Raw genomic sequence first — 57671 nt, 5'->3', positions numbered from 1 at the left:
CGCTGCGGCTGCTCGCGATGGGCGCGACGACCAGCGTGCTGAATCCGAAGCTCGCGATGCTGTTCGTGTCGCTGCTGCCGCAGTTCATCGATTACCGGCAAGGCAGCGTGTTCGGCCAGTCGCTCTTTCTCGGTTCGTTGCTGATCGCGGCGTTCGCGTCGGCGAACGGGCTGGTCGCGATCTGCTCGAGCGGTATCGCGAAGTACCTGCATGGGCGTCCGGCGCTGCTGCTCGCGCAGCGCTGGGCGATGGGTGCGGTGCTCGGCGGCCTCGGCGTGCAGATGCTCGTCGAGGCGTCGAGAATGGCGGGTGCGGCGTGACGCGGGCGGCAGGACGCGGATCGGATGAATTCACGCCCGGCCCGCGCCGCTCGTCGTGACGCAGCGATCGTCATTGTCCGGCGGCACGCGGCGCCGGCCGCGACGTTCACGCGATCGCCACGTCCTGCACACCCGCGCGCATCACGCGGCAACCGCCTGCCGCTGCGCTTCGAGCTCGCGCACGAGCGGCAGCACGCGCTTGCCGAAATACTCGACTTCCTCGATGAAATGCAGGAACCCGGCGAGCACGAGATCGACGCCGATCGCCTTCAGCGCGACGATCCGCTCTGCGATCTGTTGCGGCGTGCCGATCAGGTTCGTGCGGAAACCGTCGTTGTACTGCACGAGATCCTCGAACGTGGATTTCGCCCAGTTGCCCTCGCCTTCCGGTGACGCCTTGCCGGCCTCCTTCACCGCATCGCCGAACGCATGCACCGCCTCGACGTGTGCGTGCCGGACGATGTCGTCGAGCACGGCCCGCGCCTCTTCCTCGGTGTCGCGCGCGATCACGAACGCGTTGACGCCGATCCGCACGCGATGGTCGTTCGCGGCAGCCTTCGCGCGGATGTCGTCGATCTGCGCCTTCAGGTTCTCCGGCGTATTGCCGTTCGTGAAGTACCAGTCCGACACGCTCGCCGCGTTGTCGCGCGCCGCGCGCGAGCTGCCGCCCTGGAAGATCTCCGGGTGCGGTTTCTGAACAGGCTTCGGGCTCAGCGTGTAATCGTTGAAGCGGTAGAAGTCGCCCTTGAACGTGAAATTGTCCTGCGTCCAGATGCCCTTCAGCGCCTGGATGAATTCCTTCGAGCGCCGATAGCGTTCGTCGTGCTCGAGCCACGGCTCGCCGATCGATGTGAATTCGCCCTTGAACCAGCCGCTGACGACGTTGATCGCGATGCGTCCGTTGGAAATGTGGTCGATCGTCGCGAGCTGCTTCGCGACCACGGCCGGATGCCACGGCCCCGGCAGGATCGCGGCGAGCACCTTCAGTTTCGTCGTCGCATGCAGCAGCGCCTGGCTGAACGAGACCGACTCGTGCTGGTATTCGGCGCCATAGCCGGCCGTGAAGCGGATCTGGCTCAGCGCGTAGTCGAAGCCGGCCGCCTCGGCCGTGCGCGCGAGCTTCTGGTTGTACTCGAGGCTCCAGTCGGTACGCTGCTCGATCGTGCTGACGACGAGGCCGCCGCTGACGTTCGGCACCCAGTATGCGAATTTGACGCCGTCGGCTGCTGGTTCGTGAATGCTCATGAGAGGTCCTGATCGAAGGAAAAAACGAAAGACGGGCTACGCGGCGGCGACAAGCGCGCGCGAATGCAGGTCGGGTTCGCAAGGAGCGTGCCATTGTCGACGGATGCACGTTCGCGCAGATCATCTGCACCACGAAGTTTCATTCGATCGCCCATCGGGCATGGCTTTAGCGGCCAAATAACCAGCCATGGAAAGCGTTTCGCCAGCCGCATCGAATCGATATTCCACAGTGAGATGAACCGACGTAAACAGCGTTGCTGATGCGCTGCTGCTCGATCAGCAGATTCGCGCCCGCCATTCGGCGGATCGCCGCGATCGGACGCCATTGCATCGAACGCGATGACATCGAATCCGCTGTCGCGACAGCGCGCTTCCGCGCCGTTGCATCCTGCGCAGCAATCCGGCTTTCGTTATCAGAAATCGATGTTTCCCGTGCGGCGCAAAACACTGAACACTCTGCTGATCAAGCAGCAACCGGACCGCGGCGCCAGTCGACGCTGGTTCGAACCGTTCGATCGACTCACGCCTTCATCGCCATGACTTCCCTGTTTGCCACGCCACGTCCGGTCAACCTTCGTGTCGTCACCGCGCAGCCGGACGAATCGCGCGGCGCGCCCGTTCTCGAGCGCTCCACGCACCATGCGCGAGCCCGCACCCGCACGCCCGTGTTCGTCGATCCGCGTTCGCTTGCGCTGCTCGAACGCGTGCGGCTCGTCGCGCCGAGCGACGCGAACGTGCTGATCGTCGGCGAGACCGGCACCGGCAAGGAGTTGATCGCGCGCCACGTGCACGACGTCAGCCATCGCGGCGGCGGCCCGTTCGTCGCCGTGAACTGCGGCGCGCTCTCCGACACGCTCGTCGACAGCGAACTGTTCGGTCACGAGAAAGGTGCATTCACGGGCGCGGTCGGCGCGAAGCCCGGCTGGTTCGAAGCCGCGAACGGCGGCACGCTGTTTCTTGACGAGATCGGCGACCTGCCGCTGTCGATGCAGGTCAAGCTGCTGCGCGTGCTGCAGGAGCGCGAGGTCGTGCGGCTCGGCTCGCGCACGGGCATTCCGATCGACGTGCGCGTGGCGGCCGCGACCAACGTCGACCTGCAGCAGGCGGTGGCGGACGGACGGTTTCGCGCCGACCTGTTCTACCGGCTCAACGTCGTGCGGCTCGACGTGCCGACGTTGCGCGAACGGCCGGGCGACATCCTGCCGCTCGCGCGCCACTTCCTCGACGAATACCGCAGCCGCGTCGGCCGCGGGCCGCGCAGCATCGACCCGCGCGCGGCGCGCCGCCTCGAAGCGCATTCGTGGCCCGGCAATATCCGCGAACTGGAGAACGTGATCCATCACGCGCTGCTGGTGAGCCGCCACGATGCGCTGCAGGACACCGACCTGAACTTGTCGACGTCATGCGTGCGGGCCGTGGTTGCCGGCGCGCGGGAAGCGGCGGGCCGCGTGCCCGGTCAGGAAGCGCTCGAACTGGCACTGTGCGCGCTGTTCGACGAGCCGCACGAGAACCTGTTCGAACGCATCGAGGACACCGTGATGCGGGTCGCGTTCGACTTCAGTCACCGTAACCAGGTGCAGGCCGCGCGACTGCTCGGCATCAGCCGCAATGTGCTGCGTGCGCGGCTGATTCGCGCGAAGGCGATCGCGGCGCTCAAGTGAGCGCGATCGCGCGGCAGCACGCGGCGCCGCGTGTCGGCGATGCGGGCGCCCGACGCTTCGGCTTGTGGCAATTCATCGGCGGCATGGACCGGTAAAGCCGATGCGCTGCTCGCCTCCGCCACGGCGAGCAGCGCGTGGTCCAGCCGCTCGCCGTGCGGTACGCCACTATTTCCCGACGCCGCCCGTCACGCCGCCGAGCAACGACGTAACGGGCGCGAGCGGATTCGCCGAGGAACCGACGCCGCCCGCCGCGCCACCGAGCGTGCCGGTGACCGTCGACACGAGATTCGTCACCGGCGCCAGCGGGCTTGCCGCACCGGCACCGGTCGTGCCGCCGAGCGCACCGGTCAGCGACCCGAGCGGCGTCGAGCCGAGCCCCGACAGCACGCCGCCGAGCGGGCCGGACGCGCTCGAACCGTTCGACGGACCGTTCTGCACGGTGGTGATGGACGCGCCCGCGAGACTCACGATCAGGCCGGGAATCGGCGCGACGCCGTTCGGGCCGTTGTAGTTCACGAGTCCACCCGCGTTCGTGACGGTATTGCCGAGCGCGCCGACGAGCGTTCCCACCGCGCCGACGGCCGGCTGCGACGAAACGGACCCCATTCGCGAGCCCGTCGTCGCCAGCGTGCTACCGACTTGTCCGAGCAGACCGGCCACCGGCTGCCCGAGGCCCGTGGTCGCGCCAATCTGCTGCGTCGCCTGGCCGGCCGTGATGACGAGCGGCGTGACGGCCGAGCTGAGCGGCTGCGTGACCTGTTGCACGGCGCCCGACGCCAGCGTCGCGCCGACCGTGTTGCCTGCCGTGCCGAGTCCGCCGGCCACGGTGTCGAGCACCGCGCCGACGGGTGTCGTCACCGGCGCGAGCGGCGCCAGCGGCCCCGAGCCGACTGCGCGGACGGTCTGCGCGAGGCCCGCGACCGGATTCGCCGTCGCGCCGACAACGTCGCCAAGGCCGGCGACCGTCGTGCCGACCGGGTTCGAGGTCGAACCGATCTTGCCGAGCCCGTTGCTGAGCGCATCGGTCGCGGCGCGCGAAATCGTGCTGACGCTCGAGATCGTGTCGCCTGCGCTGCGCGTCACGGTATTCCCGAGTACCGGCAACGATATCGCGCTGACGGTCGAGCCGACGCCGATCGCGAGCGCGCCGGCGGTGCTCACGACGCCACGGGTGCCGGGGGCGCCGCTGGTGCCCCAGCCCCCGTCCGAGGTGTTGCTGCCCGGCGTATTGCCGCCGACGGTTGCGCCGCTGGTGCTCGCGTTCGCGCTCGACGGTGCGGCGACGTCGTTGCCGCCACAGGCGGCCAGCATGCCGGCGGCGGCGAGCAACGCCGCGGACGTGACAATGCGGGTTCGATACATGGTGGTCTCCTCGCGGTCCGGGCGATGGAAATGTTCGGTTGAGGACCGGGGAAGAAACAGCATTTTCCATGCCATTGGCGCCAGGTGAACGGGGCTTCCCGCCGCAACGCCAGCCTTCACGCGCCCGTGCGAGTGCTGCCCGCAATCATGGACGATACGTTTCGGCCCCCATGAGCGGCTCTGTTTTCGTTACATTCGTGCTACGAATGCTTCGATGTTACGTAACGCCGGCCGCGCGGCGCGCCACCTTCGGGGTGCGCCGTCTACCATCCAAAGTTCGAAGCCCCACGGCACCGCATGCGTGCCGCCGGGCTTCGTCCCACCGTCAGGAACCCGTTGCCATGAAAAAGCTCGTGAACCACCCGTCCGATGTCGTGCGCGAAATGCTCGAAGGCATCGCCCGGCAGTCGCCGCATGTCGCGATCCTCGGCGACGAGCAGGTGCTCGTGCGCCAGCCGTTGCCCGAGCCGTCGCAGCGCCCCGTCGCGATCCTGTCCGGTGGCGGCAGCGGCCACGAGCCCGCGCACGGCGGCTATGTCGGCGAAGGGATGCTGAGCGCGGCCGTCTGCGGCGAGGTGTTCACGTCGCCGCCGACCGACGCCGTGCTCGCCGCGATCCGCGCGTGCGCCGGCCCGAACGGCGCGCTGCTCGTCGTGAAGAACTACACCGGCGACCGCCTCAATTTCGGGCTGGCCGCCGAACTTGCGCGCGCCGAGGGCATTCCCGTGGAGACCGTGATCGTCGCCGACGACGTGTCGCTGCGCGGCCGCGTCGAACGCGGGCAACGACGCGGGATCGCGGGCACCGTGCTGATCCACAAGCTGGCCGGCGCGGCCGCCGCGCGCGGGTTGCCGCTCGCCCGCGTCGCGGCAATCGCGCGCGACGCGGCCGCCGAACTCGGCACGATGGGCGTCGCGCTCGACGGCTGCACGATCCCCGGCGCCGACAAGTCGGGGTTCAGCCTCGCCGATCACGAGATCGAGCTCGGCCTCGGCATCCACGGCGAGAAAGGCGTCGAACGCACCGCGCCGCTGCCGGCCGACTTGCTGGTCGAGACGCTGCTGTCGAGCATCGTCGCCGATCTCGTGCTCGATCGCGGCGAACGCGTCGCGCTGTTCGTCAACGGTCTCGGCGCGACGCCGGACATGGAACTGGCGATCGTGCTGCGCGCCGCGTACGACAACCTCAGCCAGCGCGGCATCGCCGTCGCGCGGGCATGGGCCGGCACGTTCCTGTCGGCGCTGAACATGCCCGGTTGCTCGATCTCGCTGCTGCGGTTGAACGACGAACGCGCCGCCCTGCTCGACGCGCCGACGCAGGCGCGCGCATGGCCCGGCGGCGGCGCGATCAACGCGCAGATCCGGGTGGCCGCGGCAGCCGCGCCCGACCAGCCGCTGCCGCCGCTCGATGCGGCCGGCCATGCGTGGGCAGCACGGCTGCAGCCGGCGCTGCACGCGGTCGCGCAAGCGTTGATCGACAACGAAGCGACGCTGACGGAGCTCGACACGGCCGCCGGCGACGGCGATCTCGGCGCGAGCATGTATCGCGCCGCGCAGGCGATCCTCGCGCTGCCGGAAGCCGCATACGGCACGCCGGCCGGCATGCTCGCGGCGCTGGGCACCGCGTTGCGTCGAGCGATCGCGGGCAGCTCGGGACCGTTTTATGCGACCGCGCTGCTGCGCGCGTCGCGGCGCCTCGCCGATGCCTCGGATACCGCCGCACCGTCGGCGCGCGACTGGGCTGCGGCATTGCGCAGCGCGGTGGATGCGATCTCCGAACTGGGCGGCGCACGTGCCGGCGACCGGACGATGCTCGATGCGCTGGTGCCGGCCGCCGATGCGTTCGATCGCGCGCTCGATCATGATCGCGACCCCGCCGGCGCATGGGCGCAAGCCGTCGACGCGGCGGAACACGGCGCGCAGCGAACGGCCGGCATGACGCCGCGCGCGGGGCGTGCGAGCTATCTCGGCGAACGCGCGATCGGCACGCCGGATGGCGGCGCGGTGGCGGTCGCGTACTGGCTGCGCGCGTTGCTGCCGCACGTGCGGTAAACAGCGACCACGGCACGGGAAAACCCCGATCCCCACATCGTCCTATGACATCGGGCATCGCTAATTGGCGGGATTACTTTGATCCTCGTCGGCGCCCGCCCGGGCGCACGCTGATAGCGAGGACCCCTCATGCGATACGTGCCATCGTGGACTTCCGTTTCCGCCGCCACGTCCGTTCCGGACGAGACGGCTTCCCGCGGCGACGAGCCGCACTGCCTGCCGCGGGTCGCGATCGCGGCCGCCGCCCTCGGCAATGCGACCGAATGGTTCGATTACGGCATTTACGCGTACGGACTCGCCTACATCTCCGCCGCGCTGTTTCCCGGCAACACGGCCAGCGCGACGCTGTTCGCACTCGGCACCTTCGCGATCTCGTTCCTGATCCGCCCGCTCGGCGGCCTGTTCTGGGGCCCGCTCGGCGACCGCCTCGGCCGCAAGCGCGTGCTCGCGCTGACCGTCCTCACGATGTCGGGCGCGACCCTGCTCGTCGGCGTGCTGCCGACGTACGCGAGCGCCGGCTGGCTCGCGCCGGCCGCGCTGATCGTGCTGCGCATGGTGCAGGGCTTTTCAACCGGCGGCGAATACGGCGGCGCCGCGACCTTCATCGCCGAATACGCACCGGATTCGCGACGTGGCCTGTGCGGCAGCTTCCTCGAATTCGCGACCCTCGCCGGCTTCTCGCTCGGCGCGCTGCTGATGCTCGGCTTCGCGCTGCTGCTCGGCGACACCGCGATGCATGCGTGGGGATGGCGCCTGCCGTTCCTCGTCGCGGCACCGCTCGGGCTGATCGGCTTCTATCTGCGTTCGCGCCTCGAGGAAACGCCCGTGTTCCGCGAACTCGAGGAGCAGGCGCAGCGGCGCGAGCAGAGCACCGCCGCCGCGGCGCTGCCGATCGGTCAGCTGCTGGTGCGCTATGCGCGGCCACTGTTGCTGCTCGGCGGGCTCGTCGTCGCACTGAACGTCGTCAACTACGTGCTGCTCGCGTACATGCCGACCTACATGCACAAGGAGCTCGGCGTCAGCGAGAACATGTCGTTGCTGATTCCGCTGATCGGCATGCTCGCGATGATGGTGCTGCTGCCGTTCGCCGGCTGGCTGTCTGATCGCGTCGGCCGCAAGGCGATGTGGTGGATCTCGCTGGTCGGGCTGTTCGTCGCGGCCGTGCCGATGTTCACCTTGATGACGCACGGCGTGCTCGGCGCATTCGTCGGCTTCGCGGTGCTGGGCCTGCTGTACGTGCCGCAGCTCGCGACCATCTCCGCGATGTTCCCGGCGATGTTCCCGACCCACGTGCGGTATGCGGGCATGGCGATCGCGTACAACGTGTCGACGTCGCTGTTCGGCGGCACCGCGCCGATCGTCAACGACTGGCTGATCGGCAAGACCGGCAATGCGCTGATTCCCGCGTATTACATGATGGCGGCCTGTGCGATCGGGCTGGTGGCGCTGTCGGGCGTGATCGAGACGCGCGGATGCTCGCTGCGCGGCGAGACGGTACCCGGGCGACAGCCGGGTTGATACCGGATGCGGCGCGCACGCCGCTCCCATAAACGGCATCCCTTGCATCGCCCGCTGTCCGACGACGGACGGCGGGCGATGTGCATTTCAACGCCATGAACCCGGCGGCGGATTGTTGTCGCGAGGACAACACGATGTTCGCAGGCGCGGTGCTTCAGGCGTTCGCCGGGCCTCCCTACAATCGCCGACATGCTCGATCGGCATGCGCGCGACACGAAAAGCGCGTCATGCGCGATCGTGCGCGAACCGCGCTGCGCGGCGCGGCGCGGAAGACCCCACTCGATGAAGAGGACGATTGAACATGAACGGATCAATCCACAACGTGCGGCCGGTAACGACCCCGCTGGGCAAGGAAGCGGCTGGTGAACTCGTTCCATCCCGCTACGCGGTGCGCATCGGCGATGTCGACGTCGTGCTGATCAGCGACGGCGTTCTGCCGCTGCCGACTTCCACGATGTCCACCAATGTGAGCGAGGCGGACCGCAACGAATGGTTCGACGGACGGTTCCTGCAACGCGACATGTTCGACTGGGCGCTGAATATCGCGCTGGTGCGCAGCGCCGATCGCCTGATCCTGATCGACTCGGGCGTGGGCGACGGCTTCGAATACTTCACGCGCGCGGGACGGTCGGTGATGCGTCTCGAGTCCGCGGGCATCGATCTCGCCGCGATCACCGACATCGTGATCACCCACATGCATATGGATCACGTCGGCGGCCTGAACGTCGACGGCGTCAAGGCCCGGCTGAGCCCCGACGTGCGCATTCACGTGTCGGCCGCGGAATTGGAATTCTGGAAGAATCCGGACTTCAGCAAGACGGTGATGCCGGAAACCGTCCCACCCGCGCTACGCAAGGCCGCGGCGCGATTCGTGGAGCTGTATCGCGAGCACATCGTACCGTTCGACCACACCGTGGAAGTTGCGGCCGGCGTATCGGCGCGCGTGACCGGCGGCCATACGCCGGGACACTGCGTGGTCGATATCGCATCGAACGGCGAACGACTGACGTTCGCGGGCGACGCGATCTTCGAAGTGAACTTCGACCATCCTGACTGGCAAAACGGCTTCGAGCACGATCCGCAAGCGGCTACCGACGTCCGGATCGCACTGTTCAACGACGCCGCCGAAACCGGCGCGATGCTGGCCGCGGCGCATGTCGCGTTTCCGTCGATCGGCCACATTGCGAGAGACGGCGACGGCTTCCGTTTCGTCCCTGTCGTGTGGGACTACTGAGTGACGCGGGGCACGCAGTGGGCGCCGTGCGGACCGTATTGACGATGGTCGAGCGATCGCCGCCGTTCTTGCAGAGATGGTGATGCGTCATGGCAAGAAGCACCGCTTTCGCGACTGATCCCCGTGAAGCAAAAACGCCGCCGCACTTCCGTGCGACGGCGCCACTTCGCGCGCTCGCGCGCGCATCGGACCCGCAGGAAACTCAGGCGACGCTCGAAACATTGCGCTCCGCGACCTCGTCCACCGCTTCCTTCACGATACCGACGATCTCGTCTGCTTCGGCGCGCGTCATCACGAGCGGCGGTGCGAAGCCGAGAATGTCGCCGTGCGGCATCGCGCGCGCGATCACGCCACGCTGCAGCGCCGCGGCCGATACCTGCGCGCCGATCTTCAGCGCCGGATCGAACGGCGTGCGTGCGTCCTTGTCGGCCATGAACTCGAGCGCCGCCAGCATCCCGACGCTGCGGACCTCGCCGACGAGCGGATGCGCGCCGAACGCGTCACGCAGCTTCGCGCCGAAATACGCGCCCACTTCGGCAGCGTTGCCGACCAGATTCTCGCGTTCGAGGATCGCGAGGTTCGCGAGTGCGGCGGCCGCGCACACGGGGTGGCCCGAATACGTCCAGCCGTGCCCCATCGGCCCGTGCGCCTGCGAGCCGCGCGCGATCACGTCCCACACCTTCTCGCCGACGATCACGCCCGACAGCGGCGCATACGCACTCGTCAGCCCCTTCGCGACCGTGATCAGATCGGGCGCGATCTCGAAGTGCTGCGCGCCCATCTTCGAGCCCAGGCGCCCGAACCCGCAGACGACTTCGTCCGAGATCAGCAGGATGTCGTGCTTGCGCAGCACGGCCTGGATCGCGGGCCAGTAGCCGGCCGGCGGCTCGATGATGCCGCCCGTGCCCATCACCGGCTCCGCGATGAACGCGGCGATCGTGTCGGCGCCTTCGCGCGCGATCAGCTTTTCGAGTTCGTCGACGCAGTACGCGACGAACTGCGCTTCGCTCATGCCGGCCGGCGCCTTGCGATACCAGTGCGGACACACCGTATGCTTCACGCGATCGATCGGCAGGTCGAAATGCTGGTGGAAGCTCGGCAGGCCCGTGAGGCTGCCCGTCACGATGCCGGAGCCGTGATAGCCGCGCTCGCGCGAGATGATCTTCTTCTTGTTCGGGCGGCCGAGCACGTTGTTGTAGTACCAGACGATCTTGACCTGCGTCTCGTTCGCGTCGGAACCCGACATCCCGTAGTAAACCTTCTTCATCCCGGCCGGCGCCCAGTCGATGATGCGCGACGACAGTTCGATGATCGCATCCGACGAGTGGCCGACATACGTGTGGTAGTACGCGAGCTGCTTCGCCTGCGCGTACATCGCGTCGGCGACTTCGGTGCGGCCGTAGCCGATGTTCACGCAGTAGAGGCCGGCGAACGCGTCGATATAGCGCTTGCCCTGGTGATCCTCGATGTGAATGCCTTGCGCGCCGCGCACGATCTTGCCGGGCAGCGCGCCGGTCTCGTGATCGTATGCGTGCGTCGACGGGTGCATGAAGTGGGCACGGTCCTCGCGCAGCAATGCGTCGATCGATTGTTTCATGATGGGCTCCTTTGAATGGGTCAGGCCGTCGCCGGGACGGGCAGGCCGAGATTGCCGAGGCAGAAATACTTGGTTTCGGTGAACGGTTCGAACCCTTCGGCGCCGCCTTCGCGCCCGAGGCCCGACGCCTTCATCCCGCCGAACGGGATCGGCGCGCCGGTGAATTTCACGCCGTTGACCGACACCATCGCGAAGTCGAGCCGTCGCACGAGCTGGAAGATCGTGTCGATGCGCGTCGCGCACACGTAGGCGGCGAGGCCGTATTCGGTGTCGTTGGCCTTGTCGACCACTTCGTCGAGCGTGTCGAACGCACACACCGCCGAGATCGGCGCGAAGTTCTCCTCGTCGTACACGCGCATGCCGGGTGCGGCATCCGCGATCACGGTCGGTTCGTAGAACCAGCCGCCGAGCGCGTGCGGCCGCCCGCCCGTGACGATGCGCGCGCCGCGTGCACGTGCGTCGTCGACGCGTGCCGCCGTCGCGTCGAATGCTGCCTGGTGCATCAGCGGACCGACGTCGACGTCCGGCTCGAACGCCGGGCCGGTTTTCAGTTCGCGCACCGCGTTCGCGTAGCGGTTGACGAATGCTTCGTAGAGCGGGCGCGCGACGAAGATCCGGTTCGCCGCGCAACAGTCCTGGCCGGAGGTCTGGAACTTCGCGCCGACGGCGATCCGCACCGCCTGCTCGAGGTCCGCGTCCTCGGTCACGATGAACGGCGCGTTGCCGCCCAGTTCGAGCGCGATCTTGCGAATGCCGGCCTTGGCGGCGGTCTCGGTGACGAGCCGCCCGACGCGCGTCGATCCGGTGAAGCTCACCGCGCGCACGCGCGCATCGCCGACGAGCGTTTCCATCGCCATCTGCGGTTCGCCGAGCACGACGTTGAACACGCCGGCCGGGAAGCCAGCCTCGTCGGCGAGCTGCGCGAGCGCGAGCGCCGAAAACGGCGTTTCGTGCGCAGGCTTCACCACCACCGCACAGCCGGCCGCGATCGCGGCGGCGGCCTTGCGCGTGATCATCGCGGCGGGAAAATTCCACGGCGTGATCAACGCCGCGACGCCGACGGGCTCCATCAGCGTGCCGAGATGCGCGCCGTCGATATGCGTCGGGATCGTGCGGCCCGCAACGCGCTTCGCCTCGTTTGCGAACCACTCGACGAAGCTCGCCGCATAACGGATCTCGCCGCGCGACTCGGCGAGCGGCTTGCCCTGTTCGAGCGACAGCAACGCGGCGAGATCGTCGAGATGCCGCAGGATCAGCGCATGCCAGCGCAGCAGCGCCGCGCTGCGCACGGCTTGCGGCGTCCAGCGCCACGTGTCGAACGCACGCTGCGCGGCGTCGACGGCCGCGACGATCTGTGCGCGCTCGAGCATCGGCACATGGCCGATCACGGCCTGATCGGCCGGGTTCACGACGGCGACCGTCGCGGCACTGTCGCTGTGGATCCAGCGACCGTCGACATAGCACGTCGACTTGAACAGAACGGGGTGTCCGGGCAGCATGCTGCGTCTCCTCGTTTGGGTGGGCACGAGCTTCATTCTGTCGTGCCGCCGGCTGCGGAAATTTCGGTTTCGGCGCTCACGCCTTGCGGTTTTTTCCGTATTGGCCCGCGTTCGCGCGAAGTTTCAGTGCCAGTCCGGCGCGCCGCCCGATTCGCACTTCACGACCTTCGTCACGACGTACGTGAAGTAGCGCTCGATGCCGAGGTCGTCCATCAGCAGACCATCGATGAAGCGCTGGTAGTGGTCGATGTCGCGCGCGACCACGTGCAGCACGTAGTCGACGCCGCCGCCCGTCGCATAGCACTGCGCGACTTCGGGCGCCGCGCTCACCCGGTCCTCGAAGCGCCGCATGTCGGGCGCGGTATGACGCGACAGCGTCACCTCGACGACGATGCGGCTGCCCGAGAACGTGCCGATCCAGTCGACGTCCGCGCGATAGCCGCGGATCACGCCGCTTTCCTCGAGCTTGCGCACGCGCTCCCACGCGGGCGAGATCGACAGGTTCACGGCCTCCGCGAGCTTCGACTTCGTGATGCGCCCGTCGCGCTCGAGGATGCGCAGGATCGCCAGGTCGTATCGGTCGAGCTTGATCACGTCGTGCGCATCCTCATGCGGCCACCGGAATGTTGCGCTCGACGATGTCGGCGACCACCGCGATCGTGTCGCCGGCCTGCACGATGCCCGGGAAGTGCCGGGCCGCGAGCAGACCGCGCCGCCGCGCGACGTATTCGACCGGCGCGACGCCCGTGCGGTCGATGTCGTGCACGCGCGCGAGCACGTCGCCCGCGTCGACCTCGCTGCCGAGATCGCGGCACATCTCGAGCAGCCCGCGATGCTCGCTGGTCGTGAAGCACGAGCCGTCCGGCATGTCGAGCAGCGTGGTCGTGCGTGGCGCGCCGCGCGTGTGGCCGCGCTCGCCGTCGACGTTCGCGAGCACGCCCGCATGCGCGAGAAAGCCGCGCACGCCGCGCTCGGCGATCGCGACGCTCGCGGCCGTCGACGATCCGCCGCCGCCGAGCTCGGTCGACACGAACACCTTGCCGGCCGCCTCGGCCGCGGTGTCGAAAAGCCCGACGCTGTCGAGCTCCAGCATGCGCATCGAGTACGGCGCGCCGAACGCGCGCATCGCGCGTTCGCAGCGTGCTTCCTGGTCGCGATCATCCAGCACGTGGATCGCCGCGAACGGCACGAAATCGAGCGTGCGGCCGCCCGCATGGATATCGAGCACGTGCGTCGCGAGCGGCAGCAGATGCCGCTGGAAATAGTCGGCGATCTTCTCGGTGACGGTGCCGTCCGGACGCCCCGGAAAACTGCGGTTGAGGTTGCCCGCATCGATCGGCGACGTGCGGCAGCCGGCGCGAAACGCCGGGTAGTTCATGAACGGCACGACGATCACGCGGCCGGTCACGTCGGCCGCCTTCAGCGAGCCGGCGAGTTTCGACAGCGCAACAGGCCCTTCGTATTCGTCGCCGTGGTTGCCGCCGGTCAGCAACACCGTCGGCCCGTCGCCGCGCTTCACGACGGTCACCGGAATCATGATCGCGCCCCACGCGGAATCGTCGCGCGAGTAAGGCAGCTTCAGAAAGCCATGCTGTTCGCCGTCCGCGTCGAAATCGACGGTCGGCGTGATCGGAGAAGCACGCATCGTCCTACTCCTTCACGAACAGCTTGCGCGGCACGTTGCAGAACGTCTCCACGCCGGTCTCGGTGATCAGGATGCTTTCGGTGATCTCCAGCCCCCAGTCGTCGAGCCACAGTCCCGGCATGAAATGGAACGTCATGCCGGGTTCGAGCACCGTGCGATCGCCCGGGCGCAGACTCATCGTGCGCTCGCCCCAGTCCGGCGGATAGCTCGCACCGATCGGGTAGCCGCAGCGGCTGTCCTTCTCGATGCCGGCACGGCGCAGGACCGCGAAGAACGCATTCGCGATGTCTTCGCATACGTTGCCGGGCTTCGCGGCGGCGAGCCCCGCCTCGATCCCCTCCACCACCGCGCGCTCGCCTTCGACGAAGTGCGCGGGCGGCTTGCCGAGATAGACGGTGCGCGACAGCGGGCAGTGATAGCGGCGGTAGCAGCCCGCGATCTCGAAGAACGTGCCCGCGCCGCGCGCGAATGTCGTGTCGTCCCAGGTGAGATGCGGCGCGGCCGCGTCGGCGCCGGTCGGCAGCAACGGCACGATCGCGGGATAGTCGCCGCCGAAGCCGTCCGCGCCGCCTATCCCGGTCGCATAGATCTGCGCGACGAGATCGCTCTTCTTCATGCCGGGCTCGATCGTGTCGACGATATGCGCATGCATGCGCTCGACGATCCGCGCGGCGACACGCATGTACTCGATCTCGCGCGGCGACTTCACCGCGCGCTGCCAGTTCACGAGCGCCGTCGCATCGACCCAGCGCGCGGCCGGCAGGTGCTTCTGCAGCGACGCGTACGCCGCCGCGCTGAAGTAGTAGTTGTCGAGTTCGACGCCGATGCGCAACATGCTCCAGCCGCGCGCGGCGATCACCTCGGTCGACAGGAAGTCCATCGGGTGACGGGCCGTCGACTGCACGTAATGATCAGGATAGCCGACGATGTCGTCGTGCGCCATGAACACGGTGCGCTTCGCGCCATTCGCGTCCTGGCCGCGGCCGTACCAGACGGGCTCGCCGTCCATCGGCAGCAGCACGCACTGGTGCACGTAGAACGACCAGCCGTCATAGCCGGTGAGCCAGGCCATGTTGGTCGGGTCGGTGACGATCAGCAGGTCGATGCCGGCCCGCTGCATCGCCGCGCGCGTCTTCGCGATGCGCGCGGCATACTCGCTGCGCTCGAACGCAAGGCGCGGCGCGGCTTCGTGGGTTTCGATGACTGCGGACATCTGTCTCCTCTCAAGTCGTGAGGTCGTTGTGAAAAATCGTGCCCACCTCGGCCGCGCGGGCGCGCTGCAGCGCGAGCACGGCAATGGCGGTGTCCTGCGCGCCGGTGCCGGTCAGGTCGCAGATCGTGATGTCGTCGCGATGGGTGCGGCCCTCGCGCTGCCCGGCGATCACTTCGCCGAGTTCGGGAAACACCGCGTCGGCCGCGACCGCACCGGCGGCGATCGCGTGCGCGAGTTCGCCGGCCACGCGGGTCTGCTGCAACCGGTCGCAGAAGTAGCGCGCCGCGCCGAACACCGACGGCGCGAGTTCGGTCTTGTAGTCGGCGTCCGAGCCCATCGCCGTCACGTGCAACCCCGGATGCAGATCCTCGGCGTGCACGAGCGGCTCGCGGCTGGGGGTGGTCGTTACCGCGACGTCCGCGTCGGCGAGCGCTGCATGCACCGAGCGCGCGACAACCGCGTCGATCCCGTGCGCGGCTCGCACGTCGGCCGCGAAGCGCGTGGCACGCTCGGCGTCGCGCGCCCAGACCGTCACGTGCGCGATGTCGCGCACGAGCATCAGCGCGTCGAGCTGCAGCCGCGCCTGTTCGCCCGCACCGATGATCGCCGCGCGGCGTGCATCGGCGCGCGCGAGCCGGCGCGCGGCCACCGCGCCGGCCGCCGCGGTGCGCACGGCGGTCAGGTAGCCGTTGTCGAGCAGCACAGCCTCGGTCAGGCCGGTGCGCGCGGACAGCACGAGCATCAGCCCGTTCAGGCTCGGCAGCCCGAGCGACGGGTTGTCGAAGAAGCCGGGACTGACCTTGATCGCGAAGCTGTCGAAGCGCGGCAGATACGCGGTCTTCACATCGACCTCACCGTGCCGCGCCGGCAGCGCGAGATTGAGGATCGGCGGCATCGCGACCGCATCGGTCGCGAGCGACGCGAACGCGGCCTCGACCTGGTCGATCGCGGCGAGATCGAGCGGGACCAGTGCGCGCAGTTGCGCCTGTCCGAGCAGCGTGACGGGATGGGCCATGTCAGTTCTCCGAAACGAGCCGGCGATGCACGGCCATGTCGATGTTCGCGCCGCTGACGATCACGACGATCGGGCCACTGCGATCTCTGTGCGCGATCCGTTCATCCAGCACGGCGGCGATGCCGACCGCACCCGCGCCTTCCACCACCAGACGCTCTTCGCGATACGCATGCGCGACGCCACGCGCGATCGCCGGCTCGTCGAGCAGCACGACGTCGTCGGCCAGCGCGCGCGTCATGTCGAACGTGTAGCGGTTGTCCAGGCCGATGCCGCCGCCGAGCGAATCGGCAAGCGTCGGCTGTTCATCGATGTCGACCGGTCGTCCGGCCGCGAGGCTCGCGTGCATCGCTGCGCCGCGCGCCATCGACACGCCGATCACCTCGATCGCGGGGCGGATCGCCTTCGCGGCAAACGCGACGCCGCTGAACAATCCGCCGCCGGACAGCGGCACGACGAGCGTGCACGTATCGGGCAGCGCTTCGAGAATCTCGACGCCGATCGTCGCCTGTCCGGCGATGATGCGCGGATCGTCGAACGGCGGCACGTACGTGTAGCCTTCGTCGCGCACGAGGCGCCGCGCCGCGGCCTGCGCATCGTCCTGGCTGTCGCCGGCGATCACGACCTGCGCGCCGAGCGCGGCGACCGCGTCGACCTTGTTCGCCGGCACGAGCGACGACATGCAGACGGCTGCCTCGATGCCGAACGTGCGCGCCGCATGCGCGACCGCACGGCCGTGATTGCCGGTCGACGCGGTGACGACGCGCGTCACGCGCCGTGCCGCGAGTTCGGCGAGCGCGTTGGTCGCGCCACGCAGCTTGAAGCTGCCGGTCGGCTGCAGCGTTTCGAGTTTGAGGTGGACGGATGCGCCGACCCGCGCGGACAACGCGGCAGACGCGACGAGCGGCGTGACGCACGCATGCCCGGCGATGCGTCGGCGCGCGCGGTAGACGTCGGACAGCGACAGAAGGGACATGGATCGCACGCCTCATCATTGATGTAGTGCGATCCAGTCTAATGTTCCAAATTGCGCTTTCGAATGTCCTGATACATTGTGCGTCGCTGGCACGACGCCCGCTTCGCTTCAGTGAAAATCGTGCACGTGCGGATACTGCTCGAACACGCCCGCGATCGTCGCGAGCGCGGCATTGCATGCGGCATCCGTCGTCTCCGCACCGATGCACACGCGCACCGCGTTCGGCCGCTCGGTGCCGCCGACGAGGAACGGATCGGGCGACGTCACGGCGATCTTGCGGGTGCGCAATTCGCGCACGAGCCGGTCGGCCTTCCAGTAGTCGGGCACGCGCAGCCACGCGGACAGCGCATTCGGATGCGCACCCAGCACATACGGGCCGAGCGTGGCCTTCACCATGTCCTGGCGCACCGCGAGCCGTTGCCGCTGCAGTTCGACGAGCCGTCGCGCGGTGCCGTCCGCGATCCAGCGCGTCGCGATCTCCGCGATCGGTGACGTCGCCATCCAGCTGCTCACGCGCAGCACGCTCTCGACGCGCAGCGCGAGCCGCCTCGGCATCGCGAGATAGCCGGTGCGCAGCCCGGTCAGCACCGATTTCGTCATGCTCGTGCAGTAGAAGCCGAGGTCCGGAATCAGGCTCGCGATCGGCGTGGCCGTCTTCGCGGGCAGCGGGCCGTATACGTCGTCCTCGATCACGTACACGCCGTAGCGCGACGCGATGCGCGCGATCGACTTGCGGCGCGAATCGGACATCATCGATACCGTCGGGTTATTGAGGGTCGGCGTGCAGACGAGCGCACTGATTCGCTCGCCGTCGCACATTTCCTCGAAATGTTCGGGACGGATCCCGTGTTCATCCATCTCGAGCCCCTTCAGCGTAAACCCGAGCACGTTCGCGGAGCCGATCACGCCGTGGTCGGTCAGGCTCTCGCACAGCACGGTGTCGCCCGGCCCGACGATCGACGCGAGCGCGAGAAAGATGCCGTGCGCGGCACCATTCGTGATCAACAGCGATTCGGGATGAATCGGCAGATTCAGCGACGCGAGCCATGCGGCACCGGCCTCGCGATGCGCATCGAGGCCCGCGATCGGCCGGAACGAGCGGATCCACGGCTGGTCGTCGGCATCGGCCAGCGCCGCACAGACGGCCCGCCACGCGGCGTCGTGCTCCGGCGTGTGCACGATGCGCGCGATCGAGAAATCGACCAGTTCGCGCTCGGCCGTATCGAGGATGTAGTTCGACATCGATTCGGTCACGCGCGCGGCCACGAAGCTGCCGCGCCCGACTTCGCAGCGGATCAGGCCCTGTCTTTCGAGTTCCTTGTAGGCATTGGTGACGGTCTGCACGCTGACGCCGAGACTCGACGCCACGTCGCGCTGCGGCGCGAGCCGCGCGCCCGGTGCAAGGGCGCCGCTTTCGATGTCGGCGGCGATCGCCTTCACGAGCCGCTTGTATTTCGACTCGATGCCGTGCACCGCGCCGATCGCGTCGTGCCAGCGCGCCGATACCTCGGTCCGTCCCATCTCGATGTCTCCGTCGTTGCTTCCGCATGGTCGCTCAGAAAGACACCCGGAGATTATTGTCCTAGTGCAATCGCGTGCGGAGCCAGGACGGTACGATGCGCATCGCGCGATCCCGGTCGGTCGGCACGGCCGGTACGCGATTATCCAGGTCGCATTTTTCTTACAAAGCCCCTACAACCCACGCTTGACCGCCGCGTGCGATCGCCGCGTTCGATCCGGATTGCACGCGACACATGAGGATCCGCCGGTCGCTTGCAACGTGACAGCTTGACCGGCGCCGGATCGACCGCCTAAATTGCTCGTTACAGGTCGACGCCCCGGGCGTGCGGCATGACATGCGGGTGACAAAAACGATAGTTTGCTATCGAATGTTTTTACCCCTATCATCTCGCCCATGACCAATCTGCACGACCTCCGCCTCGCCGTCAGCAGCCTGCTGGTGCTCACCGCGCGCAAATGGCGCCGCACGAGCGACACCGTGCTGACCGCGTACAACGTGTCCGAAGCCTGCGCGACGCCGTTGCTGATTGCCGGTCGCCTCGGCGAAGGCGTGCGCCAGGGCGCCCTCGCCGAACACGTCGGCATCGAGGGGCCGTCGCTCGTGCGCCTGCTCGACCAGCTGTGCGCGGCCGGCCTCGCTCGCCGCGACGAGGATCCGCACGACCGCCGCGCGAAGACGATCTCGCTGACGGCTGCCGGCCGCGCGGTCACTGCCAAGATGGAGGAAGATCTGCGCGTGCTGCGCGCCCAGGTGCTCAAGGGCGTCACCCGTGCCGATCTCGAAGCGACGCTGCGCGTGCTAAACGCGTTCAACGCGGCTGACGTGCAGCATCCGGCGACGCGTCCGTCTCACCCCGCCGATTCCGCGCCATGACCTATCCGAGCCTTCGCGACTGGCTGTTCTCGGGCAAGACGTTCGCCGCGTCGATGCTGGCGTTGTATCTCGGCCTGTATTTCCAGCTGCCGCGCCCTTACTGGGCAATGGCGAGCGTCTACATCGTATCGAACCCGTTCGTCGGCGCGACGCGCTCGAAGGCGCTGTATCGCGCGCTCGGCACCGCGCTCGGCGCGGCCGCCGCGATCCTGTTCGTGCCGCCGTTCGTCGAGACACCGTTCCTGTTCAGCATCATCGTCGCGACGTGGTGCGGCACGCTGCTCTACCTCGCGATCTCCGACCGCACCGCGCGCAGCTACGTGTTCATGCTCGCCGGCTACACGATGCCGCTGGTCGCGCTGCCGACGGTGACCGATCCGTCGACGATCTTCGACGTCGCGATCGCGCGGACCGAGGAAATCGTGCTCGGCATCGTGTGCGCGAGCGTGGTCGGCAGCGCCGTGTTCCCGAACCGGCTCGCGCCGACGCTGATCGAGCGCACCGATGCATGGTTCAAGGACGCGGCGTTCTACGGTCGCGAGACGCTGTCGGGGCACATCGCGGGCAAGGCGCTGTCGGCGTGCCGGCAACGCCTCGCCGCGACCATCACCGGCCTCGAATTCCTGCTGAGCCAGTTGAGCTACGACCATGCGCACCCGCGCGTGCTCGCCCGTGCGCAGGCGCTCGCGGGCCGCATGCAGCTGTTCCTGCCGCTGATGTCGTCGCTCGCCGATCCGCTGATCGCGCTGATGCGCGACCTGCACGTGCGGCCACCGGTACTCGACGCGCTGCTCGCCGACGCGGCAAAGTGGTTCGACGCGCCGTTGCCGGCCGTGAAGACCGGCACCGACGGCGACGTGGCGCACGATCCGGTCGCGGACAATCTGCGCGAGCGCATTGCGTCGCTGCAGCCGTCCGACAGTGCCCTCGCGAGCTGGGACGGCGCGCTGCTGTCGAACGCGCTGTGGCGGCTGCATCAGGTCATCGACATCTGGCAGGACTGCCGCTCGCTGCGCGCATTGATCGCGAACGAGTCGGGCGTCTGGCAACCGCGTTTCCGGCACTGGCGGCTCGGCGGCACCGAACGCTTCTTCGATCGCGGGATGATGCTGTTCTCGACGCTCACCGTCGTGCTCGCGATCGTGGTCGCGTGCTCGCTGTGGATCTCGTCAGGCTGGCACGACGGCGCCGCGGCCGTCACGCTCGTGGCCGTGTCGTGCAGCTTCTTCGCCGCGCTCGACGAACCGGCACCGCTGGTGTTCAAGTTCTTCCTGTCGACGGCCGCGAGCGTCGTGTTCGCCGGGCTGTACCTGTTCGTCGTGCTGCCGCACGTGCACGACTTCCCGATGCTCGTCCTGATGTTCGCGGGGCCGTTCATCCTGATCGGCACGCTGCTGCCGCGCCCGCAGTTCAATATGGTGACGATGCTCGTCGCGGTGAACACCGCCACCTTCATCAGCATCCAGAGCGCGTACGACGCCGATTTCTTCGTGTTCCTGAACAGCAACCTCGCGGGCGTCGCCGGGCTGCTGTTCGCGTACGTCTGGACGCGCGCGACGCGTCCGTTCGGCGCGGAACTCGCGGTGCGGCGCCTGCTGCGTTCGGGCTGGGAGGACGTCGCACGCTCCGCATCGACGCAGCCGCTCGACGACCAGCGCAACCACGCATCGCGCATGCTCGATCGCGTCACGCAACTGCTGCCGCGCCTCGGCGCGTCGGACGACCACCGCCATCCGTCGATCGAGAGCTTCCGCGACCTGCGCATCGCGCTGAACGCGCTCGACCTGCGCCGCTCGCGCCGCAAGCTGACGGGCGACGTGCCCGACGCGATCGACCGCGTGCTGGCCGGCGTCACCGATCACTACACGCGCTGCGCGGCCGCGAATGCGCGACAGCCTGCACCGCCCGCGCTGCTCGCATCGATCGACGACGCGCTGCAGCGCGTGGCCGGCCGCAACCTGCCCGGCACGGCCGCCGCATCGGCGGGCGACGGCACGACGCACGCCGCTCCCGCAGCGCCGGCCACGCCCGCGACACACCGCCGGCTGCGCGACACGCTGCACGCGCTCGTCGGCCTGCGCCTGTCGCTGTACCCGGCCGCGTCCGCGCAGCCGCCGCATGCCGCACCGGACGGAGCGCGCGCATGATCCCGCTTTCCAACCTGTCTTTCCGACCGCGACCATGATCGGCGAAATCGACATCTTCGGCGTATTCGTGCCGGCTCCGCTCGTGCTGATGCTGATCGCCTACCTGATCAACATCGTCGTGCGCGCGCTGCTCGAACGCGTCGGCTTTTACCGCCTCGTCTGGCACCGTTCGATCTTCGACCTCGGCATCTACGTGTTCGTGCTTGCCGCGGTCGTCATCGTGTCTCACCATCTCGTGGCTAGCTAACCGTGAAAAAAACCTGGCTCTCGGCAGGGCAGATCCTGCTCACCCTGATCGTCGTCGTCGTGGCCGCCCTCGTACTGTGGCGGATCATCAACTACTACATGTTCTCGCCGTGGACACGCGACGGCCATGTGCGCGCCGACGTGATCCAGGTCGCGCCCGACGTGTCGGGGCTCATCACCGCGGTGCAGGTCGCCGACAACCAGGAGGTGAAGCGCGGCCAGGTGCTGTTCGTGATCGACCAGGCCCGCTACACGCTCGCGGAGCGCCTGGCCGAAGCGACGCTCGCGCAGCGTCGCGCGACGCTTGCTCAGGCGAAGCGCGAATATGCACGCAACCTGCAGCTCGGCAACCTGGTCGCCAGCGAGCAGGTCGAGGAAAGCCGCACGCGCGTCGAACAGGGCGAAGCTGCCGCCGCGGATGCGCAGGTGTCGCTCGACACCGCGAAGCTCAATCTGCAGCGCACGACGATCGTGAGCCCCGTCGACGGCTACCTGAACGATCGCGCGCCGCGCGTCGGCGAATACGTGCCGGCCGGCCGCGCGGTGCTGTCGGTGGTCGATCGCAATTCGTTCCGCGTCGACGGCTACTTCGAGGAAACCAAGCTGCGCGGCATCGGTATCGGTCAGCCGGTCGACATCGTCGTGATGGGCGAGCCGCATCCGCTGCGCGGCCACGTACAGAGCATCGTCGCCGCGATCGAGGATCGCGACCGCACGCAGGGCGCGAACCTGCTGCCGAACGTGAACCCCGCATTCAGCTGGGTGCGGCTCGCGCAGCGCGTGCCGGTGCGCGTCGTGCTCGACGAGGTGCCCGTCGACTTCCGGATGATCGCCGGCCGCACCGCGACCGTCGCGGTGCGCACCGACACGCGCCGCGACGACAATGCGAAGCCGGCCGCCGGCGCGTCCGCGGCATCCGCGCCCGCGGCCGTCAGCGCGACGGGAGCATCGCAATGAAGCGGCACGGCCTGCGCCTCGCGGCGGCACTCGCGCCGCTCGCGCTCGCACTCGGCGCGTGCAAATCCGTCGGCCCCGACTACAAGCTGCCGCAGCAGGCATACGTGAATGCGCCGCTCGCGAACCACGCGCTCGACGACGCGAACGGCACGCTCGTGTCGCGCGACGCAGTGCCCGGCAACTGGTGGCAGCTGTACGACGATCCGGTGCTCGACGAACTCGTGCGCAGTGCGCTGAAATCGAACACCGACCTGCGCGTCGCCGCGGCCAACCTCGCGCGTTCGCGCGCGGCGCTGGAAGTCGCGAACGAACAGGGCGGCTTCTCCGGCAGCGCGGAAGCAGCCGTGCAGCGCGCGCAGGAATCGGCCGAGCAATATCTGCTCGAAAACAAGTTGCCCGTCGTGAACGAAGGCGCGGTCGGCATCAGCGTGTCATACGAGCTCGATCTGTTCGGCAAGCTGCGTCGCGGCGTCGAGGCCGCGCGCGCGGACAGCGAAGCCGTGCAAGCGGCCGCCGACCTCGCGCGCATCACCGTCGTCGCGGACGTCGTGCGTGCCTACGTCGAATCGTGCTCCGCCGGCGACGAACTCGCGATCGCGAAGCAGTCGCTCGCGCTGCAGCAGCAGCGCGTGAAGCTGTCGCAGCGCCTGCGCGATGCGGGACGCGGCAACCAGACCGACGTCACGCGCGGCGTCACGCAGGTACGCACGCTCGCGGCCGACATCCCGCGCTTCGAAGGCCGCCGCAAGATCGCGCAATACCAGCTCGCCGCGCTGCTCGCGCGTTCGCCCGCCGATCTGCCGAAGGCGGTCGCCGAATGCGAGCGCCTGCCGAAGCTGCGCCAGCCGATTCCGATCGGCGACGGCGCAGCGCTGCTGCGCCGCCGTCCCGACGTTCGCGAAGCCGAGCGTCAGCTCGCCGCCTCGACCGCACGGATCGGCGTCGCGACCGCCGCGCTGTATCCATCGATCAGCATCGGCGCGTCCGCCGGTTCGGTCGGCGTCGCCGCCGATCTGTTCTCGTCCACCACGAATCGCTGGTCGTTCGGACCGCTGATCAGCTGGTCGTTCCCGGTCAACGGCCAGCGCGCGCGCGTGCGCGAAGCCGAGGCGGCGACCGGGGGCGCGCTCGCGCACTTCGACGGCGTCGTGCTGAATGCGCTGCGCGAGACGCAGTCGAGCCTCGCGACCTATGCAGCCGACGTCCAGCGCACCGACGCGCTGCGCACGGCCTACGAATCGGCGCGCAGTTCCGCTGACGAAACGCATCGGCTGTATACGGCCGGCCGCGAATCGTTCATTTCGGATCTCGATGCGACGCGCACGCTGACGAGCGTGCGTGCGCAGGTCGCCGCGGCCGAAGGTCAGGTCGCCGCAGACCAGGTGAAGTTGTTCCTCGCGCTCGGCGGCGGCTGGGAAGGCGATGTAACGGCCGCTGCGGCGCAGCAGACGTCGACGGCGGGCACGCCAGCTGCTGCGTCGGCGGCTGCGAAGTAAGCGCGCGCGGGGCGGCGTGCACGACATGCCTGCCGTCGCGCAGCATCGTGCGCCGTTTCGCATGTCCCGTATGTCGATGCCCACGTCGCGCTTGACTTGCATTGCCGGTAAACTCGTCCGCGATTTCCGCCGTTCGCTCGCCGCCCGCCGGGCGGCCCCTTTCCTGGAGAGTCATCATGCGCACCAGCGCCCGTAATCAATTCGCCGGCCAGATCAGCGCCGTCAAACCCGGTGCCGTCAACGACGAAATCACGTTGCGTACCCAGGACGGCCTCGACATCGTCGCCGTGATCACGCACGGCAGCGTCGCATCGCTCGGTCTCGCGGCCGGCGCGAAGGCCTTCGCGCTCGTCAAGGCATCGTCGGTGATCGTGATGGTCGACGTCGACGGCAGCAAGGTGTCGACGCGCAACTGTGTCGCGGGCACCGTGTCGTCGATCGCGAAGGGTGCGGTCAATTCGGAAGTCGTGATCAAGGCCGCAGGCGGCGCCGAGATCGTCGCGATCGTCACCAACGACAGCGTCGATCGTCTCGGCCTTGCGAGCGGCAAAGCCGCGTCCGCGCTGTTCAAGGCATCGAGCGTGATCGTCGGGGTCGAGTGATCCTCCGGTGATTGCAATGACGTCCGCGCTCGAGCATGCGCATCGACGCATATTGCAAGCGCTGCTGTCCGGCGCGGCCGATACTGATTCTCCGGATGCACGTCTGTTCGGTGAACTCATTGCGGCACGCGCATGTCGCAACGAGTTCGCGCTGCTCGGCCTGTCTCCCGCCCGATTGAGCTGCCTGCTTGCCCGCCAGTTTCCGCGCCTGAGTTCCGCCGATGCAGCGGCGCGCGCGCCGGCAGCCACCGTCGCACTGCTGCCGGCCGCGCACGCGCAATTCGTCGAGACGCTACATGCGCTGCTGATGCGGGATGCGCATTCCGCCGTCGCGCACGACGATGCCGACTGCGTCGCTGCAATCATCGCGCATGCGTGCCTGCGCCCCGATCACCTGTGGCGCGATCTTGGCCTTGACGGACGCGACGCGGTAACCGCGATGCTCGATCGCTATTTTCCCGCGCTTGCCGCACGCAATGTCGCGCAGTTGCGCTGGAAGAAATTCCTCGCGCAGGAAGTGGCCGCATCACTCGGCCGGCGGCCCGGGCCCGCGCCCGGATGCCCGGGCTGCGAAGATTTCGGATTCTGCTTCCCCCCGGGGCGATAATCGCGACGGCGGCCTGCGCAGCTTGCCGGTGCGCATCGTTTGACCGATGATGCGCGACATCCCATCCGCGCATTTTCCCGCGCGTTCATTCGACCGCAACGCTCACTGGAGAACCGGCCTTGACCGACTTTGCGAGTCCCAATCTGCCGTCGCGCGATTTCGAAGCCACGTCGCTGTTCTACGCGAAGCTCGGGTTCGTCGAAACCTGGCGCGACGACGGCTGGATGATCCTGAGACGCGGCGATCTGCTGCTCGAATTCTTTCCGCATCCCGGTCTCGACCCGGCCACGAGCTGGTTCAGCTGCTGTTTCCGGCTCGGCGACGTCGGTGCGTTTTTCGACGATGTGCTCGCCGCCGGCATTCCGGAACGGACGACCGGCTGGCCACGCGCGCATCGGCCGAAGCGCGAGGCATGGGGCGGCACCGTCGGCGCGCTGATCGACCCGGACGGGTCGTTGATCCGGTTGATTCAGACGGAAGACTGAGTCGCAATCGAACGACGTCGACGCGACCCCGCGGGCACCCGATAACGTCCCCATAAACAGCTACTTTTCGATGCGCATTGCACGCGCGCGTCGTTGTCCGTTGCCGCGCAATCAGTGCCGATGGCGGTGGTGAATGTCCGGGAAATGCGCGTGACTGTGCGTGATCGGCAAGTGCACGTGCGGATGCGTGTGCGGTTCATCACCGTCATACGGAAAATCGTGCGTGTGCTGATGATGTTCGTCATGCCGATGCCGGTGCGTATGCTCGAGTCGTTCATGCGCGTGCTCGTGTTCGTGCCGTTCGCGCACGTGCAGCCAGATGCCGAGCGCCATCAACGCGGCCGCGATCCAGAACGTGACGGACGGCAGCGCCGGCCAGATCAGCAGCGACAGCACGACGCCGAACAGCGGCGCCACCGAAAAATACGCGCCCGTGCGCGCACTGCCGAGATGGCGCAGCGCCACGACGAACAACACGAGACTGATCCCGTAGCCGCCGAGGCCGGTCAGCATCGCGGCGGCCGCGGCCGGAATGGCGGGCAGCGCCGCGCCGGTCGCGAGCGCGATACCGATGTTCACGGGCCCGGCGACCAGGCCCTTCGCGCACGCGATGACCATCGCATCGTTCGCGGCAACCTTGCGGGTCAGGTTGTTGTCGATCGCCCAGCACAGGCATGCGCCGGCAATCAGCAACGCGCCGACCGGCACGCCCGCGCGTCCCGGGCCCCACGACAGCAGCGTGCCGCCGGCGACGATCGCGACCATGCCGAGAAACACCTGAAGATCCACGTTCTCGCGAAACACGACCCACGCGATGACCGCCGTCAGCACGCCTTCGAGATTGAGCAGCAGCGCACTCGTCGCGGCCGGTGTGCTCGACAGTCCGAGCATCAGCAGCGCCGGCCCCGCGACGCCGCCGGCCGCGATCGCGCCGGCGAGCCACGGCAGGTCCGAGCGTTGCAGCGGCGCGGCGTTCTCGGCCGGCGCGCGGCGGCGGCGCAACCCGCGCAACAGGATTCCGACGCCGAGGCCGATTCCGCTGCCGAGATAGAACAGGCCGGCGACCATGAACGGCGACATCGCGCCGATCAGTGCCTTGGCGAGCGGCGTCGCGGCGCCGAACAGCGCGGCAGCCGTGAGCGCGACGAGAATCGCGGAATGTCTCGGGTTCATGATGCGGTCTTTGCGTAGCGCGTTGTGCGTATGAAATCGGCAGGCTTCGTGTGATGCGGTGACGCGTACGATTTGCCGGTGCCTTCCAATTTTGGGGAATGTCGGACGAATTGCGCCGGCTTTCAGGTAGCTGTCGCGTCATGCGCGACCGGCAACGCGCCGGCTCGACGATTCGTGCCGGGGAGATTATCGCGTGTGTGTGACTGGTCGCCAACTGACGGGCGGGCGGCCGTGCGGTGCGTCCGGACATCGCCCTGCGGTCTTTCGAATACGGCCGCACTTCGCGTTTGACTGCGGCTCACGTGCGACAAATTCGTGTGGGAGCGCATCCGGGGTTTCATCTTCAATCCGATTACATTAGGAAGACGAATTATCGTGACGAAACGTGAGCGAGTGGACGTGGGTCACGATTGGCAGTTCGATGAGGATTGGGTGAGGCTGACTGGCTGTGTCGCCAGCGGAGGCAGTCCCGACCTGCCCCGGAGGACAGGTCGGTCTGTCATGTGTGCGCTGCATGTGTGGTGCAGGCAGGCCGTCACCGCGCGGTCGCGCGGCGACACATCGCGTGTTACTCGCTCGCGGCCGTTTGCTGCTCGGGCTGCGGTGCTGCGTCGGCTGGTGCTTCCGCGGTCGCCGGCTGCGGCGCGGCGGCGGCCTGCGCTTCCACCTTCGGCTGCTGCGGTGCGCCCTTCGCCGCTTGCGCGCCGCCCTTGTTGCCCGGACGGCGCGACTTCAGCCGACGCGCACGCGCCGCGTCGTCGTGCGTCACGCGCCCCGCTTCGTTACCTTGCAGATCGACCCGCACCGCGTCTTCGACGAGACACGACCAGTAACGATTGCCGCGGCACCACGTGGACATCGCCTCGCGCAGCTCGGCCTCGCTCAGGCCGACGGCTTGCACCTCGCGAGCGAGGTCGTCCCAGATACCGACCTTCAGCGGCACCTTCGGAGCCGGATTCTTCGGGAACGCGCGCGGGAAGCGGCGCTGCAGTTTGCCGATCGCGACGATGACCGGATCGACCGGCGTCGACGGCTTCGCCGAAGCGGGCTTCGCGCCGGACGACGCTTTGGCCCCGGCACCCGATTTGGCCCCACGAGCGGGCCGGTCGCCGGACTTCGGCTTCGCGCCTGCGTCCGGTTGCGTAGCCGGTCGCTTCGCGTTGCGCTCCTGCTTGGCCTTTGCTGCGAGCTGCGCCCGCAATTCGGCAAGTTGTTCAAAACCCATAAATTCAATCCACCAGGAATATAAGGTGTGGTTCGTGCAGCCATTCCGCACATCGGCGTTCGCCGCATCGCCTGCGGCTCGTCTGCCACCGACGCGGATCATTGCGGGGCCGCATCGCCACCACCACTGTTTCAGGCACCCGGCCACGATGCCGGACAAAGGCAGGAGTGGAAGTATACCGGTACGCGCGGCAGTCGGTTGACTCAACGGTTCGCATTTGATGGATCCGATGGCAAGGCAATGCGTCCGCGCGGTCGTGTTGCGCATTATGGCGGCGTTTTCGCGGTGGATCGACACTCGCGTTACGTAGTGTCGTTACTGGTCTTTCGGCTTCAGTGCGCCAGTCATGCGATGCACCGGTTATTCCACAGTACGAAATGGCGAGCACTGGTACGGATAGCGAAGACGTCAGATTCTGCCGATCCGCATCGTCCGAAAGACCGGGCTTTCGCATACGGTACGCGCGGCGTGGCGAGTGTGCATCGATCTCTGCCGTCAGGCTATTAGTTGCGGCCGCATCGATCGTCGAGCGCATGCCGGCATCGGAAAGTGCGTACTATTGCCCGGATCGACAGCGTCGGCGGTTCGCCGTGGCCGGCTTCACGACGCGCTGTTCAGCCGACGACATCGCGGTCGAATGCAAAATGACCCCGGCCGTACGATACGGAGCGAATACATGAATCCCCGACACGCCCTCCCGCACGACGGCATCACGCGCGAAGAGATTCACCATCGGCAGATCGACATGCGCGGCTATCGGCGCAGCGACGGTCTGTTCGAAGTCACGGCCTGTCTCGCGGACCGCAAGACGAGCGATTTCACGCCGCCCGGCGGCACGCGCACCATCGCGGCGCTGGCGCCGATTCACGATCTCGGCGTAACGCTGGTCTTCGACACCGACATGATCGTGCGCGCGGTATCCACGTTCATCAGGTCGCATCCTTATGCTCAGTGTCCGGGCGGCGGCGACACGCTGCAGGCGCTCGTCGGACTGCGCATCGGTGCCGGGTGGAACAGCGAGGTCCGCAAGCGTCTGCCGTCGTGTGACACGTGCACGCATCTGAAGGAAATTCTCGGTCCTGTCGCGACCGCGGCCTATCAGACGACGGTCGGCGTGCGCCCGTCGTCGCTGGATCAGCGAGGCGACGACGGGAAGCCGCTCAAGATCGACAGCTGCCACGCGTATGGCGCTTCACGCGATCTCGTGAAAAGCCTGTGGCCCAAATACCATCGGCCGCCAGTGTCGACAAAGGCCGACTAAGGCATCGACATTCCACGGGTGCAGCTGTCGCAAACGGCAATGCGATTCGCACGAGCGATGTCTCGCGCAAAATGCGCGTCTCGGGAATTCGCTGCAATCGGCGCCATACGGCAGGCGTCGCGCTCCGGTCGTTGCGCGCTGCCGCAGCCCCGCTTCGGCCGACTTGATCGCCGGCAATCAGAACACGCCGAGTGCAAGACCCGCAGCGAGCCCCGCGCCGATCTCCGCGCAGCGCGCGAGATCCTCGCTGCCAATCGTCTTCGGCGCGAGGATCCGCTCCGGCGTTTGCGCATGGGTGCAGATAATCAGGCCCGGCGACACATTCCTGAGCCGCCATCCGGTTGCGATCCGGTCGATCTGACGCAGCGCGTTCTGTCCGTCACTGCCTGCGCAGATCATCGCCGCATACGGGCGACCGTTCACGCGATCAAGCGCGGCGTAGTAACAGCGATCGAAGAAATCCTTCATCAGCCCGGACATCGCGGCGAGATTTTCCGGCGTCGCGAACAGGTAGGCGTCGGCGGCGAGCACGTCGTCCGCGCTGGTCGCATCCGCACGCTGCAACCTGACGTCGACGCCGGGTTGCGCGCGCGCAGCAGCCGCGGCCGCTTCGGCCATTTGCTGCGTGCCTCCGGTCATCGTGTGATAGACGATCAACAGCGTCTTCATCGGTTTTCGCTCGCGTTCGGTTTCATTGGCGCCTGCCGCATGCGTCGGTACGGCTCAATCCGGCAACGTCGACGTGTGTACCGGTGCATGCGTTCGCCGGTTGTCGAATGGCGCTTTCCTCGAGGCGGAGGATGAGGCTCGCGTTGCTGATATTGACGCGACTATTCCGCATCGCGCTTCGCGCGACGCGCGGTCAGTCTTGCACTGTACGTGACACATCGGCGTGATCCGCGCGCGCGTAGTACGCAAGAAACATGTCGGCAGCCGTTTCCGCGACCTTCTGTTGTTCCTGCACGCCGAGCGGCGGCTGGCCCATCGTCACTTGCGGCCAGAACGCGAACGCTTTCACGATTCCGTGCAGTTGATGCGCGGCAAATACGGGATCGGTCATCGACAACCGGCCAGCCGCCGCGGCCGCACGAATCCAGACCGTCACGTCTTCTTCGCGCTCGCCCATGCGTTCGACCATGTCTCGCGCGCGCTCCGGCGAATGGATAGCCGCACCGATCGCGACGCGAGCGAGTGCAAGAAACGCTTCGTCGTTCAGCAGCCGCAACTTGCGGCCCAGCAGCGCGATCAGTTGATCGCGCAGCGGGACGTTGGCGCAGTAGGCCGGCGCGCCGGCGGTCAGCGTTGCGTCCCACAGCTGATGCAGGATCGCCGCGAACAATGCTTCTTTGCCTGGGAAATGGTTGTAGACGGTGCGCTTCGACACGTCCGCGCGAGCGGCGATGCGATCCATGCTGGTCGCGTCATAGCCGGCCGCGAGGAATTCATCGATCGCCGCGGCGAGTATTGCCGCACGCTTTCGGTCGGTCAGCCGTTGAGGAGAAGTGCTTGTATTCATTCAAAAAATTCTACACCCTCGAGTTTACTTTTTACGGAGATAAACTACACTGCTCGGTGTACTTTATTTTCCGGACGAATCGACATGGCTTCGCCTCTCGTATTTCTTCATCGCATGCTAGGTTTCGCCGCCGCCAGGCGTGGCCGCACCCTGTCCGGCGAGTCGCCGCAGCACAACGGCGAACGCTTCAGCAACGTTGCACCGCAACCGGCTGAAGGCTTCCGTAAAACGCTGGGCATTGCATGGAACATGCTGGTCAACAAACCACGCAACACGGTTCCGACAGGCGCATTGCCCATCGATTCACTGACTCGCGAACAACTCGACGCAGCCCCCGACCGCAGCCTGTATCGGCTAGGACACTCGACGCTGCTGTTGAAACTGCGCGGTGAATTCTGGCTGACCGATCCCGTATTTGCCGAACGCGCATCGCCGTTCCGACGCATCGGCCCGAAGCGCTTCCATGCGCCGCCAATCGCGCTCGAGGACCTCCCGCCGTTGCGTGGCGTGCTCCTGTCGCACGATCACTACGATCACCTCGACCGTGACACGGTGCTCGCGCTTGCGGCGACCACTGGCGTGTTCGTCACGACGTTGGGCGTCGGCGACCGCCTGATCGAATGGGGTATCGACGGGAAAAAAGTACGCCAGCTCGACTGGTGGCAAAGTGTCGAAGTCGATGGCCTGACGCTGACCGCGACACCGGCACAGCACTTCTCCGGGCGCAGCTTGTTTGACGGCAACAGCACGCTATGGGCGTCATGGGTCATCGTCGACGACGACCTGCGGGTGTTCTTCAGCGGCGATACCGGCTACTTCGACGGTTTCCGGACGATAGGCGAACGGCTAGGGCCCTTCGACGTGACGCTGATCGAGACCGGGGCATACGATCCGCAGTGGCCCTACGTGCACATGCAGCCGGAAGAAACCGTGCAAGCGCACATCGACCTGCGCGGACGCACGCTGATGCCGATTCACAACGGCACGTTCGATCTCGCGATGCACCGTTGGCAGGAACCGTTCGAGCGCGTCACCGCGTTGGCAATGGTGCGTGGCGTCGAGCTATCGACGCCCAGGATGGGCGAGCGACTCAATCTCGATGCTCCGCATCGCGGCGAACGTTGGTGGCGAACGGTCGATGAGCCAGCAAAGGCTTCTGCGACGAAGGCGCGTCGGTGGCAGCAGCTGTGCGCATCGCAGGCGACGAAGTAAGTTCGTTGGCCGCAGAGGTTTCTGGACGGGAACGCCGCGGCGATGAATTTTCGTTGTGATATGCGGCTTGGTAGCGGACTCTTTGGGCGATCGTCTATGACGATGATTGGTCGCCCCCGATAGCAGACATCCGGAGAAGTGGAAGGTATATACCGCCGGTGGCGATGCGCTTCACCCTGTTGACACGAAGTCTGCAGATTCCCCTTCGGCCGCATTGTGATGGACACTGGCAAGACACATAGGAAGCAGTCTTCCGAGGCCGTCTACAGAATCCGCCTTAGCTCAACGCTGCCTGGGTGCACGTCGCAAATGCAATATCGACCAGGCGACCGCTTCGATTTCCCCGATGCCGACCGGCTTGCGATCCGGCACCGTCGCTGCAGCGCGTTGTCACGTGACAACTAGCGATATAGAACTCGCTACACCTATCAAGTCCCTGCTGGTCGATCCACGCGATGTCTCGGGTCGCCAATATGCCGATCGTACTGCACATCGACCCATGAAATTCGTATCATTTATCACAAAACACGTCGCATTTGACACGCCACCGCGTGGATCATCATTATCCAGACGCGATAACGCACGTCAAACTCATGCGCCCCTATTTCACCCGTCGCACGCGCTCGTTTTGCGTGAAACAACGCGAAGAAAGTGGCGCAACCCATTGTTAGACAAGGGTTTCAGAACACCCCCCTTTTTTCAAAATTGTTTCACGCCTGCTGATTTGCGCCTTCTCTCCTCGCCGACGCCCAGGAATTTGCGTCCCAAAGCCCATCGAGAACGTGTGACGCAATGCCGATGCCCTGGACCGTCGAAGCCGCGACCAACACAACAAGGTGCGATATCTGTCCCGCCGCTACCGTATGTCATCGTCGCTGCCTCTGGATGCCGAACCGCCCTTTTTATTGGGGACATATCAAATCGCCAGAGTTAGTGCGCCTCCGCAGGTCAGAGACACGCGCAGCTCGGGCGGATCTACCCAAGACATCAAGCGGCTCGACCAGCATCGATCGCTGACACATACCCGGCTGGTCCAGCACCTTCCCATACGGTACCGCTGAAAATGCTGCGCCGGTATCAAGCTGCTGATTCCGGCATCCATCCGTGGCGGTTGTCACGTGACAACAACCCGATGCCTTGCGAATAAGTGACTTGGGCCTAACCGAGCATGACCAACTCATATATCGCACCGACTCCTTTGCCCCCGTGCCGTCTACAGTGGCCGCGCCAAGACAGGAGATATGTGTCCAGAATTATCGTTTAGGTGCGTTGTCACGTAACAACCCGCATCAGTCGCAGTGCCAATCGTCATGAATGCAGGGCGCCGTAACGAGGATCGAGGAAGAAGAAATCGTCGGCATTACCATCACGCGTCGTGTCTGCATGCTTCCCGGCCAGCAGCATTTGACGTCTTAACCCACCGAATCGGCTTGTCACGTGACAACTTTAGATCCCGACGCAGCTCAGGGCGAGTCACGAGCGGATTGCCAATTTGCGCCGGAATTACCAACGATAGCGAGATCACATCTGGGATCAGCACTGTGACCCATGCTACCGGCACTGAAGTTGCCAACACTTCATTAGCACCTTCATCTCGAACGGAATGCCATATGTTTTTATTTTCATTCAAGCGACAAATAATATTTTAACCATTCGACCAGCTTGTCACGTGACAACAACATCTGTCAGAAAATCCTTCTTTTCCTTCGATGCTTTTCTGGACTTTTTGGCAATAACTGCATATATTACGCAAAACTCCTTGGAGGAATTTAATGGCTTTCAAGATCGCCGTCAGTAATCAAAAAGGTGGTACTGGAAAGACCACCATCTCCGTCAATATCGCTGCAGCCTTCGAGGCGGGTGGCAACAAAGTCGCATTGATCGATGCCGACCCTCAAGGCACATCGGTCAGATGGGTGACGAGCGGCGAAAATACGCTCCCGATGACAGTTCTGTCGTTGGCCCCCGCAGGCCGCGGCATTGGCGGCGAGATCAAGAAGCAGGATGCAAATTTCGATGTGATCGTCGTCGATTGCCCCGGCAACCTCGAGGACCCGCGCATCGCATCCGTACTCGAAGTCGCCGACTTCTGCCTCGTGCCGCTGTCGCCATCGCCGGCCGACCTGTACAGCACCGTCGCGATGATTCGTATGATCGAATCGATGCGTGCCGTTCGTAACCCGAATTTATCTTCCGCGTTGATGCTGAATAGCGTCAATGGAAAAACTAAAATGCGAGAAGAAATTTTAAAAATTCTAAGGGCTGAAGAAATAGGGGAGCATCTGCTCGACAGTCAGATCGCGCAGCGCGAGGTCTACCGGCAGACATTTGCCCTCGGCACCACGATCCATCATCACAATCGATACCTGAAGGGACTGAAGGAAGCCCGCGCGGAAATCGAGAGACTGGTCACCGAAATGGCCCAATACATCGCGTCGACGCGCGCTACCGGAGCCGCTCATGGCTAAGGACACATCGAAAGACAAGAAGCCGACCGGCAACCTGCATCTCGCAGCAGGCTTGCTGCGCGGGCTCGCACAGGAAAACGCAGCGCTGGAAACGCGCCTGCCCGAGCCGACGCCCGCGTCGAATCCTCCCGTCGAAGCCACAACCCCCGTCATCTCGACCGCTGTCCCCGCATCCGACGCGCTCGATCTCGGTGCGCCGCAGAGGGTCGCGGTCAGGGACTGCATCCCGAACCCGTTCAACCCGCGCGTGTTCTATTCCGAGTCGAGCCTGCACGAACTCGCATTGACGCTGAAGCGGGAAGGGCAGATCGAGCCGATCAAGGTCACGCGTCTCCCGGAATTTCCCGGCAAGCTCGTCGTGATCGACGGGCAACGCCGCTTGCGCGCGACGAGCATCAACGGCGACGAAACGATCAATGCGACATTCCGCACGGACCACACGCCCGAGCAGCTCTACACGATCGCGTATCGCGCCAACCACGACCACGAACGCCAGACCATTTTCGACGATGCAGTCGCATGGAAGCGTCTCCTCGACGAAAAGGTATTCCCCGACCAGAACACGCTCGCGGAGAAGATCGGCAAGGACAAGGCATCGATCAGCAAGACATTGTCGCTGAACGCACTGCCGAACACATTGCTCGAACGGATGGCCAGCGCGAACGATGTGGTCGGGCTGCAGGCCGCGTACTTTCTGAAACTGATTTTCGAGCGCCTGGGCGAACCGGCTGCCGACCGTCTGCTCACGGCGGTGATCGACCGGAAAAAGTCGGTGCGCGACCTTGAGAATTTCCTGCGCGCGCAGAGCGACGGCAACAAGAAGACGGGGCGCACGCGTTACAGCGTTCGCCACGATTTCGCGCTCGAATCACGCGCGATCGGCCAGCTGAAGACCTATCCGGACGGGCGTCTGGATCTGCAACTGAAGGGAGTCGATGCGTCCCACCAGGAAGCGCTCGCCGACCGGCTCAAGACCGTGATCGACGCATACGTCGCTGATCTGGCGGTAGCCGCGCAAAAATAAAAGAAGGCGTCCAAAGCAAAGGCCTCGCACCGGCATGGCACCGCGCTGCCGGATGAAGTCCGGTGCACGGCGCATGCCAGGCTGCGAGGCCTTGATCAGTTGGTCGCGAGGCTGCTTTTCAGCAGGAATTCCAGCAAGTCGTCCGAGGTCGGTTCGCCCCAAGTATCGAGCGCCAACCATCGGAAGAAGCTGGTTTGCGCCAGCTTGCTCGCCTTCTTCTTCGGCGACAGCGTGAGGTCCTTCGAACCGGCCACCGTTTCGTTGTAGCGCTCGATCAGCTTGGTCTGGTCGTCGATCTCCAGCTCGCGGAAATACGCGCCGGCTTCGTCGACCTTCGCGGCCAGGTATTTGTCGCGAATCTGTTCCTGCTTGCTCTGCCCGGATTCCTTTGCCGGCGCGGCCGTTTCGGTCCCCTGCCCGTCGGCCAACGTATAGCCGTGCGTCAGCGCCTTGCGGAAATACGCGGCCACGTTGTCGACCGGCGCAGCGTTCTTCTTCGTAGTCCGATTGAGCGTATAGGCGATCGCCGCCTTGATGCGCTGCACGCCGTATTGCGTGATCAACCGGCGCGCTTCCGAACGCGGGATGCCGAACTTGGCGACCTCGTCGACGAGTGCTTCGTTCTTGACGTCGCCTTCCTCGACCGTATCCGCGCTCTGCTTGCGCGTCACCTTGAACTGGACGGCCTCCACACTGCGACCTGACTTGTGTTCGATCAGCTCGAGCGTATGGTCGGAAACTTCGTTCACCTCCTGAATGCACGGCACCAGGACCTTGCTCTTGAAGAGCTTGTACTCCTTGTACGACTGCGACGCCTTGTCCTGACCGAGAATGAGGTCGCGGAATTTCGGCAGCGGAATCTTTGCCGTGATGCCGATCCCCTCGTAGCGCACCGTGTTTTCCCAAAGGGCAAGCGAGTGCGAACGCCGAAACTCGCGCGCGATCCGCATATCGATGAGCGCATAGATTTCCGGATTGAGTAGCTCGCTGCGAATCTGGTCGGAGAAGCTGTACTTCAGCACCGATTGCTCGAGCTCGGCGCCGGCGAGCAGGCCCGACGCCTTCCACACCGTCGAGCGGTCCGCGGCAAGGTAGTCCCAGTTGACGACGGTACTGATCAGCGAGTTGACCGTATCCTTCACATACTTCGTGTTGTTGCTGTTCAACCCGCTCTCGTGCGACAGCGCGGCGATCGAGATCGAGAAGCTGGTCCGGCCGGGTTCGAACGCTTCCTGACGAAGGGCGTTCTTGATCAGCGAGCTGAACATCTTGCGCTGCTGCAGACCGATCTTTCCGGACTTCGGAGCGATATGAATTGCCTGGACCGCCTTGCGCAGCAGATCGGGGGGCTCGGGCGTCTGAAATAGCGAAACCTGCTTGTCGGAGCCTTTGATTGCGGGCTTGCGCGGCATCGTGATGTCCGGAGAAGGTGACCGTATTGATGGCGGACTTTATACCTTTTCGAGTTACCGGGCAATGCCTTCTTCTCCAGTATCACTTCCAATATCGCCGCTAAGGCCTCGTCTTAAAAGGAAAAATTCCATTTTTACGATTTGTGCGGAACCCCATATCCATCTACCTTTGCGCCAGAATCAGCTCCCAAAACCTGCTACCTGTGTGATCTGTAGCCAGAATCCGGCACGGGACTTGCCTAACTGAAGGTAGCCATTCATGGGAAATAATCCGGAGGAACGGGATCGGTGAACCCGATTCGTGGTGCCCTGCAACACGGTCTGCATTCCCCCATAACACGCTACCTTTAGCACATCCCATGAATGGTTACCTATCCAGATCCTCCAGCTCGGCGTTTTGCCTTCATCTGCGCTCGGCAGCCGAAAATACTTCCCATGAATGACTACCTTGGGATTTCCCCACAGAAGGTTACCTTTCCGCCGGCCTAATACTATTTATGGGACCCCAGCTCCGAGGGGACGAGCAGGACTAGATCGTTCTGTCCGGGACGGCACCCATAAACGACTACCTGGAATCCATCCCATAACCGGCAACCCCACATGAAATGCTGTGCCCGCCACCGTAGACGAATCAGCAACGACGCACCATAAATGGGTACCAATAGATTCCCCCCATAAAAGGTTACCTGAGGCGTTTTTGGGCCAAAATCCCATAGCAGGCTACGCGTGCCCCATATCCACACCCCCCATTTCCCACAGCGCGGTACCCGATTCCCCAAATCCACAGACCTGAAACCCCATATCCTTCCGCCTGTGCTCCCATAAATGGGTACCGAACACCTGTCAAACCCTTGTCAGACAAGGCTGTGAGCGGTCTAAAAGTAGTTAAAGAAGTAAACGTGGTTTACCAAAGATGTAAACACACGTGTGCCTGTGCAGAAAAAGCAACCCCATAAACCGCTACCAAAGCGAACCTGTGAGGCTCGTCGAGCACAGTTATTCTGGGCCTAAGACCTGTGGAACCCTCGATCTCGGCCTTATTTTGCAAGCGTCCCAGGCCTAGCAAGGCCCCCCATGAAGGTGAGTACCTACTAACAAATACTCAAACGTAGAAACTTATGGGAGGAAATCTCCGCTTTCGGTCCCTAGGTTCCCATCTATGGGAACAAAAAAGGCACCCAGCGGTATGTTTCCCATCCGGGATTACCCGCAGGCTACGGCCACCGTGGTCAACAGCGGAGTGCGGCCGGTTCTCGTCATGGCAATGAGAAATCATCGGAATTCATTCTCAAGCGGTTTTTTTAGCGTCCGAGTCGGTGCTTCCGTGGAAAAGTCTTCGACTGTCACGTGTTGGTCTGTCGGGGGCTTTCTGCTCGATGACCCGTGCACAGACGAAATGGGCTGGCTCTTGATCCGCTCACTCTGCATCGCGGTTTTCTACCTTTGAACCGGCATCTGAATTGCCACCGTGTCCCGACCGGTGCGACGAAAACCCATCCCTGTGCCAAGCGAGACGCCGACCGCGCCGCTCGATCACAACAATCCTGGCAACGGCCTCGAACGTGAGGCTGCCGCCATCAATATGGCTCACCCTCATCGAACCCGTACTCGAATCCCGAAAATTCTCACCGCTGGAAGTTACCGTGTCCTGTAAAAGCTCACCTACAAAGTGTCCGTCGGATGAACAAACCGTGCGCGCGACGCCCCCGCACCAGATGCGGTCACCCGATGGAAAAGCTGTGAGGCATGCGCGCAGCGCCTGATGTGTCGCCGTTCTTGCCACATAGACTCGAGACGCTTCGCGACGTCGGTACGATGACAAGCGTCGCGCATTCGCTCATACGACCATTAGCCAGTCGTGAGCAAATGCCTATCGAAGCGTTCACCTTGAGCGGCGGAGGTCGTCTCAACCCGCAAACGTCATCTCCCACATCTGGCGACGAATAGAACCGAACAGGTAGCCACGCGGGCGACGATCGGTTACCCGATCGTTCGTATCGTGTCGACGTGCGGGAAATGCGGCAGGCTCGGTACAGAATGAAGCGTGGTCGTTTATGGGAGGAACCGTCGTTCGCGCGACAGCGAATCACAACATGGTGCACAGGTTCGCGATTCCGTCGCATATCCCGCTCATGAGGCGACGATCGCGTTGCGCGAGCAGCCGATTCCACGAGTGAAACAGTCGGCGTCGTGCGAGTGCGTAAAGCACCGAAATCGATCTCATCTTCATCGGCAATCTGCACCGTATCGGTGGAACGATTCGCTTCGCCACGCGGTTGCCGCGGTCGTGCACGTTGCGTGATTCCCGAGCACGATGCATCACCTGGCCCCTGCGAAACGCGGAGCGGACGGGCGCGGGACACATGACGATACGACGCCCCCATACGCGTATTCCCAACAATGTACGCATGATGGCGCCACATTTTTTTCAACGCGGTTATGATGCAAAGGCCCTGACCGAGACATGAAGACCGATCAGGGGCAGGGGCGGTATCTCGATGTGCTTTCACTCCGTGACCAATCAGAAAAGAGAGTTCAGCGATGCGAATCCAGATCAAAAAACTGACGCTGGCTGCGACGGCAGCCGCGTTCCTCTTCGGCTCCGCCGCTCCGGTGTTCGCGCAGACCGACGCCAGTGCACCGGCCGCATCCGCCGCATCGGATGCGAAAGCCGCGAAACGTGAAGCACGCAAGGCAGCACGGGCAAAACGCAAAGCCGAACACAAGGCGGCGCGTGCGAAGAACAACGCCGAACTGAAGAAGCTCGAAGACGCTGGTTACAAGCCGGCGGCCAACGATCCGAACTATCCGCAGAATCTGCAGAACGCTGAGAAGAAGGCGGGCGAAGCCGCTGGCGCAAGCCAATAAGCGTTCCCCCCACGAGACAAACCCCGGCGCGAGCCGGGGTTTGTCGTTTCTGTTGCTGAAACGCGATGCGCGACCGGTCACCATGGAGGTGTGATATCCGAGTCAATTGATTCGATGTCCTTTGTTTCTCGGTGAGATGAATGCCAACTCGATTCGTTTAGTCATCCTGTGCTACTTGAACGACCTGAGCCATTCTGTTTGTTCAGTAGTAGAGGAATCCTACGGATTACATCAGATCGATGGATGAATCACGAGGCGAAAAGCGATCATGCACGAGCAATATGGCTCCGCGCAAAAGCACCCGAAACCCGCGCCAATCGAGCCGGTGCGCATTGCGCAACGACTGGTCGCCGACATACCGACTTGATCAGCGCCGCGCGTCCGCCGTTGCGTTCCCTGTTGCTTTCAGCCAGTCCTTGAATGCCCGCACGGCTTCGTCTTCCGCGCGGGCAGCCGCCACGTAAGTGAAATAGCGCCACGGCGGTAGTGCCGGTTCGCTGAACGGCTGCACCAGCCGGCCTTCGGCGATGTCGTCCGCGACGAGGGCGATCGGCCCCATTGCGACGCCGAGGCCGTCGAGCGCGCCTTGCAGCGTCAGATAGAAATGCTCGAGCGTGAGCGAATGCCGCGGCGCCAGATTCGCGTGCCCGGCCGCCGCGAGCCACTCGGGCCACATACCGGGGTACGTCGCCGCATGCAGCAGCGTGAAGCCGGCGAGATCGGCCGGCGTACGCAACGGCCGACTCTCGAGCAGCTTCGGCGCGCATACGGGTAGCCGGATTTCGGATAGAAACTCCTCGGCAACATATCCGTCGATCGCCTGCGGGCCACCGCGCACGATCAGGTCAACCTTGTCGCGCAACTTCTCGATGGGCTCGTTCGACGTCGACAGCCGCACCTCGATGGCCGGATGCGCAACCTGGAACGACGACAGCTTCGGCACGAGCCAGCGCAGTGAAAACGTCGCGGGCGCGCTGACGCGCAGTACGCGCTGCTGCCCCTGGCCGAAATGCTGTGCGGTGGCGAGCGCGATCCGGTCGAACGACGCACCGACCTCGGCAAGGTACATGCGACCGGCGTCGGTCAGTTCGACGCGCCGGTTGTGGCGCTCGAACAGCGGTCGGCCAAGCCATGCCTCCAGTTGCTGAACATGCCGGCTGATCGCGCCATGCGTCACGCACAGCTCGTTGGCGGCGAGCGTGAAACTGCCGAGGCGGGCCGCGGCTTCGAACGCGCGCAGCGAGTTCAATGGAGGGAGTCGTCGGGCCATGCATCGTTTCGCGTGAAATTTACTCACGCGACTGCTCAGATTTAATCGTTTGATCGGGTGATCCTGCTCCGCCAATATGGCACACAAACGGCCGATGTGGCCGGAATGTGTGTTTGGATTTCTCACATGGAGTATGGAGCATGTCGAACGTGGTGGTGGTGGGCGCCCAATGGGGTGACGAAGGCAAGGGACGCGTCGTGGACTGGCTGGCGGCGCAGGCCGATCTCGTCGCACGCTACAACGGCGGCCACAACGCGGGGCATACGCTGGTCGTCGGCGACAAGACGTACAAGCTCGCGCTGCTGCCGAGCGGCATCGTGCGCGGCAAGCGCGGCGTGATCGGCAACGGTGTGGCGCTCGATCCGGAAGCGCTGCTGGCCGAGATCGGACGGATGGCCCAGCTCGGGCTGTCGGTGACGCCGGACAATCTGTCGATCGCAGAGAACGCCACGCTGGTCCTGCCGATTCACCGTGCGATCGACCAGGCGCAGGAGTGTCTGCGTCGCGAACCCATCGGCACCACGCTGCGTGGGATCGGGCCCGCTTACGAGGACAAGGTCGGGCGCCGCGGGCTGCGAGTCGCGGATCTGGCGGAGCCGGGCCAGCTTGCCGACAAGCTCGACGTGCTGGTCGATCACCACAATGCATGGTTCCGCGGCCTGGGGCTCGAGCCGTGCTCGCGCGACGCGATGCTGGCAACGCTGATCGACATCGCGCCGAAGATCCTGCCGTTCGTGCGTCCCGTGTGGGCCGACCTCAACGACGCGAACGACCGCGGCGAGCGCATCTTGTTCGAGGGCTCGCAGGCCGTGATGCTCGACATCGACTGGGGCACGTATCCGTTCGTGACGTCGTCGGGCACCGTTGCATCGGCCGCGGCGGCCGGCACGGGCCTCGGCGCGTCCAAACTCGGTCACGTGCTGGGTGTGACCAAGGCGTACGCGACACGCGTCGGCGGCGGACCGTTCCTCACCGAACTGACCGACGCCACCGGCGAAGCGCTGCGCGCGCGTGGCCAGGAGTTCGGCGTCAACACGGGTCGGCCGCGCCGCTGCGGATGGCTCGACGCCGCGCAGTTGCGGCAGGCGGTGCGGATTTCGGGCATCGATTCACTCGCGCTCACCAAGCTCGACGTGCTCGACGGCGTCAAGTCGATCCAGCTGTGCGTCGGCTACGAACTTGACGGCGCACGTGTCGACCATCTGCCCGCGAGCGTCGATGCGCAGGCGCGCGCAACGCCCGTCTACGAAACGTTCCCCGGGTGGGACGGCACCGTGAAGGGTGTACGCGAGCGCGCGGCGTTGCCGCGTGCCGCACGGGATTTCATCGCGCGCGTCGAGACGATCGCGGGCGTGTCCGTGTCGATGATCACGACCGGCGCCGAGCGCGACGACACGATCGTGCTGCGCAATCCCTTCGACCCGCTCTGAGCGCGACGCTACACGCGCGATGTGTGCCCCGGCAGGCCGCGATGCGGCCTGCAACGATCCGGTGCCGGTCGTCCTTCGACATGCGGCGCCGCATGAGCGATCGCCCGCCGATGTGGCGCACGGCAAACTGGACACGTCTGCACCGCTGCGGTACTGTTCCGCACAATTCGCGCCAGACCGGAACGTGCCGGGGCGGGCGCCGCTGCAAGGCGATTTCAATCCCGGGGACATGTCGATGGACACGTTACAGATGATGCGCATTTTCGTCCGGGTGGCGGAGGAGGGCAGCTTCACGAGCGCGGCCCAGCGCCTGGATATCACCACTGCCTACGCATCGCGTTCGGTCGCGCAACTCGAAACGCACCTGCGCACCCGTCTGCTCAACCGGAGCACGCGCCGCATCGCATTGACGGATGCCGGACAGCGCTATCTCGACCGCTGCCAGCGCATCCTCGGCTATATCGACGAAGCGGAAGCCGAGGCGGCCGACGCGCAGGCGAAGCCGTCGGGCCGCTTGCATGTACATGCGACGACCAGTTTCGGTCAGGCCTACCTGGTGCCGGCAGTGGTGCGATACCGGCAGCGTTATCCGTCGGTGGCCGTCGAGCTCACGCTGTCGCAGCACGTGCCAGACATCATCGACGAAGGCTACGACGTGTCGCTCCAATTGAGCGCGACGGAGCTGCCCGACTCGGGGCTGGTGTCGCAGCGGCTCGGCGATGTGCACAGCGTGCTGTGTGCGTCGCCGGCATACCTGAAGGAACGGGGCACGCCGCGCACCGTGCGCGATCTCGAATCGCATGCGTGCCTGCAGATCGTCACGCCGATCTTTCCGCGCGACCGGTGGCATCTCGACGGCCCCGATGGTCGCGAGACGTTCGAACTGCCGCTGCCGGATTTCCAGGTCAATATCGCCGATGCGCTCGGCGCCGCATTGCGCGCCGGCCTCGGGATCGGCTCATTGCCGATGTCGACCGCGGTGCCTGCTCTGGCGAGCGGTGCGCTGGTTCGCGTGTTGCCCGAGTACCGGCTGCAGAAGCTGACGGTCTACACGTTATATGCGTCGCGCCAGTACCTCGACGCAAAGATCCGCACGTTCGTCGATTTCCTGCGCGAATGCGTGCCCGAAATGCTGTCCGCCGACGAGGCGGCGCTGCGCGGTTCCTGCGAGTCCTGAGCGAAGGCGGACAACGAGTGCCGGTTCGAATGACCCGGCACTCGCAAACGCGGTCCGTGAATCGACGTTCGGCCGTGCAGGATATTTTGCACACCGAACTTGATGACGAGGGCGCAGCCGAGCTTTCGAAACTGAGGTGTATTGCGGAGCCGGCCGTGGCACTCGCATTCCGTCGTGCGCGCTTCGGTGTCGAACCCGTGACGCGCGAGATGGTCGCATAACGAATTCGCTCCATAAAACGACAACGCCACGATTGCAAGGTCGTGGCGTTTGCTTCATGTGCATCGCAGCCCAGCAGCGGTGGAGATCCGCTGCGATATTACTGCTGCTTGTCCCAGAGCGTGCGCCCGAAGAACGTGAGTGTGCGATCCCACGCGATCTGCGACCACACCGGATCGAACTGCGTGCCGCCGATGCGGCCCGGGCCGACAGCCGTTTCGTTCGCGAACGCGTGATGCGCGAGATAGCGGTGGAATTCGACGTCGACCTTTGCGTCGGTCAGCTTCTTCTCCAGCGCATCGACCTGGTCGATCGCGAAGAACGCATCCTGCGTGCCCCAGTGACCCATCAGCGGCACCTTGATCTTCGACGGATCGAGGTAGTCGAGCGGGGGGAAGCCATACCAGGTAACGCCGGCGTCCGCATCGGCGAACTGCAGCGACAGCAGCGTGAGAGCGCCGCCCATGCAGAAGCCGGTGATCGCCACGCGCGACGCGCGCGTCTTCAGGTATTGCACCGCGCCGGGAATGTCCTGCGATGCCGCATCGCCGAAATCGAGGCCCGTCATCAGGTGATGCGCTTCTTCCTCCTCGACCGTCGACTTGCCGCGATACAGGTCGGGCACGAGCGCAATGTAGCCGCAGCGCGCGAGGCGATCGGCGACGCCGCGGATCTGGTCATTCAGCCCCCACCACTCCTGAATAACGACGACGGCGGGTGCACCTTCGGTCTTTTCCGGCGTGGCGAGGTAGCCCTGCAGTTCCTGGCCGTCCGGACGGCGAAACGTGATCATGGAACCGGATGTTTGAGACATGAAACCGCTCCTTTTCGAAAAATGCGATGAGTGCGGCATCGGATCGGCCAGCGAGTGGGTATGCCCGGTGAGTCGAGGCTTCGCTCGCGTTCGCTTCGGCCGGCGCCGACCACGCGGCCATTCTATGCGCAAACGCCGGCGGTCTGCGTGAACAGCGCGTTGCGGCGGCCGATCCGCGCCCACGCGTCGGTCGGGCTGCGTGCAGCGCGCATGTCGCGTGCACCGAAAGCGAAACACCCCGCCCCGGTGAACGGGAGCGGGGTGCTTCGTCGGCAGCGGGCGTATCGCGGTATGCGCAGCGTGCGGCGGTCTTACTGACCGAAATAGACCGAGTCGTGAGCGTTCTGCTTGACCGCGATCGCGCGGCCAGTACGCACGCCGGCCGCAGCCTGTGCGCCGTAACCCGTTGAGTCGCTGTTCGTCACGCGTGCCTGCGCTGTCTGCAGCGCATTCGGATAGTGGACATCGGACACTTCCGGCTTGTACCCGGCCTGTTCGAGCTGGACGAGTTCTGCGCGGACCTGAGCGCGCGTCAGTTGGTCCGACGGGTTCGACTGAGCGAATGCGCCAAGGGATGCGGACAGGGTGGCGGCAGCGGCGACTGCGTAGATGAACGACTTCATGGTGACCTCCGGTTTTCGTAGATTTTGCGCTTCGCTGGTTGCGTTGAGCGGTTGATTGCATCGTAGCGATCGCGACACCGGTCGGAAACATGCGTTCCAGCGAATAATTATTGCAACTGGGTAAACGATTCAAGGGAGAAATGGGGTTTTGTCTGATGATTGTTGGTGTGCATGATGGCGGTCGCGGGTTGCAGTTGGCGCAGCATCGTCGGCGGACCGGATGATTCGCAAGGCATGTTGGCGCAGAACCGATGGGCGGGCGCGTTCCGGGACGAGAGTGTAGGGCGACCGCTCGTCGATCCCGTTCGGTAGACGGCCAAATTGAATCGGATACCGAAGTATTGATGGCGGGCACAGAAATTCGCTTGCCCAATCGCTTTGCAATTGAGACAGGACTTTGCCTTCATACGCCGACGGGAATGTCCGTGCCGTTTCGCTGCGCGTCTCGCATTACCCTGAACGACCGCCTGTCGTTTCCGGTATTCGGCATGTTTGATCCCGACATGCCTGGAACGACTGACTGAGCGTATAGGCATTCGTGAAGCCGAATTTCGCGGCGACCTGCTTCGGCGTTTCATGGCCGTTTTCGAGCAACTGGCGGGTTGCCGAGACACGGGGCGCTTCGACCCACGCGGCCGATGTGCTGGTCGACAAGGATCCGCGTTTCCAGGCAGGCAATTTCTGCAACGTGATCCGCTCGTCGGCGTGGGCCGGCCGATCGGTCGGTGGTGGGGAGGGACGCATGCCACACTCGATGCCCGAGACGGGCGGGTGCCGCTTTGCCAATAGTTATTCATCAGAAGAATTGTTACGTGACAACTTCATGACGTCAGCGCGCGGTTTGATATATGTGATTTCGCGATTTCCGCTCCACGGCGAATCTTCAACCACGCGTGATGGGGGCAGGGCCGCGAGCCGGGAAGCCGCTTCGCCGCCACCAAGAACTGCCGGCCGTCGGGGCGGCCACCGACCGAATTCGCCCGTCTTCGGCAAAACGCCTATAATGATTGGGCAAATTGCCGGAGAAGAGCCATGAGTACGATCGCGTTTCATCCGTCGGGCGTCGCGCACCCGCGCCAGGCCGAGTTCACGATCCTCGAGCAGCTGCTCGCGATTCGCGTGCGTTCGGGCGCCGATCTCGCCGAGCTGGCGAGCGCGCGCGTCGACGTCGCGGTGATCGACCGGCTGTCGGAGCGCGGCCTGAAGTCCGATGAACTCGCTTTCATCATCCCGCGGCGTACGCTGAGCCATCGCCGCCAGGCGCACGAGCGCCTGTCACCGGAGGAGTCCGACAAGGCGATCCGGCTGGCGCGCATCGTCGCGCAGGCAACGGCCACGTTCGGCGACCAGGACAAGGCGATGGCGTGGCTGCGCAACGGGCTCCAGCGCTTCGGCGGACGCACGTCGCTCGACATGTCGAGCACCGAGCATGGTGCGCGACTCGTCGAAGAAGCCCTCACGCAGATCGACGAGGGGTACTTCGCTTGACGACGCTGTGGCGGATCAGCAATTACGCGGACCTGAAAGGCGTCGGCGGATTGCGGGCCGGCGGGCGCTGGCATTTTGCCGGGCAACCCGTCGTCTATCTCGCCGAGCATCCGGCGCTCGCGTTGCTCGAGACGCTCGTTCACTTCGAAATCGCCACCGTCGCGCAATTGCCGAGCGGATACCAGTTGCTTCGCATCGAGGTGCCTGAATCGGTGGACGTTGCCGAGATCGCGGATGGCGATGCGCCGGCCGACTGGCGAGAGAACGTCGACTGGACCCGTAGTGCCGGGACCGAGTGGTTGCATACGCAACCGAGCGCCTTGCTGCGCGTCCCGAGCGTCGTCGTGCCGCACGCGCATAACTTCCTGTTGAATCCGCTGCATCCTGCCGCATCCGACATCCGCATCGCGGAAGTCATTCAGTCGCCGTATGACACCCGCATTCTGCGGCTGATCCATTCGAACAAGAGCGAATAGAAGTGGCCGCACGTCGTTGCGTGCACAACGCCGATCAGCATTCCCGCGCGCGCGGTCGGCGCCCGCATCGGGTGCCAGCGTCAGCCTGATTCGCGTGACCGTTGTGTTGCGCAGCACGCGCGGACTGAGGTCGGTTGCGTGAAAGCCGCTCGCGCGCAGCTCGAAGGCGCCGACGATCGTGCCGGTCTGCGAGTCGCAGCGGGCACGGCGCTGCGCGTCACCGACATGGAACATGAAGGCGGTGCATGGCAGAAACGATCGACGAACGGAACGACCACGCATCGTGGCAAGGGGCCGGGATTTTTCGATTTCCTCGGTGATGTCGATTGCGGTCGCGCGCTGACCAGCCGCGAGGCGGAGCCGTTCGACGTCTGCTGGATGATGGTATTCGACAAAATCGACAGCGATCCCGGCGTGCATGTCCGACGACATCGAGCCGATCGCGAGAAGCCGATTATCTGGCTGCACCGACGGCTGGCCGACACACGTTCTTTGGGATGCCTACAGGAATGGTCGCTTTCCGTGCTAGCAGATACTTCGTGCGCCGATGCGCCGATGCATGCCATCGAGCGACGCCAATCACGCGCCGAGCGCGATGTTTGTCAAACAGTGTGAGTCAATCGTCAGCATTTGCAACTGAAGTAACAGTCCCCGCAATTCGATGGTTTTGGACGTTGGCGCGGCTACATTAGCTCCACCTGCCGCACGTCGCGGCGAGGCATGCGACCAGCCGCACGAAGGCGGCCCGCAGCAACAACGTCTTTGGGGAGAATGACCATGAACAAGATTCGCACGATTCTGCTTGGTGCCGCGCTGACGGCAATCGCATCGGCTGCTTTCGCACAAACGGCGCAGACGGGCGCGGAAGGTTCCGCCGGCGTCGGCGCACAAGTCCAGACGCCGCTGCTCGGCGGTGGTGTGGGCGTGCAGGCAGGTGCAGGCGCGAATGCCGCAGGCTCGGGTTCGGGCGCAGGCAATCTCGTCGGCGGTGCGCTGAACGGCGTGGGCAAGACGGTTGGCGGCGTCGGCTCGGCAGCGGGCAACGCGGTCGGTGGCGCAACGCAGGCAGTTGGCTCGGCAGCCGGCTCGGCGAAGGATGCCGCGGCATCGGCCGTGCACGCGACGAAGTCGCACGTGAAGCATGTCGCGAACTCCGCGAAGAGCCACGTGCAAGGCGCGGTGTCGACGGCGGGTGATGTCGCCGGCGGCGCGAAGGCGAAGGCCGGCGAAGCGCTCGAGGGCGCGACGAACGCGGTGCAGGGCGGCGCTTCGGTCGGCGTGAAGGGTTCGGCGTCGGCACAAGGCGGCGCGCTGTAAGCGATACGCTTCCCGCCAAGGCCCGGCCCGCTTCGATGCGGGCCGGGCTTTTTTCATTGGGCGCGCCGCGCATCGTGGTCGCGTTGGTGTGCCGTGGATCGAAACAGGCGGTCCGCACACCCTCTGCCCATTGCCTGCCCACCGTGCTTAAATAGCGAGGCTCCCGATCGCCGGGCCGCCCTCGGGCGACGCAGGTCGATTCAGGCAAGCATGTCCGATCGGCATCGTGACGACAGACGACTCCAAAGTGCCGCCCCGGCCTGCCCGGCGTGGTCCGATAACATTCCGAGGCACCACGATCATGACCATCCTGCTCCGTCTTCTCGCGCTCGCCTGCGTGCTGTGGCTCGCGGCGTGCGCGTCGCCGCCCCCGACTTCCGCGAGCGCACCGGCCAGCCAGGATGCCGGCGAACGCCGCGGGCTCGGCACCGCGTGGGGCGAGTCGGTGCATTCCGAAACCCGCAAGGTCGATTTCAAACGCGCGGATCCGACGACGCCGACGGATCTCGCGTCGGTCTACTACAACGATGCACTGCCCGGACATCCGCCCGCGTCGCGGATTCGCCGGTTGCCGACGCGCGTCGAGCTCGCGAACGGCGACATCGCGTTGTCGTTCTCGGACGAGAAAGGCGTGCCGCTGCGTCTCGCGCGCAGCGACGGCCGCTGGCACATGGCGGGCGTCGAAGGTGCACGCTACATGATCGTGCTGCACAACCAGGGGCGCCGCGCGTTCGAGGTCGTGTCGACGGTCGACGGGCTCGACGTGCTGTCGGGGCGGCCGGGTAGCTATGCGAACGGTGGCTACGTGCTGTATCCGGGCCGTACGCTGACGATCGAGGGCTTCCGCAAGAGCCGCGATGAAGTTGCCGCGTTCCGCTTCGCGTCGGTGCCCGACAGCTACGTCGCGAATTCGAAGTACGGCGATACGGCGAACGTCGGCGTGATCGGCGTCGCGCTGTTCGCGCAGAAGGAAAGCGACGAGGAAACGTTGCGTCGCAATGCGAATCCGTTCCCGGGCAACGACGACGGCTTTGCGCCGCCACCCGCGCCGCGCGGCGAGTGACTCGCACGGGACGAATGTCGCGGGTGCCGCCGGCCGTCGACTTCGGCAGATCATCCGAGGCATCGCGACCGCCGTGTTTCGGGGCGCAGGTTCGTCGAGGCTGCGCGATCACGCGCGGATTGAGGGCGTGGGGTCGTGCACCTTCCCGACGCTCGCTTTCAGGTACCATCCCGACCCGCTGGCGACGGGTGGCATCATCGCCCGGACGAGCGTTGCATCGCGACGATGCAACGGCGATGGTCCGGTTCGTACCTCGCCGGCGTTGCGTCGCTCGACGGCGCACAATGCTTGTCGACATCGCCCGTTCGTCCTGAAACAGAGGAATCTTCGTGAAGTTCATCCACGCGGCAGACATTCATCTTGACAGCCCGTTGCACGGCCTGAGCGCGTATCCCGACGCGCCGGCCGCGCAGTTGCGCAACGCGTCGCGCGAGGCGCTGCGGCAGCTCGTGGATCGTGCGATCGAAGAGGCGGTCGCGTTCCTCGTGATCGCCGGCGACCTGTACGACGGCGACTGGAAGGACCACAACACCGGCATTTTCTTCGGCCAGCAAATGGGTCGCCTGCGCAAGGCCGGCATTCGCGCATTCGTGCTCGGCGGCAATCACGATGCAGAAAGCGAGATGACGAAGAAGCTGACCTTGCCCGACAACGTCACCGTGTTCGGCCATCGCAAGCCGGAAACCCATCGGCTGCCGGAATTCGACGTCGCGCTGCACGGGCAGAGCTTCAAGGACAAGGCCGTCGTCGACAATCTCGCTATCGGCTATCCGGATCCCGTGCCGGGTCATTACAACATCGGCGTACTGCATACCGCGCTCGAAGGCTATGCGGCGCATGCGAACTATGCGCCGTGCACGCTGGCGGAACTGCACGCGAAGGGCTACGACTACTGGGCGCTCGGCCACGTGCACGAGTTCCAGCAATGGTCGGGGCCGTCGACCGTCGTGTTTCCCGGCAACCTGCAGGGTCGCCATATCCGCGAGACGGGCCGCCGCGGCGCGGTGCTCGTGACGGTCGAGCAGGGGCGCACGCAGGTCGAGCGCCTGTACCTCGACGTGCTGCGCTGGGAAGCCCTGTCGATCGACGCATCCGATTGCTTCACGGTCGCCGACCTGTCGAGAAAGATCGGCCAGTCGCTGGAGGCGCTGTTGACCGTCGACGGTGACGTGCCGCGCGCGGTGCGCGTGACGGTCACGGGGCGCACGCCCGCGCACGGTCTTTTCTTCGGCCGCGCGCCGCAATTGCGCGCGGAGGTGCTGAACCAGATCGGCATCATCGGCAACGAACGGCTGTGGCTGGAGAAGGTCCGTCTCGCGACATCCGCGCCCGAGCAGCCGCTGGGCGAGAGCGAGCAGCTCGAGGCGCTGGAGGATCTGAAGCAGATCCTGGCCGACGCCGCGCACGATCCGGATTTTCTCGCGCTGCTCGAACGCGACCTGAAGCCGTTCGTCGGCAAGGTGCGCAGCGACGTGAAGGAAGAGGTGCCGCTGCTGACGATGGCGCGCGCGGGCGAACTCACGGCGCTGGTCGAGCAGGTCGGTCCCGCGTTGCTCGCGCGGTTGGCGAGGGGGGAATAAGCGATGCGCATCAGCCAGCTCGATCTGATCAAGTACGGCAAGTTCACCGACGAGACGCTGCGCTTTCCGTCGGCCGGACAGGATTTTCACGTGATCGTGGGTCCGAACGAGGCCGGCAAGTCGACGATCCGCACGGCCGTGTCGGAACTGCTGTTCGGGATGAAGCTGCAGACGCCGCTCGACTTCCTGCATGCAACGCCCGACCTGCGGATCGGCGGTGTGCTGGAGGGGGGCACCGGCGCGCTCGCATTTCATCGCGCGCGCGGGCGCAGCCCGTTGCGCACGCCCGCCGACGACAAGCTCCCGGACGACTACCTCGCGGCCATCCTCGACGGCGCGACGCGCGAGTTTTTCGAGCAGATGTTCGGGCTCGACCATGGGCGGCTCGTCGACGGCGGCCGGAGCATTCTCGATGCGTCCGACAAGCTCGGCCAGGTGCTGTTCGAATCGGCGGCGGGTGTCGGCACGCTCGGGCCCGTGCGCGAGGAGCTCGACGCGCGTGCGGGCGAGCTGTGGGCGCCGCGACGCAGCGGCAGCGCGTTCGCGCAGGCCGAGACGTCGTTCAACGAAGCGGTCGGCGAACTGAAGGCGGTCCAGGTGCGCACGCGTGACTGGGTCGATCGCAAGGAGGCGCGCGACGCGGTCGAGCAGGAGATCGAGCACGCGCGCGTGGAGCAACGCCGCCTCGAAGCGCTGCGTTCGAAGCTCGAGCGTGTGCGGCGGCTGGCGCCATACCTGAAGGAACTGACGATCAAGGAAGCGGCGCTTGCCGAACTGGGCACCATCGTCGAGTTGCCGCCGACCGCGTATGCCGACTTGCTGAAAGCGCAAGGCGACCTCGCCGCGGAACAGAAAGTGCTCGAGGAGCGTCGCACGGACCTGCTCGCGAAACGGCAGGCGCGCGATGCGATCGATCCGGACGCCGATGCGCTGGCGCTCGAAGGCGACATCGAAGCGCTCGACCGGTTGCGCGGCGCATGCATGAATCACGCTCAGGATCTGCTGTTGCTCGGCGCGGACGTGGAGCGGCATCTGACCGCCGCGGGCTCCGCGGCCGCGCAGCTCGGCTGGCCGACCGACGAGGCGTCGCTGCGCGCGGCACTGCCAACCGCGCTGTCGCTGAAGACTGTCGCGAATCTCTTGCGCGACCACGGCGCGCTGCATCAGGCGCTGGCCGGTGCGCGGGAATCGCTCGACGAACGCATGCAGGAACTCGCGCAGGCGCAGGAACAACTCGCGCGTCTGTCTACCGTCGATGTGCCGGAAGTGCTTCGTGCCGCGCTCGCCGATGCGCAGGGCTTTCGCGGCAGCGGCCAGCGCGAACTGGCGCTCGAGCGCGACATTGCCGCCGCCGAGCGCACGCTCGCCGACGCGCTCGATGCGCTCGGCCAGTGGCGCAGGCCGGTCGACGCGCTGCGTGTGCTGGACGTGCCGTCGGCGGCGCGGCTCGGTGCGCTGCTCAACGAAGCAAGCGAGCGCGTGAGCGCGGCGGCCGCCGCGCGCGATGCACGGGACGGCGCGCAGGAAGAATACGAGCGGCTCGAACTGCAGGAGAGACATTTCGCGGAGACCCACAAGGTCGTCACCACTGCCGAAGTGCTGGCGGCGCGCGCGCGTCGCGACGGCGCGTGGGGCGATATCCGCAACGGTGTGGTCGATCTGGCAACGGGCGCGCCGGCCGTCGACGATGCGATCCGGCTCGCCGATGAACTCGTCGACGCGCAGCTCGGCGCCACGCAAGCGGCGGCGACGCTGCAATCGCTGCGTCAACAGGTCGAATCCGCGCGTGCCGTGTTGATGCGCCGGCAGGCGGCCATGGACGAGCGCGAACGCGAGCTCGCCGCGCATCGCGACGCGTGGTCCGAACTGGCGACGACGGCCGGCGTGCCCGGCATGCCGCTGGCGGCGATGGGCGACTGGCTCGCGAAGCGCGACACGGTGTTTGCCGCGCAGTTCGAACTTGACCGCCAGCGCCGCGAATTCGCGACGATCCGCGATGCGCGCGCCGGCGCGGAAGCCGCGTTGCGTTCGGCGCTGCGCCTGGTCTCGCGCGGCGGCGACGCCGATGGGTTGGCGGCACTCATCGCGATCGCCGAGACGTTCGTGCAGTCGGCGGAGAAGACGCTTGCACAGAAGGACAGCCTCGAGGACCGCGCGCACGAAGCCGAACGCGGATGCGCGACGGCCCGTTCGCGCGCGGGCCAGGCACAGGCCGCCTACGATGCGTGGCAAGCACAATGGCGCGACGCGCTCGCCGACGCGAAGCTGTCCGCGAACGCGGTGACGCTGGCTGCGGCGGAAGGGGCGCTCGGGCTCGCGAATGCGGTGACGGAAGAGCTGGCCGCCGCCGACGCGCCGCGCAACCGGATCGCCGCGATTCGTGCCGAGCTGGCTGCGCTCGAGGCCGGTGCCCGGCGGCTGGCCCAAGCGCTCGAACCCGAATGGCTGGCGAGCGGCAACTGGCTGGACGTCGCGCGCCGGTTGACGATGCGCGTGGCGGCCGCACGGGAAACCGCGCGTGCAATCGATCGTGCCGACGACGCGGTGCGGCAGGCCGAGGGCAAGGTCGCCGACGCGGCCGCCGCGGTGGCGGGTGCGGACGCACGCATTCAGCCGTTGCTGCAACTGGCCGGCGTCGCGTCGATCGACGCGGCGCTGCCGCTGGCCGAACGATCGGATCGCCAGCGCCAGCTTCGACAGGCCGTCGATGCCGCGAAGGAGGCACTCGTGCGCGACGGCGACGGGTTGTCCCAGTCGGCCGTCGAGGCCGAGGTCGCGGAACAGGACATCGCCGACGTGCCCGCGCATCTCGAAGCGGTGAAGCAGTCGCTCGGCGACGTCGGCAAGCGCCTGAACGCGCTCGCGCAACAGCAGGTCGTCGCCCAGCAGGCATTCGGCGCGATCGACGGCCAGGCGAACGCGGCCGTGGCCGAGGCGAAGCGGCAGGAAGCGCTGGCCGCGATGGGCGACGCGGCTGAACAGTATCTGGAAGCAGCGACCGCGAGCCGTTTGCTGAAGTGGGCGACCGATCGCTATCGCGACCAGAAGCAGGGGCCGATGCTGCGCCGCGCGGGCGAGATTTTCGCGGGGCTGACGCTGGGCGAATTCGCGCGGCTGACCGTCGACACCGAACGGACGCCGCCTGCGCTGTACGCGCGACGCACGAAGGGCACGTCGGTCGAGGTCGCCGGCCTGAGCGAAGGGACGCGCGATCAGTTGTTTCTCGCGCTGCGGATCGCGGCGCTCGAATTGCAGCTCGCGAGCAGGACCGCGCTTCCGTTCGTTGCCGACGATCTGTTCATCAACTTCGACGATGCGCGCGCGAAGGCGGGACTCGAGGCACTGCGCGATCTGTCGACGCGAACCCAGGTGCTGTTTCTGACGCACCATGGTCACCTGCTGCCGCTCGTGCGCGATGTGTTCGGCACGCAGGTGAACGTGGTGGAGCTGGAGCGCGAGGCGGCCGGCGCATGACGGCCCGCGGCCCGATGTTCCGATATGTGGGAATGGTCATCGCGTACAGGTAGTATGTGCGGTTCCGAAACGCACGCGACCGGTTCAGCCGGTCGCGGGTCCGGCCACACGAGGGATCAACATGAACAAGCTGGTAGCTGCCATCGCGTTCGCGGCGGACAAGCATCGCAATCAGCGGCGCAAGGACGACGAGGCATCGCCGTACATCAACCATCCGATCGCGCTGGCCGCCGTGCTGGCCAACGAAGCCGGCATCGAGGACGAGCGCGTGATCGTCGCGGCGGTGTTGCACGACACGATCGAGGATACGGAGACCACCGAGCAGGAGCTGCTGCGGCTGTTCGGCAAGGACGTCGCCGACATCGTGATGGAAGTCACCGACGACAAGTCGTTGCCGAAGGACGAGCGCAAGCGCCTGCAGGTCGAGCATGCGGCGACCATCAGCCGGCGCGCGAAGCTCGTGAAGCTCGCCGACAAGATCTGCAACCTGCGTGACATCGCACGGCATCCGCCCGCGGACTGGCCCCTCGAGCGCAAGCAGGCGTACTTCGACTGGGCGAAGTCGGTCGTCGACCGGATGCGCGGCGTGCATCCGGGCCTCGAAGGGATCTTCGACGCCGCGTACGACGCGCGGCCGGCGGACTGACGCGCAGCCATGCAGGCGGCCCGATCCCGCTCCCGATCAGTCGCGCGGTCGTTGCCCGCGGTGGCGGGTGTCGACGTGGGCGGCGACAAGAAGCGATGCGATCTCGTGATCTTGCGCGGCGCGACGATCGTTTGCCGCGCGGAGCGGATCGCGCCCGAAGCGCTGCCTTCGCTGTGTATCGAGCATGACGTGGTGGCGGTCGGCGTCGACGCGCCGAGCCTTTGGTGGACGGGCAGCGGACGCCGGGCTGCCGAGCAGGCGCTCGCGCGTGAACGGATCTCGTGTTTCCCGACGCCATCGCGCGAGCAGGCCGTGGCCAGCACGTCGGGCTTCTTCGACTGGATGTTCATGGGAGAGCGGGTCTACCGCGCGCTGGCCGACGCCTATCCGCTGCTGACCGACGCGCGCTATGCCGGCGGGCGCGTGAGCTTCGAGACTTATCCGTACGCGATTACCTGCGCATTGCTTGGCAAGGCGATCGCGTCGGCGAAGCAGAAACGCAACCAGCGCCGGCAATTGCTGACCCAACTCGGGATCGACGTGTCGACACTGCGATCGGTCGACGCGCGGGACGCGACGTTGTGCGCATTGACCGCGCAATACGTGATCGACGGAAACGCGCACGCGTACGGCGATGCGGAAGGCGGGTATATCCGTGTGCCGATCGTCGGCGAGACGATCGTTCTCGATACGCTCTAGTCACGGGCCGCGGCTTGCCGATACGCGTGAACCCGCGACAGGAAGGTGAGCTCTTTCGGGAGACGTGTCGGACATGTCGATGTCGAGGTGTCGAGCAGTGACAGCCGGTCGGCATGTGCGGGGCAGCTGGCGTGCGCAACATGCAACATATATGCAGTTGACGCACCGCGCGCCTCTTGGCCGGGATGCTCAGTCTTCGAGAATGGACTTCGGCACGCTGGAGAGATCGCAGGCAGCCGCTTGCTCGAAATAGCCTTGCGCATCGTCGATCATCACGACCGCGACATCGATCAGTTCGTCGAGTCGCTGCAGCAGCGATTCGCGCCATTCGATGTCTTCGTCGCGCTCGGGCGTTTTGTCGAGCTGCTCGATGATCGAGTCGGCCGTCTGCAGGAAGGGGATCGCCTGTTGATAGTTTTCGATCGAGACCATCGCTGCGTTGCGCGCGCCGACGAGTCGTTCACGATGCTCGTCCGCCAGATCGGACACGCCGCTGATGCGCGGCAGGACATTCGAGATGCGTTGCAGGAGCGGCGGGACCTGTTCTTCGAGCATGACGGCGCGCTCGCGCAGCGCGGCGTATTCATCGCGGAGATCGGCGTCGCCGGATTGAGTGGTGCTGTCCATCGTCGGTATGAGTGCGTTGTTCGATCGCGGCATGATACTCGACGACGTGCGCTCTCTTGTTTGTGCCGTGGGGTGGTGTCCGGCGCGAGGCAAATGCGGAGCGCGGTTGAACAGAGGGCATATTCAATCTCCTGTATAGGATAGGAGGAAAGAAGGACTCGTCCCGGATTCGTCGCGGGCCCCTCGCGCAGCATGCGGTATGCAGGGCGTCAGGCCGAAGCCCCCGTGCGCGGCAGCGCACGAGGGCTTTTTCAAAATATTTTCATAAAGGGGTTGCGGAGAAGGGGGCGGGTGCTTAGAATCACGCCTCTTTCGCGCTAACGGAAACGCAGCGCGGGAGG

50 protein-coding genes and 2 pseudogenes (1 of these 52 running past the window's edge) are annotated in these 57671 nt (G+C 65.7%); 31 read left to right on the top strand and 21 right to left on the bottom strand.

The annotated features are described in order from the left end of the window. On the top strand, positions 1-320 hold the 3' portion of the coding sequence (locus ACV22V_RS15405; RefSeq protein ID WP_321852038.1) for a LysE family translocator. 328 nt of this gene lie to the left of the window's left edge; the window shows 320 of its 648 coding nt (coding positions 329-648); its start codon lies beyond the left edge, outside the window; it ends in the stop codon at positions 318-320. Positions 321-461: 141 nt separating this feature from the next. Here ACV22V_RS15405 and sfnG read toward each other — a convergent pair whose 3' ends face one another. Beyond that, positions 462-1565: a dimethylsulfone monooxygenase SfnG gene (sfnG, locus tag ACV22V_RS15400; protein ID WP_223964321.1), complete on the bottom strand. Its 1104-nt coding sequence runs from the start codon at positions 1563-1565 to the stop codon at positions 462-464. Further along, positions 1562-1891, bottom strand: a complete 330-nt coding sequence (locus ACV22V_RS15395) for a hypothetical protein (RefSeq protein ID WP_448014479.1) — start codon at positions 1889-1891, stop codon at positions 1562-1564. Before ACV22V_RS15395 ends, sfnG begins: the two co-directional genes overlap by 4 nt. A 13-nt stretch (positions 1892-1904) precedes the next feature. On the opposite strand from ACV22V_RS15395, the gene ACV22V_RS15390 reads away from it, so the two are divergent. Then, a complete protein-coding gene (locus ACV22V_RS15390; RefSeq protein WP_448014477.1) occupies positions 1905-2105 on the top strand; it encodes a hypothetical protein in 201 nt (66 codons plus the stop codon). Next, positions 2102-3226, top strand: coding sequence for a sigma-54 interaction domain-containing protein (locus ACV22V_RS15385; RefSeq protein WP_448014475.1), 1125 nt, complete (start codon positions 2102-2104; stop codon positions 3224-3226). Before ACV22V_RS15390 ends, ACV22V_RS15385 begins: the two co-directional genes overlap by 4 nt. Before the next feature lie 165 nt (positions 3227-3391). Here the strand turns inward: ACV22V_RS15385 and ACV22V_RS15380 are convergent, their stop codons facing one another. Then, entirely contained in the window at positions 3392-4588 is a 1197-nt protein-coding gene (locus ACV22V_RS15380; RefSeq protein ID WP_448014473.1) for a collagen-like triple helix repeat-containing protein, read from the bottom strand. A gap of 341 nt (positions 4589-4929) precedes the next feature. On the opposite strand from ACV22V_RS15380, the gene ACV22V_RS15375 reads away from it, so the two are divergent. From ACV22V_RS15375 to ACV22V_RS15365, 3 genes are all read left to right on the top strand, one after another. Beyond that, positions 4930-6639 (top strand): dihydroxyacetone kinase family protein, encoded by a 1710-nt coding sequence (locus ACV22V_RS15375; protein ID WP_448014472.1) that lies wholly within the window; start codon positions 4930-4932, stop codon positions 6637-6639. A 129-nt stretch (positions 6640-6768) separates the two neighbouring features. Continuing rightward, complete coding sequence (locus ACV22V_RS15370) at positions 6769-8157, top strand: MFS transporter (RefSeq protein ID WP_448014471.1); 1389 nt, start codon at positions 6769-6771, stop codon at positions 8155-8157. Between the two features lie 301 nt (positions 8158-8458). Then, a complete protein-coding gene (locus ACV22V_RS15365; protein ID WP_448014470.1) occupies positions 8459-9391 on the top strand; it encodes an MBL fold metallo-hydrolase in 933 nt (310 codons plus the stop codon). A gap of 202 nt (positions 9392-9593) precedes the next feature. On the opposite strand, the gene ACV22V_RS15360 is transcribed toward ACV22V_RS15365, so the two are convergent. The 8 genes from ACV22V_RS15360 to ehuR all read right to left on the bottom strand — a co-directional run bounded on the left by ACV22V_RS15360 (position 9594) and on the right by ehuR (position 18854). Continuing rightward, positions 9594-10988 carry an aminotransferase gene (locus ACV22V_RS15360; protein WP_448014468.1) on the bottom strand — a complete coding sequence of 465 codons (1395 nt, stop codon included), beginning with the start codon at positions 10986-10988 and terminating at the stop codon, positions 9594-9596. Between the two features lie 20 nt (positions 10989-11008). Further along, positions 11009-12487 carry an NAD-dependent succinate-semialdehyde dehydrogenase gene (locus ACV22V_RS15355; protein WP_448014465.1) on the bottom strand — a complete coding sequence of 493 codons (1479 nt, stop codon included), beginning with the start codon at positions 12485-12487 and terminating at the stop codon, positions 11009-11011. 123 nt (positions 12488-12610) lie between these two features. Then, the gene (locus ACV22V_RS15350; RefSeq protein WP_059530774.1) at positions 12611-13081 is read right to left on the bottom strand and encodes an Lrp/AsnC family transcriptional regulator; all 471 of its coding nucleotides are present in this window, start codon (positions 13079-13081) and stop codon (positions 12611-12613) included. A gap of 13 nt (positions 13082-13094) precedes the next feature. After that, positions 13095-14132 carry a N(2)-acetyl-L-2,4-diaminobutanoate deacetylase DoeB gene (gene doeB / locus ACV22V_RS15345; RefSeq protein ID WP_448014464.1) on the bottom strand — a complete coding sequence of 346 codons (1038 nt, stop codon included), beginning with the start codon at positions 14130-14132 and terminating at the stop codon, positions 13095-13097. Positions 14133-14136: 4 nt separating this feature from the next. Then, complete coding sequence (doeA, locus tag ACV22V_RS15340) at positions 14137-15345, bottom strand: ectoine hydrolase DoeA (RefSeq protein ID WP_448014462.1); 1209 nt, start codon at positions 15343-15345, stop codon at positions 14137-14139. Positions 15346-15355: 10 nt separating this feature from the next. Next, complete coding sequence (locus ACV22V_RS15335) at positions 15356-16360, bottom strand: cyclodeaminase (protein WP_448014461.1); 1005 nt, start codon at positions 16358-16360, stop codon at positions 15356-15358. Between the two features lies 1 nt (position 16361). After that, positions 16362-17333 (bottom strand): hydroxyectoine utilization dehydratase EutB, encoded by a 972-nt coding sequence (eutB, locus tag ACV22V_RS15330; protein ID WP_448014459.1) that lies wholly within the window; start codon positions 17331-17333, stop codon positions 16362-16364. 108 nt (positions 17334-17441) lie between these two features. Then, positions 17442-18854: a MocR-like ectoine utilization transcription factor EhuR gene (gene ehuR / locus ACV22V_RS15325; RefSeq protein WP_448014458.1), complete on the bottom strand. Its 1413-nt coding sequence runs from the start codon at positions 18852-18854 to the stop codon at positions 17442-17444. A 394-nt stretch (positions 18855-19248) separates the two neighbouring features. Between ehuR and ACV22V_RS15320 the strand changes: the two genes are divergently transcribed. The 8 genes from ACV22V_RS15320 (at position 19249) to ACV22V_RS15285 (ending at position 26268) form a co-directional block, all read left to right on the top strand. Beyond that, positions 19249-19728 carry a MarR family winged helix-turn-helix transcriptional regulator gene (locus ACV22V_RS15320; protein ID WP_448014457.1) on the top strand — a complete coding sequence of 160 codons (480 nt, stop codon included), beginning with the start codon at positions 19249-19251 and terminating at the stop codon, positions 19726-19728. After that, positions 19725-21875, top strand: a complete 2151-nt coding sequence (locus ACV22V_RS15315) for an FUSC family protein (protein ID WP_448014455.1) — start codon at positions 19725-19727, stop codon at positions 21873-21875. Before ACV22V_RS15320 ends, ACV22V_RS15315 begins: the two co-directional genes overlap by 4 nt. Before the next feature lie 34 nt (positions 21876-21909). Then, a complete protein-coding gene (locus tag ACV22V_RS15310; protein ID WP_044849171.1) occupies positions 21910-22122 on the top strand; it encodes a DUF1656 domain-containing protein in 213 nt (70 codons plus the stop codon). A 2-nt stretch (positions 22123-22124) separates the two neighbouring features. Continuing rightward, positions 22125-23078, top strand: a complete 954-nt coding sequence (locus ACV22V_RS15305) for an efflux RND transporter periplasmic adaptor subunit (protein WP_448014453.1) — start codon at positions 22125-22127, stop codon at positions 23076-23078. After that, positions 23075-24574 (top strand): efflux transporter outer membrane subunit, encoded by a 1500-nt coding sequence (locus tag ACV22V_RS15300; RefSeq protein ID WP_448014451.1) that lies wholly within the window; start codon positions 23075-23077, stop codon positions 24572-24574. Before ACV22V_RS15305 ends, ACV22V_RS15300 begins: the two co-directional genes overlap by 4 nt. Positions 24575-24750: 176 nt before the next feature. Beyond that, complete coding sequence (locus ACV22V_RS15295; protein WP_448014449.1) at positions 24751-25176, top strand: TOBE domain-containing protein; 426 nt, start codon at positions 24751-24753, stop codon at positions 25174-25176. A 16-nt stretch (positions 25177-25192) separates the two neighbouring features. Then, positions 25193-25783 (top strand): nitrogen fixation protein NifQ, encoded by a 591-nt coding sequence (locus tag ACV22V_RS15290; protein ID WP_448014448.1) that lies wholly within the window; start codon positions 25193-25195, stop codon positions 25781-25783. Positions 25784-25902: 119 nt separating this feature from the next. Then, entirely contained in the window at positions 25903-26268 is a 366-nt protein-coding gene (locus ACV22V_RS15285; RefSeq protein WP_448014446.1) for a bleomycin resistance protein, read from the top strand. Between the two features lie 111 nt (positions 26269-26379). Here the strand turns inward: ACV22V_RS15285 and ACV22V_RS15280 are convergent, their stop codons facing one another. Next, complete coding sequence (locus tag ACV22V_RS15280; protein WP_059690984.1) at positions 26380-27441, bottom strand: DMT family transporter; 1062 nt, start codon at positions 27439-27441, stop codon at positions 26380-26382. A gap of 568 nt (positions 27442-28009) precedes the next feature. Next, positions 28010-28666 (bottom strand): ProQ/FinO family protein, encoded by a 657-nt coding sequence (locus tag ACV22V_RS15275; protein ID WP_448014643.1) that lies wholly within the window; start codon positions 28664-28666, stop codon positions 28010-28012. A gap of 676 nt (positions 28667-29342) precedes the next feature. Between ACV22V_RS15275 and ACV22V_RS15270 the strand changes: the two genes are divergently transcribed. Further along, complete coding sequence (locus ACV22V_RS15270) at positions 29343-29927, top strand: DUF2889 domain-containing protein (RefSeq protein ID WP_448014641.1); 585 nt, start codon at positions 29343-29345, stop codon at positions 29925-29927. A 177-nt stretch (positions 29928-30104) separates the two neighbouring features. Here the strand turns inward: ACV22V_RS15270 and ACV22V_RS15265 are convergent, their stop codons facing one another. Then, on the bottom strand, positions 30105-30596 hold the full coding sequence (locus tag ACV22V_RS15265) for a flavodoxin family protein (protein WP_059697429.1): 492 nt from the start codon (positions 30594-30596) through the stop codon (positions 30105-30107). A gap of 193 nt (positions 30597-30789) precedes the next feature. Continuing rightward, on the bottom strand, positions 30790-31443 hold the full coding sequence (locus tag ACV22V_RS15260; protein ID WP_448014445.1) for a TetR/AcrR family transcriptional regulator: 654 nt from the start codon (positions 31441-31443) through the stop codon (positions 30790-30792). An 84-nt stretch (positions 31444-31527) separates the two neighbouring features. On the opposite strand from ACV22V_RS15260, the gene ACV22V_RS15255 reads away from it, so the two are divergent. The 3 genes from ACV22V_RS15255 (at position 31528) to ACV22V_RS15245 (ending at position 36147) form a co-directional block, all read left to right on the top strand. Further along, positions 31528-32655 (top strand): MBL fold metallo-hydrolase, encoded by a 1128-nt coding sequence (locus ACV22V_RS15255; protein ID WP_448014444.1) that lies wholly within the window; start codon positions 31528-31530, stop codon positions 32653-32655. 1772 nt (positions 32656-34427) lie between these two features. Then, on the top strand, positions 34428-35123 hold the full coding sequence (locus ACV22V_RS15250; RefSeq protein WP_006759638.1) for a ParA family protein: 696 nt from the start codon (positions 34428-34430) through the stop codon (positions 35121-35123). Next, on the top strand, positions 35116-36147 hold the full coding sequence (locus ACV22V_RS15245) for a ParB/RepB/Spo0J family partition protein (protein WP_448014443.1): 1032 nt from the start codon (positions 35116-35118) through the stop codon (positions 36145-36147). The genes ACV22V_RS15250 and ACV22V_RS15245 overlap by 8 nt, the downstream gene beginning before the upstream one ends. 95 nt (positions 36148-36242) lie before the next feature. Here ACV22V_RS15245 and ACV22V_RS15240 read toward each other — a convergent pair whose 3' ends face one another. Next, positions 36243-37559: a replication initiation protein gene (locus ACV22V_RS15240; protein WP_059682318.1), complete on the bottom strand. Its 1317-nt coding sequence runs from the start codon at positions 37557-37559 to the stop codon at positions 36243-36245. Positions 37560-40100: 2541 nt separating this feature from the next. Between ACV22V_RS15240 and ACV22V_RS15235 the strand changes: the two genes are divergently transcribed. Next, positions 40101-40427 carry a hypothetical protein gene (locus ACV22V_RS15235; protein ID WP_044848822.1) on the top strand — a complete coding sequence of 109 codons (327 nt, stop codon included), beginning with the start codon at positions 40101-40103 and terminating at the stop codon, positions 40425-40427. A 367-nt stretch (positions 40428-40794) separates the two neighbouring features. On the opposite strand, the gene gcvA is transcribed toward ACV22V_RS15235, so the two are convergent. After that, complete coding sequence (gene gcvA, locus ACV22V_RS15230; protein WP_059530831.1) at positions 40795-41697, bottom strand: transcriptional regulator GcvA; 903 nt, start codon at positions 41695-41697, stop codon at positions 40795-40797. Between the two features lie 140 nt (positions 41698-41837). Here gcvA and ACV22V_RS15225 point away from each other — a divergent pair, with 140 nt between their 5' ends. Together ACV22V_RS15225 and ACV22V_RS15220 are read left to right on the top strand one after the other, a co-directional pair. Continuing rightward, positions 41838-43127 (top strand): adenylosuccinate synthase, encoded by a 1290-nt coding sequence (locus ACV22V_RS15225; protein ID WP_448014441.1) that lies wholly within the window; start codon positions 41838-41840, stop codon positions 43125-43127. A gap of 235 nt (positions 43128-43362) precedes the next feature. Then, positions 43363-44304, top strand: coding sequence for a LysR family transcriptional regulator (locus ACV22V_RS15220; protein WP_059697535.1), 942 nt, complete (start codon positions 43363-43365; stop codon positions 44302-44304). Positions 44305-44623: 319 nt separating this feature from the next. On the opposite strand, the gene ACV22V_RS15215 is transcribed toward ACV22V_RS15220, so the two are convergent. The 3 genes and pseudogenes from ACV22V_RS15215 to ACV22V_RS15205 form a co-directional block, all read right to left on the bottom strand. Further along, on the bottom strand, positions 44624-45337 hold the full coding sequence (locus tag ACV22V_RS15215) for a dienelactone hydrolase family protein (RefSeq protein ID WP_448014439.1): 714 nt from the start codon (positions 45335-45337) through the stop codon (positions 44624-44626). 311 nt (positions 45338-45648) lie between these two features. Beyond that, complete coding sequence (locus ACV22V_RS15210; protein ID WP_448014437.1) at positions 45649-45960, bottom strand: DUF4148 domain-containing protein; 312 nt, start codon at positions 45958-45960, stop codon at positions 45649-45651. Positions 45961-46418: 458 nt separating this feature from the next. Further along, positions 46419-46602: pseudogene (locus ACV22V_RS15205) on the bottom strand (helix-turn-helix domain-containing protein); the annotation flags it as partial. Here ACV22V_RS15205 and ACV22V_RS15200 point away from each other — a divergent pair. The 10 genes and pseudogenes from ACV22V_RS15200 to ACV22V_RS15155 form a co-directional block, all read left to right on the top strand. Next, positions 46595-46675: pseudogene (locus ACV22V_RS15200) on the top strand (phosphohydrolase); the annotation flags it as partial. The pseudogenes ACV22V_RS15205 and ACV22V_RS15200 sit on opposite strands and share 8 nt — an antisense overlap. Positions 46676-46992: 317 nt before the next feature. Beyond that, entirely contained in the window at positions 46993-47448 is a 456-nt protein-coding gene (gene parS / locus ACV22V_RS15195) for a type II RES/Xre toxin-antitoxin system antitoxin (protein ID WP_006753033.1), read from the top strand. Further along, positions 47445-47924, top strand: a complete 480-nt coding sequence (locus ACV22V_RS15190) for an RES family NAD+ phosphorylase (RefSeq protein ID WP_059530847.1) — start codon at positions 47445-47447, stop codon at positions 47922-47924. Before parS ends, ACV22V_RS15190 begins: the two co-directional genes overlap by 4 nt. A gap of 138 nt (positions 47925-48062) precedes the next feature. After that, a complete protein-coding gene (locus ACV22V_RS15185) occupies positions 48063-48539 on the top strand; it encodes a hypothetical protein (RefSeq protein ID WP_448014435.1) in 477 nt (158 codons plus the stop codon). A gap of 162 nt (positions 48540-48701) precedes the next feature. Beyond that, positions 48702-49241, top strand: coding sequence for a hypothetical protein (locus tag ACV22V_RS15180; protein WP_059530850.1), 540 nt, complete (start codon positions 48702-48704; stop codon positions 49239-49241). 301 nt (positions 49242-49542) lie between these two features. Further along, positions 49543-50304, top strand: a complete 762-nt coding sequence (locus ACV22V_RS15175; protein ID WP_448014434.1) for a hypothetical protein — start codon at positions 49543-49545, stop codon at positions 50302-50304. 329 nt (positions 50305-50633) lie between these two features. After that, a complete protein-coding gene (locus ACV22V_RS15170) occupies positions 50634-51884 on the top strand; it encodes a metallophosphoesterase family protein (protein ID WP_059690972.1) in 1251 nt (416 codons plus the stop codon). Between the two features lie 3 nt (positions 51885-51887). After that, the gene (locus ACV22V_RS15165; protein ID WP_448014432.1) at positions 51888-55358 is read left to right on the top strand and encodes an AAA family ATPase; all 3471 of its coding nucleotides are present in this window, start codon (positions 51888-51890) and stop codon (positions 55356-55358) included. Between the two features lie 121 nt (positions 55359-55479). After that, complete coding sequence (locus ACV22V_RS15160; protein WP_044848835.1) at positions 55480-56004, top strand: HD domain-containing protein; 525 nt, start codon at positions 55480-55482, stop codon at positions 56002-56004. A 9-nt stretch (positions 56005-56013) separates the two neighbouring features. Next, entirely contained in the window at positions 56014-56703 is a 690-nt protein-coding gene (locus ACV22V_RS15155) for a DUF429 domain-containing protein (RefSeq protein WP_059699306.1), read from the top strand. A gap of 189 nt (positions 56704-56892) precedes the next feature. On the opposite strand, the gene ACV22V_RS15150 is transcribed toward ACV22V_RS15155, so the two are convergent. After that, on the bottom strand, positions 56893-57330 hold the full coding sequence (locus ACV22V_RS15150; protein WP_244135326.1) for an ATPase: 438 nt from the start codon (positions 57328-57330) through the stop codon (positions 56893-56895). Positions 57331-57671: the final 341 nt, after the last annotated feature.

The organism is Burkholderia sp. AW33-5, assembly GCF_053427615.1.
This window is presented reverse-complemented; position numbering and strand designations above follow the sequence as displayed.

Excerpts from the sequence above, each read along its gene's own strand:
- eutB (WP_448014459.1), bottom strand. The coding sequence starts at position 17,333 with ATGTCCCTTCTGTCGCTGTCCGACGTCTACCGCGCGCGCCGACGCATC.
- ACV22V_RS15290 (WP_448014448.1), top strand. The coding sequence starts at position 25,193 with ATGACGTCCGCGCTCGAGCATGCGCATCGACGCATATTGCAAGCGCTG.
- ACV22V_RS15175 (WP_448014434.1), top strand. The coding sequence starts at position 49,543 with ATGACCATCCTGCTCCGTCTTCTCGCGCTCGCCTGCGTGCTGTGGCTC.
- ACV22V_RS15395 (WP_448014479.1), bottom strand. The coding sequence starts at position 1,891 with ATGGCGTCCGATCGCGGCGATCCGCCGAATGGCGGGCGCGAATCTGCT.
- ACV22V_RS15220 (WP_059697535.1), top strand. The coding sequence starts at position 43,363 with ATGGACACGTTACAGATGATGCGCATTTTCGTCCGGGTGGCGGAGGAG.
- ACV22V_RS15280 (WP_059690984.1), bottom strand. The coding sequence starts at position 27,441 with ATGAACCCGAGACATTCCGCGATTCTCGTCGCGCTCACGGCTGCCGCG.
- ACV22V_RS15355 (WP_448014465.1), bottom strand. The coding sequence starts at position 12,487 with ATGCTGCCCGGACACCCCGTTCTGTTCAAGTCGACGTGCTATGTCGAC.
- ACV22V_RS15240 (WP_059682318.1), bottom strand. The coding sequence starts at position 37,559 with ATGCCGCGCAAGCCCGCAATCAAAGGCTCCGACAAGCAGGTTTCGCTA.
- ACV22V_RS15320 (WP_448014457.1), top strand. The coding sequence starts at position 19,249 with ATGACCAATCTGCACGACCTCCGCCTCGCCGTCAGCAGCCTGCTGGTG.
- ACV22V_RS15375 (WP_448014472.1), top strand. The coding sequence starts at position 4,930 with ATGAAAAAGCTCGTGAACCACCCGTCCGATGTCGTGCGCGAAATGCTC.
- ACV22V_RS15150 (WP_244135326.1), bottom strand. The coding sequence starts at position 57,330 with ATGGACAGCACCACTCAATCCGGCGACGCCGATCTCCGCGATGAATAC.
- ACV22V_RS15315 (WP_448014455.1), top strand. The coding sequence starts at position 19,725 with ATGACCTATCCGAGCCTTCGCGACTGGCTGTTCTCGGGCAAGACGTTC.
- ACV22V_RS15245 (WP_448014443.1), top strand. The coding sequence starts at position 35,116 with ATGGCTAAGGACACATCGAAAGACAAGAAGCCGACCGGCAACCTGCAT.
- parS (WP_006753033.1), top strand. The coding sequence starts at position 46,993 with ATGAGTACGATCGCGTTTCATCCGTCGGGCGTCGCGCACCCGCGCCAG.
- sfnG (WP_223964321.1), bottom strand. The coding sequence starts at position 1,565 with ATGAGCATTCACGAACCAGCAGCCGACGGCGTCAAATTCGCATACTGG.
- ACV22V_RS15310 (WP_044849171.1), top strand. The coding sequence starts at position 21,910 with ATGATCGGCGAAATCGACATCTTCGGCGTATTCGTGCCGGCTCCGCTC.
- doeB (WP_448014464.1), bottom strand. The coding sequence starts at position 14,132 with ATGCGTGCTTCTCCGATCACGCCGACCGTCGATTTCGACGCGGACGGC.
- doeA (WP_448014462.1), bottom strand. The coding sequence starts at position 15,345 with ATGTCCGCAGTCATCGAAACCCACGAAGCCGCGCCGCGCCTTGCGTTC.
- ACV22V_RS15360 (WP_448014468.1), bottom strand. The coding sequence starts at position 10,988 with ATGAAACAATCGATCGACGCATTGCTGCGCGAGGACCGTGCCCACTTC.
- ACV22V_RS15390 (WP_448014477.1), top strand. The coding sequence starts at position 1,905 with ATGACATCGAATCCGCTGTCGCGACAGCGCGCTTCCGCGCCGTTGCAT.
- ACV22V_RS15250 (WP_006759638.1), top strand. The coding sequence starts at position 34,428 with ATGGCTTTCAAGATCGCCGTCAGTAATCAAAAAGGTGGTACTGGAAAG.
- ACV22V_RS15260 (WP_448014445.1), bottom strand. The coding sequence starts at position 31,443 with ATGAATACAAGCACTTCTCCTCAACGGCTGACCGACCGAAAGCGTGCG.
- ACV22V_RS15235 (WP_044848822.1), top strand. The coding sequence starts at position 40,101 with ATGCGAATCCAGATCAAAAAACTGACGCTGGCTGCGACGGCAGCCGCG.
- ACV22V_RS15385 (WP_448014475.1), top strand. The coding sequence starts at position 2,102 with ATGACTTCCCTGTTTGCCACGCCACGTCCGGTCAACCTTCGTGTCGTC.
- gcvA (WP_059530831.1), bottom strand. The coding sequence starts at position 41,697 with ATGGCCCGACGACTCCCTCCATTGAACTCGCTGCGCGCGTTCGAAGCC.
- ACV22V_RS15275 (WP_448014643.1), bottom strand. The coding sequence starts at position 28,666 with ATGGGTTTTGAACAACTTGCCGAATTGCGGGCGCAGCTCGCAGCAAAG.
- ehuR (WP_448014458.1), bottom strand. The coding sequence starts at position 18,854 with ATGGGACGGACCGAGGTATCGGCGCGCTGGCACGACGCGATCGGCGCG.
- ACV22V_RS15225 (WP_448014441.1), top strand. The coding sequence starts at position 41,838 with ATGTCGAACGTGGTGGTGGTGGGCGCCCAATGGGGTGACGAAGGCAAG.
- ACV22V_RS15295 (WP_448014449.1), top strand. The coding sequence starts at position 24,751 with ATGCGCACCAGCGCCCGTAATCAATTCGCCGGCCAGATCAGCGCCGTC.
- ACV22V_RS15160 (WP_044848835.1), top strand. The coding sequence starts at position 55,480 with ATGAACAAGCTGGTAGCTGCCATCGCGTTCGCGGCGGACAAGCATCGC.
- ACV22V_RS15155 (WP_059699306.1), top strand. The coding sequence starts at position 56,014 with ATGCAGGCGGCCCGATCCCGCTCCCGATCAGTCGCGCGGTCGTTGCCC.
- ACV22V_RS15165 (WP_448014432.1), top strand. The coding sequence starts at position 51,888 with ATGCGCATCAGCCAGCTCGATCTGATCAAGTACGGCAAGTTCACCGAC.
- ACV22V_RS15270 (WP_448014641.1), top strand. The coding sequence starts at position 29,343 with ATGAATCCCCGACACGCCCTCCCGCACGACGGCATCACGCGCGAAGAG.
- ACV22V_RS15215 (WP_448014439.1), bottom strand. The coding sequence starts at position 45,337 with ATGTCTCAAACATCCGGTTCCATGATCACGTTTCGCCGTCCGGACGGC.
- ACV22V_RS15210 (WP_448014437.1), bottom strand. The coding sequence starts at position 45,960 with ATGAAGTCGTTCATCTACGCAGTCGCCGCTGCCGCCACCCTGTCCGCA.
- ACV22V_RS15180 (WP_059530850.1), top strand. The coding sequence starts at position 48,702 with ATGAACAAGATTCGCACGATTCTGCTTGGTGCCGCGCTGACGGCAATC.
- ACV22V_RS15370 (WP_448014471.1), top strand. The coding sequence starts at position 6,769 with ATGCGATACGTGCCATCGTGGACTTCCGTTTCCGCCGCCACGTCCGTT.
- ACV22V_RS15335 (WP_448014461.1), bottom strand. The coding sequence starts at position 16,360 with ATGGCCCATCCCGTCACGCTGCTCGGACAGGCGCAACTGCGCGCACTG.
- ACV22V_RS15300 (WP_448014451.1), top strand. The coding sequence starts at position 23,075 with ATGAAGCGGCACGGCCTGCGCCTCGCGGCGGCACTCGCGCCGCTCGCG.
- ACV22V_RS15255 (WP_448014444.1), top strand. The coding sequence starts at position 31,528 with ATGGCTTCGCCTCTCGTATTTCTTCATCGCATGCTAGGTTTCGCCGCC.
- ACV22V_RS15265 (WP_059697429.1), bottom strand. The coding sequence starts at position 30,596 with ATGAAGACGCTGTTGATCGTCTATCACACGATGACCGGAGGCACGCAG.
- ACV22V_RS15365 (WP_448014470.1), top strand. The coding sequence starts at position 8,459 with ATGAACGGATCAATCCACAACGTGCGGCCGGTAACGACCCCGCTGGGC.
- ACV22V_RS15380 (WP_448014473.1), bottom strand. The coding sequence starts at position 4,588 with ATGTATCGAACCCGCATTGTCACGTCCGCGGCGTTGCTCGCCGCCGCC.